At 46.2% G+C, this 53,631-nt stretch carries 58 protein-coding genes and 3 tRNA genes (1 of these 61 running past the window's edge); 28 read left to right on the top strand and 33 right to left on the bottom strand.

Annotated features, from left to right (window positions below; all coding sequences use genetic code 11):
- From QXR92_01220 to QXR92_01205, 4 genes are all read right to left on the bottom strand, one after another.
- The coding region (locus QXR92_01220) for an ABC transporter ATP-binding protein (GenBank protein MEM0318632.1) at positions 1 to 891 on the bottom strand (891 nt) is incomplete at its 3' end.
- A complete protein-coding gene (locus QXR92_01215) occupies positions 860 to 1,723 on the bottom strand; it encodes an ABC transporter permease (protein ID MEM0318631.1) in 864 nt (287 codons plus the stop codon). The genes QXR92_01220 and QXR92_01215, both read right to left, overlap by 32 nt.
- Positions 1,723 to 2,640: an ABC transporter permease gene (locus tag QXR92_01210; protein MEM0318630.1), complete on the bottom strand. Its 918-nt coding sequence runs from the start codon at positions 2,638 to 2,640 to the stop codon at positions 1,723 to 1,725. Before QXR92_01210 ends, QXR92_01215 begins: the two co-directional genes overlap by 1 nt.
- Positions 2,641 to 2,681: 41 nt before the next feature.
- Positions 2,682 to 4,376 carry a glutathione ABC transporter substrate-binding protein gene (locus tag QXR92_01205; protein ID MEM0318629.1) on the bottom strand — a complete coding sequence of 565 codons (1,695 nt, stop codon included), beginning with the start codon at positions 4,374 to 4,376 and terminating at the stop codon, positions 2,682 to 2,684.
- A gap of 190 nt (positions 4,377 to 4,566) precedes the next feature.
- On the opposite strand from QXR92_01205, the gene QXR92_01200 reads away from it, so the two are divergent.
- Positions 4,567 to 4,743 carry a preprotein translocase subunit Sec61beta gene (locus QXR92_01200; GenBank protein MEM0318628.1) on the top strand — a complete coding sequence of 59 codons (177 nt, stop codon included), beginning with the start codon at positions 4,567 to 4,569 and terminating at the stop codon, positions 4,741 to 4,743.
- A gap of 18 nt (positions 4,744 to 4,761) precedes the next feature.
- On the opposite strand, the gene nrfD (QXR92_01195) is transcribed toward QXR92_01200, so the two are convergent.
- Positions 4,762 to 5,343, bottom strand: a complete 582-nt coding sequence (gene nrfD, locus QXR92_01195) for an NrfD/PsrC family molybdoenzyme membrane anchor subunit (protein MEM0318627.1) — start codon at positions 5,341 to 5,343, stop codon at positions 4,762 to 4,764.
- 260 nt (positions 5,344 to 5,603) lie between these two features.
- Here nrfD (QXR92_01195) and QXR92_01190 point away from each other — a divergent pair, with 260 nt between their 5' ends.
- Positions 5,604 to 6,827: a zinc ribbon domain-containing protein gene (locus tag QXR92_01190; protein ID MEM0318626.1), complete on the top strand. Its 1,224-nt coding sequence runs from the start codon at positions 5,604 to 5,606 to the stop codon at positions 6,825 to 6,827.
- On the opposite strand, the gene nrfD (QXR92_01185) is transcribed toward QXR92_01190, so the two are convergent.
- From nrfD (QXR92_01185) to QXR92_01175, 3 genes are read right to left on the bottom strand one after another with little or no spacing between them, the layout of a single operon-like run.
- Positions 6,742 to 7,404 (bottom strand): NrfD/PsrC family molybdoenzyme membrane anchor subunit, encoded by a 663-nt coding sequence (gene nrfD / locus QXR92_01185; GenBank protein ID MEM0318625.1) that lies wholly within the window; start codon positions 7,402 to 7,404, stop codon positions 6,742 to 6,744. The genes QXR92_01190 and nrfD (QXR92_01185) overlap by 86 nt on opposite strands.
- A 6-nt stretch (positions 7,405 to 7,410) precedes the next feature.
- A complete protein-coding gene (locus tag QXR92_01180; GenBank protein MEM0318624.1) occupies positions 7,411 to 7,983 on the bottom strand; it encodes a 4Fe-4S dicluster domain-containing protein in 573 nt (190 codons plus the stop codon).
- A gap of 10 nt (positions 7,984 to 7,993) precedes the next feature.
- Positions 7,994 to 10,501, bottom strand: a complete 2,508-nt coding sequence (locus tag QXR92_01175; protein ID MEM0318623.1) for a molybdopterin-dependent oxidoreductase — start codon at positions 10,499 to 10,501, stop codon at positions 7,994 to 7,996.
- Positions 10,502 to 10,659: 158 nt separating this feature from the next.
- Between QXR92_01175 and QXR92_01170 the strand changes: the two genes are divergently transcribed.
- On the top strand, positions 10,660 to 11,913 hold the full coding sequence (locus QXR92_01170; protein ID MEM0318622.1) for a molybdopterin molybdotransferase MoeA: 1,254 nt from the start codon (positions 10,660 to 10,662) through the stop codon (positions 11,911 to 11,913).
- Positions 11,910 to 12,437: a molybdopterin-guanine dinucleotide biosynthesis protein MobB gene (locus tag QXR92_01165; protein ID MEM0318621.1), complete on the top strand. Its 528-nt coding sequence runs from the start codon at positions 11,910 to 11,912 to the stop codon at positions 12,435 to 12,437. Before QXR92_01170 ends, QXR92_01165 begins: the two co-directional genes overlap by 4 nt.
- A gap of 9 nt (positions 12,438 to 12,446) precedes the next feature.
- Here QXR92_01165 and QXR92_01160 read toward each other — a convergent pair whose 3' ends face one another.
- The 8 genes from QXR92_01160 to QXR92_01125 form a co-directional block, all read right to left on the bottom strand.
- Complete coding sequence (locus QXR92_01160; protein ID MEM0318620.1) at positions 12,447 to 14,015, bottom strand: carboxyl transferase domain-containing protein; 1,569 nt, start codon at positions 14,013 to 14,015, stop codon at positions 12,447 to 12,449.
- Between the two features lie 89 nt (positions 14,016 to 14,104).
- Complete coding sequence (locus tag QXR92_01155) at positions 14,105 to 15,289, bottom strand: sodium ion-translocating decarboxylase subunit beta (GenBank protein MEM0318619.1); 1,185 nt, start codon at positions 15,287 to 15,289, stop codon at positions 14,105 to 14,107.
- 1 nt (position 15,290) lies between these two features.
- The gene (locus QXR92_01150) at positions 15,291 to 15,416 is read right to left on the bottom strand and encodes a hypothetical protein (protein MEM0318618.1); all 126 of its coding nucleotides are present in this window, start codon (positions 15,414 to 15,416) and stop codon (positions 15,291 to 15,293) included.
- Between the two features lie 17 nt (positions 15,417 to 15,433).
- A complete protein-coding gene (locus QXR92_01145) occupies positions 15,434 to 15,934 on the bottom strand; it encodes a biotin/lipoyl-containing protein (GenBank protein ID MEM0318617.1) in 501 nt (166 codons plus the stop codon).
- 17 nt (positions 15,935 to 15,951) lie between these two features.
- Positions 15,952 to 16,377 carry a hypothetical protein gene (locus tag QXR92_01140; protein ID MEM0318616.1) on the bottom strand — a complete coding sequence of 142 codons (426 nt, stop codon included), beginning with the start codon at positions 16,375 to 16,377 and terminating at the stop codon, positions 15,952 to 15,954.
- 94 nt (positions 16,378 to 16,471) lie between these two features.
- Positions 16,472 to 17,719, bottom strand: coding sequence for an ABC transporter permease subunit (locus QXR92_01135; protein MEM0318615.1), 1,248 nt, complete (start codon positions 17,717 to 17,719; stop codon positions 16,472 to 16,474).
- An 8-nt stretch (positions 17,720 to 17,727) separates the two neighbouring features.
- Entirely contained in the window at positions 17,728 to 18,459 is a 732-nt protein-coding gene (locus QXR92_01130) for an ABC transporter ATP-binding protein (GenBank protein MEM0318614.1), read from the bottom strand.
- 154 nt (positions 18,460 to 18,613) lie between these two features.
- A complete protein-coding gene (locus tag QXR92_01125; GenBank protein ID MEM0318613.1) occupies positions 18,614 to 19,216 on the bottom strand; it encodes a UbiX family flavin prenyltransferase in 603 nt (200 codons plus the stop codon).
- A 139-nt stretch (positions 19,217 to 19,355) separates the two neighbouring features.
- Between QXR92_01125 and QXR92_01120 the strand changes: the two genes are divergently transcribed.
- Complete coding sequence (locus QXR92_01120; GenBank protein ID MEM0318612.1) at positions 19,356 to 19,808, top strand: archaellin/type IV pilin N-terminal domain-containing protein; 453 nt, start codon at positions 19,356 to 19,358, stop codon at positions 19,806 to 19,808.
- Positions 19,809 to 19,949: 141 nt separating this feature from the next.
- Here QXR92_01120 and QXR92_01115 read toward each other — a convergent pair whose 3' ends face one another.
- Positions 19,950 to 20,243 (bottom strand): hypothetical protein, encoded by a 294-nt coding sequence (locus tag QXR92_01115; GenBank protein MEM0318611.1) that lies wholly within the window; start codon positions 20,241 to 20,243, stop codon positions 19,950 to 19,952.
- A 179-nt stretch (positions 20,244 to 20,422) separates the two neighbouring features.
- Here QXR92_01115 and csa3 point away from each other — a divergent pair, with 179 nt between their 5' ends.
- Together csa3 and QXR92_01105 are read left to right on the top strand one after the other, a co-directional pair.
- Complete coding sequence (gene csa3, locus QXR92_01110) at positions 20,423 to 21,091, top strand: CRISPR-associated CARF protein Csa3 (protein MEM0318610.1); 669 nt, start codon at positions 20,423 to 20,425, stop codon at positions 21,089 to 21,091.
- A 569-nt stretch (positions 21,092 to 21,660) separates the two neighbouring features.
- Entirely contained in the window at positions 21,661 to 23,601 is a 1,941-nt protein-coding gene (locus QXR92_01105) for a beta-CASP ribonuclease aCPSF1 (GenBank protein ID MEM0318609.1), read from the top strand.
- Here QXR92_01105 and QXR92_01100 read toward each other — a convergent pair.
- A complete protein-coding gene (locus tag QXR92_01100) occupies positions 23,596 to 24,069 on the bottom strand; it encodes a DUF1947 domain-containing protein (GenBank protein ID MEM0318608.1) in 474 nt (157 codons plus the stop codon). The genes QXR92_01105 and QXR92_01100 overlap by 6 nt on opposite strands.
- 86 nt (positions 24,070 to 24,155) lie before the next feature.
- Here QXR92_01100 and QXR92_01095 point away from each other — a divergent pair, with 86 nt between their 5' ends.
- Together QXR92_01095 and QXR92_01090 are read left to right on the top strand one after the other, a co-directional pair.
- Positions 24,156 to 24,386: an LSm family protein gene (locus QXR92_01095; GenBank protein MEM0318607.1), complete on the top strand. Its 231-nt coding sequence runs from the start codon at positions 24,156 to 24,158 to the stop codon at positions 24,384 to 24,386.
- A 14-nt stretch (positions 24,387 to 24,400) separates the two neighbouring features.
- Complete coding sequence (locus QXR92_01090) at positions 24,401 to 24,589, top strand: 50S ribosomal protein L37e (protein MEM0318606.1); 189 nt, start codon at positions 24,401 to 24,403, stop codon at positions 24,587 to 24,589.
- Here QXR92_01090 and QXR92_01085 read toward each other — a convergent pair.
- A complete protein-coding gene (locus QXR92_01085; protein ID MEM0318605.1) occupies positions 24,576 to 25,232 on the bottom strand; it encodes a RibD family protein in 657 nt (218 codons plus the stop codon). The two genes, QXR92_01090 and QXR92_01085, sit on opposite strands and share 14 nt — an antisense overlap.
- Before the next feature lie 57 nt (positions 25,233 to 25,289).
- Between QXR92_01085 and ahcY the strand changes: the two genes are divergently transcribed.
- The 5 genes from ahcY to QXR92_01060 all read left to right on the top strand — a co-directional run bounded on the left by ahcY (position 25,290) and on the right by QXR92_01060 (position 29,533).
- Positions 25,290 to 26,540 carry an adenosylhomocysteinase gene (gene ahcY / locus QXR92_01080; protein ID MEM0318604.1) on the top strand — a complete coding sequence of 417 codons (1,251 nt, stop codon included), beginning with the start codon at positions 25,290 to 25,292 and terminating at the stop codon, positions 26,538 to 26,540.
- On the top strand, positions 26,541 to 27,194 hold the full coding sequence (locus tag QXR92_01075; GenBank protein ID MEM0318603.1) for a hypothetical protein: 654 nt from the start codon (positions 26,541 to 26,543) through the stop codon (positions 27,192 to 27,194).
- On the top strand, positions 27,178 to 27,897 hold the full coding sequence (gene sfsA, locus QXR92_01070) for a DNA/RNA nuclease SfsA (GenBank protein MEM0318602.1): 720 nt from the start codon (positions 27,178 to 27,180) through the stop codon (positions 27,895 to 27,897). Before QXR92_01075 ends, sfsA begins: the two co-directional genes overlap by 17 nt.
- A 44-nt stretch (positions 27,898 to 27,941) precedes the next feature.
- A tRNA-Ile gene (locus QXR92_01065) sits at positions 27,942 to 28,016 on the top strand.
- A gap of 698 nt (positions 28,017 to 28,714) precedes the next feature.
- Positions 28,715 to 29,533, top strand: a complete 819-nt coding sequence (locus QXR92_01060; protein MEM0318601.1) for a flavin reductase family protein — start codon at positions 28,715 to 28,717, stop codon at positions 29,531 to 29,533.
- Here the strand turns inward: QXR92_01060 and QXR92_01055 are convergent.
- From QXR92_01055 to QXR92_01040, 4 genes are read right to left on the bottom strand one after another with little or no spacing between them, the layout of a single operon-like run.
- Positions 29,530 to 30,555 carry a hypothetical protein gene (locus QXR92_01055; GenBank protein MEM0318600.1) on the bottom strand — a complete coding sequence of 342 codons (1,026 nt, stop codon included), beginning with the start codon at positions 30,553 to 30,555 and terminating at the stop codon, positions 29,530 to 29,532. The two genes, QXR92_01060 and QXR92_01055, sit on opposite strands and share 4 nt — an antisense overlap.
- On the bottom strand, positions 30,534 to 32,195 hold the full coding sequence (locus tag QXR92_01050; GenBank protein MEM0318599.1) for a radical SAM protein: 1,662 nt from the start codon (positions 32,193 to 32,195) through the stop codon (positions 30,534 to 30,536). Before QXR92_01050 ends, QXR92_01055 begins: the two co-directional genes overlap by 22 nt.
- Positions 32,196 to 32,233: 38 nt before the next feature.
- Positions 32,234 to 33,181 (bottom strand): mechanosensitive ion channel family protein, encoded by a 948-nt coding sequence (locus QXR92_01045; GenBank protein ID MEM0318598.1) that lies wholly within the window; start codon positions 33,179 to 33,181, stop codon positions 32,234 to 32,236.
- Positions 33,181 to 35,007: an aldehyde ferredoxin oxidoreductase family protein gene (locus tag QXR92_01040; GenBank protein MEM0318597.1), complete on the bottom strand. Its 1,827-nt coding sequence runs from the start codon at positions 35,005 to 35,007 to the stop codon at positions 33,181 to 33,183. Before QXR92_01040 ends, QXR92_01045 begins: the two co-directional genes overlap by 1 nt.
- An 81-nt stretch (positions 35,008 to 35,088) precedes the next feature.
- On the opposite strand from QXR92_01040, the gene QXR92_01035 reads away from it, so the two are divergent.
- Positions 35,089 to 35,631: an AAA family ATPase gene (locus QXR92_01035; protein ID MEM0318596.1), complete on the top strand. Its 543-nt coding sequence runs from the start codon at positions 35,089 to 35,091 to the stop codon at positions 35,629 to 35,631.
- 30 nt (positions 35,632 to 35,661) lie between these two features.
- On the opposite strand, the gene thsB is transcribed toward QXR92_01035, so the two are convergent.
- Entirely contained in the window at positions 35,662 to 37,317 is a 1,656-nt protein-coding gene (gene thsB, locus QXR92_01030) for a thermosome subunit beta (GenBank protein ID MEM0318595.1), read from the bottom strand.
- A 234-nt stretch (positions 37,318 to 37,551) separates the two neighbouring features.
- Here thsB and QXR92_01025 point away from each other — a divergent pair, with 234 nt between their 5' ends.
- Positions 37,552 to 38,436: a CBS domain-containing protein gene (locus QXR92_01025; protein ID MEM0318594.1), complete on the top strand. Its 885-nt coding sequence runs from the start codon at positions 37,552 to 37,554 to the stop codon at positions 38,434 to 38,436.
- A gap of 161 nt (positions 38,437 to 38,597) precedes the next feature.
- Here the strand turns inward: QXR92_01025 and QXR92_01020 are convergent, their stop codons facing one another.
- From QXR92_01020 to QXR92_01010, 3 genes are all read right to left on the bottom strand, one after another.
- Complete coding sequence (locus tag QXR92_01020; protein MEM0318593.1) at positions 38,598 to 39,320, bottom strand: PAC2 family protein; 723 nt, start codon at positions 39,318 to 39,320, stop codon at positions 38,598 to 38,600.
- A complete protein-coding gene (locus QXR92_01015; GenBank protein ID MEM0318592.1) occupies positions 39,301 to 39,798 on the bottom strand; it encodes a PUA domain-containing protein in 498 nt (165 codons plus the stop codon). Before QXR92_01015 ends, QXR92_01020 begins: the two co-directional genes overlap by 20 nt.
- A 146-nt stretch (positions 39,799 to 39,944) precedes the next feature.
- Positions 39,945 to 40,063 (bottom strand) — tRNA-Pro (locus tag QXR92_01010).
- A 141-nt stretch (positions 40,064 to 40,204) separates the two neighbouring features.
- On the opposite strand from QXR92_01010, the gene QXR92_01005 reads away from it, so the two are divergent.
- Positions 40,205 to 40,915 (top strand): helix-turn-helix domain-containing protein, encoded by a 711-nt coding sequence (locus QXR92_01005; GenBank protein MEM0318591.1) that lies wholly within the window; start codon positions 40,205 to 40,207, stop codon positions 40,913 to 40,915.
- 3 nt (positions 40,916 to 40,918) lie between these two features.
- Here QXR92_01005 and QXR92_01000 read toward each other — a convergent pair whose 3' ends face one another.
- Positions 40,919 to 41,284 (bottom strand): nascent polypeptide-associated complex protein, encoded by a 366-nt coding sequence (locus QXR92_01000; GenBank protein MEM0318590.1) that lies wholly within the window; start codon positions 41,282 to 41,284, stop codon positions 40,919 to 40,921.
- Between the two features lie 110 nt (positions 41,285 to 41,394).
- Here QXR92_01000 and QXR92_00995 point away from each other — a divergent pair, with 110 nt between their 5' ends.
- Positions 41,395 to 42,663 (top strand): MBL fold metallo-hydrolase, encoded by a 1,269-nt coding sequence (locus QXR92_00995; protein ID MEM0318589.1) that lies wholly within the window; start codon positions 41,395 to 41,397, stop codon positions 42,661 to 42,663.
- Here QXR92_00995 and QXR92_00990 read toward each other — a convergent pair.
- A complete protein-coding gene (locus QXR92_00990; protein ID MEM0318588.1) occupies positions 42,650 to 42,901 on the bottom strand; it encodes a hypothetical protein in 252 nt (83 codons plus the stop codon). The two genes, QXR92_00995 and QXR92_00990, sit on opposite strands and share 14 nt — an antisense overlap.
- Positions 42,902 to 42,988: 87 nt before the next feature.
- On the opposite strand from QXR92_00990, the gene rpiA reads away from it, so the two are divergent.
- Genes rpiA through QXR92_00970 form a run of 4 tightly spaced genes read left to right on the top strand, consistent with a single transcriptional unit; the run spans position 42,989 to position 45,133 of the window.
- The gene (rpiA, locus tag QXR92_00985; protein ID MEM0318587.1) at positions 42,989 to 43,681 is read left to right on the top strand and encodes a ribose-5-phosphate isomerase RpiA; all 693 of its coding nucleotides are present in this window, start codon (positions 42,989 to 42,991) and stop codon (positions 43,679 to 43,681) included.
- Positions 43,659 to 44,060, top strand: coding sequence for a hypothetical protein (locus QXR92_00980; GenBank protein MEM0318586.1), 402 nt, complete (start codon positions 43,659 to 43,661; stop codon positions 44,058 to 44,060). The genes rpiA and QXR92_00980 overlap by 23 nt, the downstream gene beginning before the upstream one ends.
- Positions 44,061 to 44,082: 22 nt before the next feature.
- Positions 44,083 to 44,415, top strand: a complete 333-nt coding sequence (locus QXR92_00975) for a hypothetical protein (protein ID MEM0318585.1) — start codon at positions 44,083 to 44,085, stop codon at positions 44,413 to 44,415.
- The gene (locus QXR92_00970) at positions 44,402 to 45,133 is read left to right on the top strand and encodes a geranylgeranylglyceryl/heptaprenylglyceryl phosphate synthase (GenBank protein ID MEM0318584.1); all 732 of its coding nucleotides are present in this window, start codon (positions 44,402 to 44,404) and stop codon (positions 45,131 to 45,133) included. The genes QXR92_00975 and QXR92_00970 overlap by 14 nt, the downstream gene beginning before the upstream one ends.
- A gap of 276 nt (positions 45,134 to 45,409) precedes the next feature.
- Here QXR92_00970 and QXR92_00965 read toward each other — a convergent pair whose 3' ends face one another.
- Both QXR92_00965 and QXR92_00960 read right to left on the bottom strand, forming a co-directional pair.
- Positions 45,410 to 45,793 carry a helix-turn-helix domain-containing protein gene (locus QXR92_00965; GenBank protein ID MEM0318583.1) on the bottom strand — a complete coding sequence of 128 codons (384 nt, stop codon included), beginning with the start codon at positions 45,791 to 45,793 and terminating at the stop codon, positions 45,410 to 45,412.
- 61 nt (positions 45,794 to 45,854) lie between these two features.
- Positions 45,855 to 45,932: transfer RNA gene (locus QXR92_00960), tRNA-Val, on the bottom strand.
- Positions 45,933 to 46,029: 97 nt separating this feature from the next.
- Here QXR92_00960 and QXR92_00955 point away from each other — a divergent pair.
- The 3 genes from QXR92_00955 to QXR92_00945 all read left to right on the top strand — a co-directional run bounded on the left by QXR92_00955 (position 46,030) and on the right by QXR92_00945 (position 50,234).
- Positions 46,030 to 47,517, top strand: a complete 1,488-nt coding sequence (locus QXR92_00955; protein MEM0318582.1) for a gamma-glutamyltransferase — start codon at positions 46,030 to 46,032, stop codon at positions 47,515 to 47,517.
- Positions 47,518 to 47,604: 87 nt separating this feature from the next.
- Positions 47,605 to 49,431 carry an asparagine synthase (glutamine-hydrolyzing) gene (asnB, locus tag QXR92_00950; GenBank protein ID MEM0318581.1) on the top strand — a complete coding sequence of 609 codons (1,827 nt, stop codon included), beginning with the start codon at positions 47,605 to 47,607 and terminating at the stop codon, positions 49,429 to 49,431.
- A gap of 44 nt (positions 49,432 to 49,475) precedes the next feature.
- Positions 49,476 to 50,234 (top strand): sulfite exporter TauE/SafE family protein, encoded by a 759-nt coding sequence (locus QXR92_00945; GenBank protein ID MEM0318580.1) that lies wholly within the window; start codon positions 49,476 to 49,478, stop codon positions 50,232 to 50,234.
- Positions 50,235 to 50,254: 20 nt separating this feature from the next.
- Here the strand turns inward: QXR92_00945 and QXR92_00940 are convergent, their stop codons facing one another.
- Entirely contained in the window at positions 50,255 to 50,626 is a 372-nt protein-coding gene (locus tag QXR92_00940; GenBank protein ID MEM0318579.1) for a DNA-directed RNA polymerase subunit G, read from the bottom strand.
- 110 nt (positions 50,627 to 50,736) lie between these two features.
- Here QXR92_00940 and QXR92_00935 point away from each other — a divergent pair, with 110 nt between their 5' ends.
- The gene (locus tag QXR92_00935; GenBank protein ID MEM0318578.1) at positions 50,737 to 51,192 is read left to right on the top strand and encodes an Lsm family RNA-binding protein; all 456 of its coding nucleotides are present in this window, start codon (positions 50,737 to 50,739) and stop codon (positions 51,190 to 51,192) included.
- A gap of 24 nt (positions 51,193 to 51,216) precedes the next feature.
- Positions 51,217 to 52,773, top strand: coding sequence for a tRNA guanosine(15) transglycosylase TgtA (gene tgtA, locus QXR92_00930; protein ID MEM0318577.1), 1,557 nt, complete (start codon positions 51,217 to 51,219; stop codon positions 52,771 to 52,773).
- On the opposite strand, the gene QXR92_00925 is transcribed toward tgtA, so the two are convergent.
- Entirely contained in the window at positions 52,694 to 53,287 is a 594-nt protein-coding gene (locus QXR92_00925) for a TFIIB-type zinc ribbon-containing protein (protein MEM0318576.1), read from the bottom strand. The two genes, tgtA and QXR92_00925, sit on opposite strands and share 80 nt — an antisense overlap.
- 161 nt (positions 53,288 to 53,448) lie before the next feature.
- Here QXR92_00925 and QXR92_00920 point away from each other — a divergent pair, with 161 nt between their 5' ends.
- A protein-coding gene (locus QXR92_00920) for a GNAT family N-acetyltransferase (GenBank protein MEM0318575.1) crosses the window boundary here: on the top strand, positions 53,449 to 53,631 show its 5' portion. 165 nt of this gene lie beyond the right edge of the window; 183 of the gene's 348 nt are visible here — the first part of the coding sequence; it begins with the start codon at positions 53,449 to 53,451; its stop codon lies off the right edge, out of view.

The raw sequence follows: 53,631 nt of genomic DNA, 5'->3' as shown, positions 1-53,631 counted from the left end.
TCCTGGAGGGGGGGAGATTAGATCTGGGAAGGCCCCAGGTATGGCCTCGAGCCATCTCTCCTTCACTTCCTTACTTATGCTAGGTATTGTTTTCATGAGCATTGTGGTATAAGGATGAAGAGGTCTTTCGAATATGACCTCAGTCGGGGCTATCTCAACTATCTTCCCTGCATACATAACAGCAACCTTTTCCGAGACCTGCGCAGCAACGCCGAGGTTGTGGGTTATGAAGAGGAGAGAGAGTCTCATTTTGTTTCTGAGCTCATCTAGAAGTCTAAGTATTTGGGCCTGGACGCTTACGTCCAGAGCACTAGTTGGCTCATCGAGAACTATTAGATCTGGATTGTTTGCTATGGCTGCCGCTATGAGGACCCTCTGCTTCATTCCACCGCTCAGCTCGTGAGGATATCTATCGAGAACCATCTCGGGAGAGGGAATTCTGACGCTCCTCAGAAGCTTTATTGATTCTTCTCTGATCTCCTTCTCGCTCATTGATGCTCCTCTTCTCTTCCTAAGCACATCCCTGAGAAAAGATGATATTTTGAATACTGGATTGAGGGCTGCTGAGGGCTCCTGAAAAACCATGGTTATTCTATCTCCCCTTATTCTTCTGAGCTGCTCCCTGCTCATCTTGAGGATATCACTTCCAGAGAAAAGAATTTCGCCGCTGGGAACTACGGCATTGAATGGAAGGAGTCCCATAACTGCATGTCCCAAAGTAGTTTTTCCTGAGCCGCTCTCACCCACAAGAGCGAGGGAGGAGCCCCTTTCTATGGAAACTGCCACTCCATCTACTGCCTTTACGAGGCCCACATCTCCTCTATAGTATACCCTCAGATCTCTTATCCTCAGGACCTCTTCAGTCCTTGATTCTTGGATTGAGAACGTCATTGAGACCATCTCCTAGCAGATTGAATCCCAAAACAGTTAAAACTAAGAATGTCCCAGGGAAGACCCACATGTACGGAGCAGCATCCAAGTAGTATAGGGCCTCGCTTATCATTGCCCCCCATTCAGGAGTTGGAGGCTGAACGCCAAGGCCTAAGAAGCTTAGCCCAGCAGCAGTTAGTATAGAGGCTGCAGTTCTGAGAGTAGCATGAACTACTATCGGAGATAGGCTGTTAGGCATAATGTACCTGAAAAATATGGATGATCTGCTCTCTCCAATTGCTCTAGCAGCTTCAACATAGTCGGATGTCTTTATTGAAATGACTGCCCCCCTTGCAATTCTGGCAAATTGAGGGAAATTGTAGACTCCTATAGCGAGGATCACGTTGTCCAGCCCAGGTCCAGTGATAGCTGCAACGAAAAGAGCAAGAAGTATATCGGGGAATGCTAAGAGTATGTTGATAATACCCATAACTGCACTGTCAAAAAATCCTCCGACGTATCCCGAGAATCCCCCAATAATAGCACCAAGCGTGAGAGATATTGCAATGCCCCCTAAAGCTATTATTAGAGATGTTCTTGCTCCCCAGATCACCCTGCTCAATATATCTCTTCCCAAATAATCTGTTCCAAACGGATGACTCAAGGATGGTGGCTTCAGAGAATTGATCAGATTTCCAGCAGTTGGGCTATATGGAGAGATGAGGGGAGCGAGAACGGCCATGGCGAAGAATATTAAAGCAAGGGATCCTCCTAACATGACGTTCTTATTTCTCCTCAGCTTCCGGAGCAGTAGCTTCCTCTGAGGGGTCAGAATCTCTTCAAGTGATAGCATCACTCGAGCCTCACCCTCGGATTTATCAGAGCATACAGAACATCTACTGCCATATTCACAAATGCGAATAAGGCCACTATCATCAGAAGGCCGAACTGAACAACTGGGTAGTCCCTGGCAAAAATTGAATCGACTATCAGTCTTCCAAGTCCTGGATATGCGAAGACTGTTTCAGTTATCACTGCACCTGCCAAAAGATAACCAAAGTTCAGTCCAGCAACAGTTACCACTGGAATTAGGGCGTTTCGAAGGGCATGAACGAAGATCACCCTTCTCCATGAGAAGCCAAACGCCTCACTAGTTTTTATGTATTCCTGGCTCATCACTTCAACCATGCTGGATCTTGTCATCCTAGCTATGGGAGCTGCACCTATGAGACCAAGCGTCAAGGATGGGAGAACAAGATGTCTAAGAGAGGGCGATGTTCCTATTACTGTTGCAGGAAAAAGGTGGAGCTTTATTGAGAATATAACGATTAGAAGTACTGCGAGGAGAAATACAGGCATGGAGACTCCGAGCAACGCGAATATCATAACTATCCTATCGATGGCCGTGTTTCTCCTAAGAGCCGCAATTATTCCAAGAAGGATCCCTATGGAGAGAGATATAATAGTTGCTAGAACTGCTAGCTTCAGAGTATTTATGAACCTTGGAAGGATTAGGGATGAGATTGGAAAGCCTGAAACGAGGCTGTTTCCCAGATTCCAAGTTAGGAGCCTCTCCATGAACATGAAGTACTGCACTGGCAACGGCTTGTCCAGACCCAGCCTTATCCTCATGTTCTGTATGTCCTGGAGGGTTGCCTCCGGTCCAGCCAGTATCTGTGCTGGATCTCCGGGAAGAAGGTGAATCATGAAGAAAATGATGACTGAGGCTCCCAAAAGAGTTGGTATAAGGAGTAAAAAACGCTTTGTTATATAGCTCCAGAGAGGAGCTGCTATCTCTCATCCCCTCTTGATTAGCTGCTATAAGCATACTTCAGCATAACTATCTCAATTGGCAGATATACTATTCCCTTTACATTGCTCTTCATTCCAATAGTATCGTACATTTCCACTAAGAATATCCATGGAGCATCATTGAACACTATTTTCTGTGCTTGGCACATCGCATCAAGCCTCTCCTGTCCCAGGGTGACCATCTGCTTCTGTATGAGAGCATCGACCTGAGAGTTGTTGTAGTAGCCGTAGTTGCTCCCTGCAGGAGCCCACATCCAAGAGGCCAGCAGTGGTCTTAGAACCCAGTCTCCCTCTCCTGTTGATGGTGCCCATCCCATCAGGAAGAGCTCCTTGTTCTGTGATTGATTATATGGCTTTCTAACCTCATTGAGATAGGAAGTCCACTCCCACACCTGCAAATTGACCTTCACTCCTATGGCTGTTAGATAGCTTTGAACAGCCTGGGCCATCTGATAGTCTCCAACATATCTTCCCTGAGGAGTCCAAAGTGAAACCTCAAGCTTCTGACCGTTTGCGTTCTCAACATATCCATCCCCATCTCTATCCCACCATCCTGCTTCCTTCAGAAGCTCCTTTGCCTTAGTCACATTGTAATTATAGTAGCCTGCATTGCAATAGCCATATGTGCTTGATGCTAGGGGTGAGGTTGCTGGCTTGCCAAGCCCATTGAGTATTGAGCTGATTATCGCTTCCTTGTCAACAGCGTAGTTGAACGCCTGCCTCACTCTCACATCCTGGAACTTTGGATTCATTAGGTTCATTGCAATGTATATGACTCTTGAAGTTGGATAGGCTCTAGTGATTATGTTGCCAGTGTTGTTCAGAGAAGCAACATCGACTGGGGGAATTCTGAGGACTACATCGACGTCTCCAGTCTTGAGAAGGTTTTCTCTAGCCTTATCATCCGCAACGACCTTTATTATTATCTTCTCAAACTTAGGGGCTGCAGTTTTGTTCCAGTAATTTGGATTGGCAACCAAAGTTATGTGATCTCCCTTGACCCATTCCTGGAGCATGTAGGGGCCAGTCCCAACCGGATTCGTCTTCACATCTTTACCGGAGTTTATAAGTGTGGGAGATATTATTAGGCCAGCTCCGTGGGCTAGGTCGTTGAGAAATGCCCCAAAGGGCATTTTCAAATGAAAAGCCACCGTGTAGTTGTCTATTATTTCAACAGATTGAATTATTGGAGCATAAAGGCTCGTCCTCTGGAGCTTAAGTGACTGGTTCAGAACTCTATCAAAGTTTACCTTTACGGCATAGGCATCAAATGGAGTTCCATCCTGGAAGAATACTCCTTTCCTCAAATGGAAGATGTATGTTGTTCCGTTGTCCTTTATCTCCCAGCTCTCAGCAAGCATAGGTTTTATGTTCAAGTTAGCGTCGAACTCAACCAACCCCTCGTAGATAATTCTGTTAACCATCTCTGATGGGTTATCGGTAGCATCTTGAGGATCCAGAGTTGAAGCATCTGTCCCCATAGCTACTACAAGAGTTCCCTTTGGAGGCTGCGCAGTAGTTGTTGTAGTCTGTGTGGTTGTTTGTGTTGTTGTTGGAGAAGTAGTTGTTGTAGTAGTTGTTGTGGGAGCTCCGCCTCCTCTTGTGGCTAGATAGGCTCCAACAGCTACCACTGCCAGTATAACTACAACTATTCCAATTAGGGCTGCTGATGATATTCCCCTCTCTCTCCTCATATTATATCACCAAAAAGTGTTGCTATTTTTGATTGAATTTGGTTAAATATAAATTTTTTCATAACAAAAACGAAAAAATTTTCTCTTTTATAGTTATTTATTCCTCTAATTTTTCAATGGCTATGAATCGCTGAGACTAAAAACAAAAAACATTTATTACTTTTAGAAGCTTAAAATAGCATGATGCAACATGTCTTCAAAATCAAAGGAAAAAAAGAAGAAGCCCAGCGGTCTCATGTCAGCTGCAGGTCTTATAAGCTTCTATGAGGAAACAGATACAAAGTTCTCCATAACACCGACAACTGTAATAATAATTTCAATAGCCTTCATAGGGGCAGTTGTTGCCCTCAGGCTGCTCCTCCCATAAGATTCTGATTTAAAAAAATCACTTGAATATGAATAGCTTCCTTGCTCTTTCCTCTGGCATCAGCGGGAGAAGATAGTAGCCCAGCGCTATGAGGGCAGCCCAAATAAGAGCTCCTCCCAGTCCTATGAGGGCCTCTCCTGTTCCTACTGAGTAGCTATTTATTATTGTGACTTCTGGAATAACATCGAAGTAAACAGTCTGAGGAACAACTATTATCAAATACAGTAGCATGATGCCGAATATGAGCGAAAGAGCGGAGGAAAAGGCTAGAGCAGAAATTGATCTCCTTTTCGAAGCGATTCCTGCCAGCAGAGGGGCAGCAACTAAGCCCAGCACTACTGCAAACCAGAAAGATAATGCATACGAGCCGTTTACCATTCTACTGAGCGATGCCCATGCTTCTGGTGTATAGTACGCTGAAAGGAAATCCCAGAATAGGAGAAGAACGAGGGCCATCGACGATGCTATCAGCATCTTTCCATAGTAGGATGCTAAGAAGCTCCTTTCCTTCTCCCTTCCTCTCATAGCCATCGCACCGAATAGGCTCATTCCTGCTGAGCCAAGAAGAAGTGATGCTGCGATGAATATTGCCTCGTGCAACTGTTTTGGGTTTCATATTGGTTTATATCTCTTGATATTACTCCTCTGTTATGATTAACGCGTAGACTTTCTTTCCGTGGAGCTGTCTTATCTTCTCCTTGTCTTTTCCTAGTGGGTATAGTACTGGTGCTCATACCTATACTTTATAACATTGCACTTCACAAAATAGAGCTTGTTAGCCAATCTATCTCCTATAAGCTAATTTGATAGAAAAAATTATAAATATGTCTCTCACAGCTAAACACAGGAGAAGCTACTCAATGAGGGAAGGAGAACTTATTGAAACACTTATGATAAGGGCTCTCCCCGAGGGTAGTAATGGCTATGAAGCTCTGGTCGAGTTCCTGAGGCTCTACCACGATGTTGTTCAGCTAGTAGTGAACAAACTCTGGAACCTGAGAGCAATACCTTCAATAGCAAAACTGCATAGAATGTTCTACGGCGAGCTTAGAAGATGCGGTTTCAGAGCACACCACGTAAAGCAGATCTACGTCTATGCAAAAGCCATTGCTAAAGCTAGTAAAAAGAATGGTGGAAAGAAGCCGGTTCTAAGGAGGTTAACGGCTAGAGTAGACAAATACGACTACAGACTTGATCTCGAAAACAGAATACTGATTCTAAAGATTCATGAAAACAGGGAAGTTAAGCTAAAACTGCTAACATCTAGCGAGAGAGTGGAAAAGTTTAGAGAATGGAGCAACTATGAGATTGCTGTAAAGGTGAATGAAGACGAGGTCTACGTAGCGGTTTACTTCAAGAAAACCGTTAAGCCAAGAAAACCCAGAACCATTATGACTGTTGACTTGAATTTCGACAACATTACGCTAGCTATTTTCACATCCAACGGAAGAATAATCAAGCTCAAGCGATTCAGAACACCACTCAGAAGAATACTGACACATAAGATATGGATCGAGAAGATTCAAAAGAAATATCTAAGGTCGTGGAGATTCATTAGAGGTGTTAGAAGAGCTATCGAGAGACATGGTGAAATGATTAGGAATATAGAATGGGATTTCACACATAAGATAGGCGATAGAATTGCTGAGCTAGCTGATGAGCATAACTCAACCATAGTTCTCGAAAACCTAAACAAACTTAAGGATAACGAAAAGAAGAACAAAACATTCAACAAGAAACTATCGCTGTGGTTCTACAGGAAAATACAGTTTACCATAGGATATGAAGCACTTGAGAGAAGTTTAGAGGTTGGATGTGTTAATCCAAAGAAAACATCATCCACATGTCCCAGGTGTAGATGCAAGCTAGAAGATAATGGTAATAGAGTATTGAAGTGCTCTAAATGCGGTTTCACAGGCGACAGAGACGTCGTAGCGTGCATCAACTTGTTCCACAGGTACTCAAGATGTGGGGGTTTAAGGGTACCCCTGAACGCTCCTAAGCCCGATGAAAACCCGAGTGGGATGCAGGGGAACAAAGATGAGGCGATGAAACCGACCAATATAAACTTATATAAGAGCTGAACCCCACAAGATAGGATCCGTGCCAGGCAGGAAATGTTTGAACGACGCCGAATACTTGTGAGAGATTCGAGATGAGCAAGAGCTCAACTATTGTCCCTACTATTGTGAGGATGATCCCACCTAGAGCTTTACCCTGGACCCCCTCACCTCTTTCCTCCTTTACGATGGCATATATAAGCTCTACAACCAGGACAATGAACGTTGTCAGATACAACACTCCCATCCATGCTATTCTAGAGCTGGGATTGAAGCTAAGGAATATCTCAACGAACTCTGGAGGTCTGGAGAGATCTAGGAGTATCAGGAACCATGAGGGTATTAGCGTGCCTGCAGCGAACCAGAGGGCCAGCTTTCTGAGGGATCTAAGCTCTCCTTCCTTCCCGCTGAATCCAAATAAGGAGGGGGCAAGAGTAACGAGAGCTGCACCAGCTGCTGTCATTGCGAAGAACATGTAACCTGGAACAAGAAATCCCCAGGCTATTTCTCCAACCTCCTTGAGTCTGAAACCAATGAAGCCGAGAACAACCCCTACTATTAAAAGAGCCAGGCTAGTTAGCAGAGCATACATTCTCCTCATCTTTCCTCACCCCCTAACAACGAAGAACTTTGGTTCTGTTCCAAGTGATTCCTTGAGCCTAACTGTCTTGGCAGTTGCTATTCTCTTGCTTATGTCGCTGTTAGGATTATCCAGGTCTCCGAAGGCTCTAGCATTTGCTGGGCAGACGGCCACACAGAACGGAAGCTCCCCCCTGCTCACTCTAGCCTTGCATGCTTCTCCCATGCACTTCATGGGAAGCATCTTGACCTTATCAAGCCATCTGGCGTTGTAGGGACAGGCAGTTACGCAGGCCTTGCATCCTATGCATTTCTCATAATCTATTTCGACGAGCCCATTGCTTCTGTCAATGTGGGATGCTCCTGTTGGGCAAACCTCAACGCAAGGGGGTCTCTCGCAGTGTTGGCAAGAGAGAAGGTTGATCTCTGCCCTTCCAACCTCCTTGATAACAACTCTTATGTTTGTAGCTAACGTCCTCCAGAAAGGATTCGGATTCTGATCCTCCATGAATTCTCCATAGTTGTTCGACGAGCATGCTATGACACAGGATAAGCACGATATGCATCTGCTCTCATCGTATAGGAAACCATATCTGACCATGCTGCATCACCTATGCTCTTCTCACCCTGACTGTGCTGTTCGCAGTCCCTGCTCCGATTATGGGAGTAACTTTGGCAGCAGCGAAGGCTTCAGGATTTATTCCCTGTGTTGAGAAGTGCTTCATGTTCAGAAGCCATTTTCCTATTCTGCCTCCGGTCTGGGCATATACATAGAGAACTCCCTTCCTAACTCTGGTTGTTAATCTAACCTCGCATTGGGCCTTGACTCCGGGAATGTCTAAGCTTTCGAGCTCTATCGTGTCTCCATCCCTTATTCCAAGTCTCGATGCATCTTCTGGATTCATCCACACTGTCCTATCATCCAAGTACTTGGCAGGCTCGAGTATTGTAGCCTGCTGGCTTGTCAGCGGGCCTTTTGCATTGACGAGGTAGAACTCATTCGAAGCGCTGGGAAGAGTATACGATGGAGGGGATTGCTTTGGAAGGGGATCCAGGCCTGAGCCGAGTGCGGAAAGTGAGTATATCTCCACCTTCCCGCTGGGTGTGCCTAGGGGTGTCTTGTAAGGTCTTGAATAATAGCTCTTCTTCTTCAGAATGTAGAAGCCATTGCTCTGGAGCTGAGCTTTCAGCACGTCAACAGGTATGTTCCACTTGCTGGCAACTCCGGAAATAACTGAATTCTGCACCATTGGAACAAAGTTTGTTTTGTATTTAGAATAGTCTGCATAGTCGTCGCTCCATCCTAGGGCATAGGCTCTTTCAGGAAAGGCTCTCCTAGCTATTTCGAACATTACCCAGAGAACGTCTCTTGGATCAGCATCTGCGGGGGGATCCAGGACTTTGTTTGTCTTCTGTACTACAGCATGTGGCGTCCAAGCAGTGGAAAAAACATCTTCTCTCTCCATAAATGTTGTATCCGGCAAAACATAGTCAGCGTAGTCTACATCATCCTGATATAGGATATTTATGAATACCATGAGCTCGAGGTTCTCGTATGCTTTTATCACCTTGTTTAAATCCATGTCTCTATGCATTGGAGCAGTTCCGATAACGAAGAGAGCCTTGATAGGATACGGATCCCCTTTGATTATGGCATCCATTACAGCATCAAATGTCCCCAGAGTGAGGGGATACTTCAGCTGGTCAACCCTCTTATCAGCAGCATTTGCGAACATGTCCTCCGGCATTTTAGCTCCATAAACCGTCTGCGCATATCTCTTCCCGCCACTTGTAGTTATAGTCAATATGCTTGGAACTCCTGCTGCCTCCTGGAATATGAGACCTCCTACAGCATCTATGTTGCCAACTAGGGCATTGAGAATGAGAATTGATCTCACAGCATCATAGTCGTTTCCGTTCTTGGCAGCATACCAGGTATCATCAGCTACTCCATGATAAATAGCAAATTCTCTAGCTATCCTCCTTATCTTCTCAGCCTCCACTCCTGTTATGCCCTCAGCCATTTCTGGAGAGTACTGTGAGGCTCTTTCCTTCAGCAGAAGGAATGCTGTCTTAACTTGAAGAGAGCTTCCATCCTTCAATGTTACAGTTCCACTGTACATCAGATCGGGAGAAGAGGCGCTTGTGTGTGGAGCTATGCTGCCTGAGGCACTGTCATATACCATGTAGACCGTTGAGCTCCCCCCCTCCTTCACGTCAGCTTCTCTGAGAGGAGAGCCATCTGGCTTTATGAGAAATGGAGCATTGCTGTACTTCTTAAGGAAGGTTGCATCGTAGAGACCCTCCTCTATTATTACGTTGATCATAGATAGAAGAAATGCTGCATCCGTTCCTGGGATAATTGGGACCCACTCAACATCCCCGAAGCCTATCTCAGGCATTCTCGGATCTATAACCACAATCCTCACCTTGCTGTTGTTTCTGAGCCTCTTTATTTGTCCCATGACTCCAGTGCTCACGCTTCTTCCTATTAGAAGAAGATAGCTAGCATTCTCGTAATCCGGGTCCACTGCCATTGGTCCTCCAACACCAAAGATGTGCATCCTGGCCACAGTTCCTGGAACGTGGCACATGCTGACGTGCTGCACTATGTTCGGTGTTCCCAGGAGGTAAGCATATAGAGGGAAGTAGCTAGCCCAGCAGGAGTGATAGGTTATTGCTATTGACCTGTATCCATATTTGCTAACTATGTCCTTCAACTTGGACGCTATCTCGCTCAGAGCTTGATCCCAGGAGATCTCCTCAAGCTTCCCCTCCCCTTTGCTGCCTATTCTCTTCAATGGCCTCTTCAGCCTAAGCGGATTATCGTAGAGCCAAGGGAGAGAGGAGCATCTCCCGCAAGTTCCTGGTTGGGGATGACCTTCTATGGGAACTACTCCAACAGGCTTGCCATCGAGGACACCTATCTTGATCCCACAGTTGCCGCCGCACATTCCGCAGGAGGTGGGAACGTAGGAAGGAATAGGGGTGCTAGTCTTTAAAGCACTACTTCCTGCCTCAGTCTCGGCAATGCTCTCAAGAAGCTTGAGCCCCCCTGTAGGAATTGAGAGAGCCAGTGCAGTGAAAGCAGCTGACTTCAAGAAGTCTCTTCTAGTCATCTTAAGCCTTCCATCATCCTTGGATATTTTTCACCACCTTACACAAATTATTATTATTTTCCAAAAAATTATAACTATCTTAAAGATTTAAAATTTTTTATCTGTTCATTAAAGACAAATATATATAAAGGGGAGATTTTTCTCGGGAGGTCTGTCTAATGCAGAGAAGAAAAATTCCGCTTAAACTCATAGAATTGAGCGAGGCTCTCTCCCTTGGAGAGAGATCCTTCTCCTCAACTCGCTTCGAAGAGGAAATAAGCGTTGAGCTTGCAATGAACAGAATTCTGGCTGAGGAGCTCAGATTCCCAAGAGACTTCCCGAGCAGCGACATTTCCTTCTATGATGGATTTGCTCTTAGGAGCGAAGATACTTTCAATGCATCTCCCTCCTCCCCAGTAATTTTGAGAATTGTTAAAGAAATCACATCGGCTGGGGAATGTGTGCTGATAGGAGGAGGATCCCCTGTGCCTCAGGGAGCTGATGCTGTTCTGAGGCTCGAGGAGGCAACAATTGATGGAGACAAGCTTATTGTTAAGAAGCCCATCCCAAAGGGGGAGGGGATCGTTAGAAGGGGAAGCGATGGAAGGGGAGGGGAAATTGCAATTCCTTCTGGAAGGATCCTTAGAGCCCAAGACCTAGTTCTCGTTATGGAGCTCGGGAGATCGAGATTAAGGGTTCTCAGGAGGCCGATAATCGGGATAGCAGCTGTAGGAAGCGACCTGATCTCTAGAAAAGCCCAGGGAATCTCCTATCCTGACAGCTACTCATTTCTGCCCTTCTTCCTTCTGTCTTCCTATGGATTTGAACCTCATCATATTGGTATATTTCCAGATGATGCTGAAAAATTAGCTAACTCCATCTCCTCCCTTTCCTCTTTTTATGACGCGATTATCCTTGTTGGTGGAGCATCTGTTGGAGAGGATGATCCCTGCCACGATGCGCTTCTCAAAGCAGGAAGAATTATTTTCCATGGCATAAAGGTGAGTCCAGGCAAAGTAAGCGGTATGGGGATTGTTGGGGGAAAGCCTGTTTTCCTTGTTCCTGCACACATCGGCTCGGCTATGGCCTCCCTTCTCCTCATAGTCATACCATTGCTCAGCAGTGCTTTCTATGGAACCAAAGATCCCTACCTGAAGCTTAGGGCGAAGCTCATGAGAGGTGTTGAGGGGAGGCCAGGGGTGCTCACATTCAGAACAGCTAGAGTTGAATATAGAGGAGAGTATGTGGCAGAGCCCATATCCAAGGAGTATGGGGGATCTCTGTTCCTCACATCAATAACCAGAGCAAACGGCTTCTTCCTCATTGAGCCTGGAAGAAAATTGAACGAGGGGGAAGTGATAGAGCTAAAGCTCTTTTCACCTCCAGAAGCCCTTTCGATCCCTCTCATGGAAAAGAGCAAGGAGGAGGCATGATAATCATGAGGATTGCCACCATAACTGGCAAGAAGAAGTCTGGAAAGACTAGGCTTGCTGAATATCTGGCCTCGTCCCTTTCTAGGAGATTCTGCATTGCCTTTGTCAAGCACATACACCATCCTGGGGAGCTCCTGGATAGAGAGGGGAGCGATACATATAGGTTGACAAGAGCTGGAGCTGTGACCGTGGTGGGCGTTTCACCTGATGCCCTGTTCCTCAGGACTAGAAAGAGCGAAGAAGATATAGACACTGCATTGAAGCTCATCCAAGATGCTTCTCCAAACTGCGACCTTATACTCATCGAGGGCTTTTACAGAAAGCTCTCTGCCAGAGAGGGGATAATAAGAATCTATGTTTCGCAGAACGAGGAGGATGCTCTATCCATTGCAGCTCAGGATCCCAGGCCATCGATCATATACTGCGAAAAATGCAGCTTTGACAAGGCTGGAGGAATACCTGTAGCTAAACATCCGCAGGATATCCTTGTTCTTCTAGAGAGAGCTCTAGAACGGGAATTTTGAAATAAAAATTCACACAGGCATATTCCCATGCTTTTTCGGAGGGGTTCTGACCCTCACTTCCCTCTTTGTAGATAGGACTTCGAGAGCCCTGTAGAGCCTTTCCCTCGTTTCTCTCGGCAGGACAACATCATCTATATACCCTCTAGCTGCTGCCATGTACGGAGTGGCCAGCTTCTCCTTGTATTCCTGTGTTATCTTTTCAAGAAATCTCTTTCTCTCCTCGGCATCCGCTATCTGAGAGATTTCTTTTCTGTAAAGAATCTCCACTGCTCCTGAAGGCCCCATCACAGCTATTTCAGCAGTTGGCCATGCTACAACGTAATCTGCTCCCAGATGCCTGCTCCCCATGGCTATATATGCTCCTCCGTATGCTTTTCTTAATATAACAGTGAGCTTTGGAACTGTAGCTTCGCTATATGCGAACAGTATCTTTGCTCCATGCCTTATGATTCCGCCATGCTCCTGTGTAGTTCCTGGCATGAATCCTGGAACATCGACGAATGTTACTATGGGAATGTTAAATGAATCGAGGAACCTGACGAACCTAGCTATCTTATCACTTGAGTCAATGTCCAGGGATCCTCCCATGTAGTTTGGCTGATTTGCAACTACACCTACAGTCCTACCCCCAAGCCTCGCAAAACCGACAACAGCATTTGGAGCCCAGTGAGGAAATATCTCGAAGAAGCTGCCTCTGTCGAATACCTTTTCTATTACCTCCTTCACATCATATGGCTTGTCAGGATCATCTGGAAGAAGAGCATCAAGCTCCTGGTCCTGCCTCTCAATGGGATCCTCGGTCTTTATGTATGGGGGGTCCTCTGTATTGTTGCTTGGAATGTAGCTAAGGAGTTTTTTTATTAAATCGAGAGTTTCCCTATCATCCTTTCCTACAAGGCTGGCTATGCCGCTCTTTGAAGCATGAACCTCAGCTCCTCCAAGGGACTGCTCGTCAACTTCCTCTCCTAGAGCGGCCTTGACTACCCTTGGACCAGTTATGAACATGTAACTTGTCCTATCCGTCATCAATATGAAGTCCATGAGTGCTGGACTGTAAACGGCCCCCCCTGCACATGGACCCATTATGGCTGCGATCTGGGGAATAATGCCGCTGGACATAACGTTCATGTAGAATATGTCCCCATACCCCTTTAGGCTGTCAACTCCTTCTTGAATTCTAGCTCCTCCGCTATCATTCAGAAATATCATTGGGGCTCCTACACTCAATGCTGTTCTCATGGTTTTTACTATCTTCTCAGCCTGCTTCTCTCCAAGGCTTCCCCCCATGAATGTGAAGTCCTGGGCAGCTATGAATACAGGTCTCCCTCCTATCCTTCCGAAGCCTGTTACTACGCCGTCTCCAAGTCCATATCTCTTTTCCATTCCGAATCCAGTTGCTCTGTGAGTCACAAACATGTCGATCTCTGTGAAGCTTCCCTGGTCGAGGAGGTATTCTATTCTCTCCCTCGCAGTCATCTTCCCTTCCTTGTGCTGCTTATCTATTGCCTCTCTTCCTCCTCCTAGAAGTGCCTCTTCCCTTTTAGAAATGAGCTGCTTGTAAAGCTCCTCTTTTCCCATCCTATTCACCATCCATATCTCCGTGCATAAATTTTTAAATTTTTTATCTTAACAAAAGATTATTAATTTTGCCTTTACGCTCAAAAAAGTCACATGAGAGCAGAGAGATATAGAGCAGCAACTATAGCTGTGGTAATAACTCCGGCAACATTTGGACCCATTAGCTCCATTATCATGTAGTTTTCCGGGTTCAGCTTAAAGGCGAGCTTCTGTGCTAGCTTTGCGGTTGTGGGAACGCATGACACTCCAGCCACTCCAAGTAGGGGGTTCAGCTTTCCCTTGCTTATATAGCTCAATATTATTCCTCCTATCATTCCTCCAAGGCTGGATAGGAAAAGCGCTGTAATTCCTAGGAGTAATATCTTTCCAACAACTGGATCCATTATATCACTGCTGGTTGTTGATACTCCAAGGACGAGAGCCAGAAAGAATGTCGAGACGCTCAGAATGACTTCATCCAGCAGCTTCACATATCTCTCATTGCCAACCTCCCTTATCAATACTCCAATGAAGAATGCGAGGAGTAATGGAGAAGCTGATGGGAATATTGCGCTAAGCAGCACTGGCACTATTATTGCAAAGGCTATCTTTTCAGCTTTTCCGACCTGAACGCTAGATGGAGGCATAATCCTAGATGCCATAGACTTCGGTATCACTATTTCAGCGAGCTTCTCGTGATACAGATATAGCAAGCTCAGATACAGATAACCTACAACGGTTATAGGTATGAAAAGCTCCGGTGCTAGGACTGTTGAGGAGAACAGCACTATTGGACCGTCTGCCCCTCCTATTAGTGCTACGGATGCAGCCTGCTTCGGGGTAAGTCCCAAATAGGTAGCAATTGGGAATGTGAAAACTGTTCCCAGCTCTGCGAAAGCAGCCAGTATCATGCTAACATATGGACGGGCTAACAGAAAAGATATATCCGTCAAAACCCCTATTCCCATGAAGACTAGAGCTGCGATGAGTCCGGTCATGAATGTGAAATTGTAGATGGGTTGAAGCCAGAAGTACTGTATCCACTCATACCCGGTCAGGTTCCAGGCAACATGCGGATTGTTGAGCACTACTCCATTGACCTTCAGCGCTAGATAGGCAGCATTTGCCGAAGCAACTCCAAGACCAAAAGGTATCATTATCAGGGGCTCAAGTATTTCCTTGATCCCACCATAGATGACCAGTATTCCTCCAACTATGAGGAACAGCCTTATGAGAATTTCTTCTGTTGGAAGTGATAATAGGGGTATTGCCTGTGAGAAATCGATTGGAATCATGTTATTTCTTCCCTCTGCTCATGACCCTTCTCAGGAAAATCCTGATGGTATCGATTATGAATGCTATTGTCAGTGATATAACGAAGAGAGCTATGTAGACCAACACAGCAAATAACCAAAGGTTCATGGCTTATCCCTTCTAGCTCACTCAACTAAAAGTAGGGGAGCTTCTTTCTGAGCAAATTGACCGGGCTTAACGTATATTGCCTTCACTATCCCAGACCTGTTCGACCTTATCTCTATGTCCATCTTCATTGACTCTATGACAACAACTGTTTGACCGGCCTCTACACGCTGTCCCTCAGCTACCTTGATTTCCTTAACCTTACCGGGAACTCTGTTGAGCACAACTCCCCCTACAGGTGGAGCTGGTTGTGAAGATGGAACTGTAGTTATAGGAGATGGGGTCTTAGGGACTGCTGCCTGTGCTGAAACTTCGGGAGTCTGAACTGGAGGAGTTAGCTGGGAAGCTGATGGGGCCTCTCTCCGAATTGTTTCATTTTTCTCTGCACGGGACTGGGCAAACGCTTCGACGCTAACGCTCAGCCTTGTTCCCTCAACTTCAACCTCGATTTTTCCTTCCTTCTCTCCCAAAATCCTCACGATGTATTCCTTACCGTTGACCCTTACCTTATACTCGCTCAATCAATCTCACCTCACAGCTAGGAATGAATTTTCTCTCTGAAATGAGGATCCTCCCTGAAATGGGGATTCATCCTCTCGCTCATGACCCATCCGCTCACAGCAACCGAGGTCTTCGAGATCATGTTTTTCATGAATTGAGAGGGAGCTTCTGTTTTTTCCTTCTTCAAATAAGAATGCACGGCTACCACAGCTGCTGCGAGCAACTCTGGAGAAATTAGTGCTTTGGGCTCCGCTGGTGCTGCTGGAGCTATGGGGACTTGCGGTGGCTGTGCCGGAGGGGCTTCCGCTCTCTGTGCTTCTCTGCAAGGCGGACATGCGAGCCTTATTACAGCAAACAGGGCTCCTATTATGATGAAAACGATTATGTAGCTAATGAGATTCGACGTTGAAGGCCCTGAGCCCGGGTCAGCAAGACTCAGCATAAATGGGTACAGGCCAAGCATTAAGCCCACCATACTTAATTCTCCCTAATTCCTAGATCCAAGAGGATTATATAGTTTTTATCATTAATTTGCAACAAATATTTGCAAAATCTTTTCATTCCTCTCCAATTGGAGGCATAAGAAGGGACTCCGGCTTGAACATTCTGAAGGCAAGTGCGTAGAGGAGTGCAGTCTCTCCTAAGAGGAGGAGAAGATGGAGCGCCAAGGAAAGCATTGAACCCTGAACATAGGACAATAGAACCATGACACTGTTCATGTAGGGGATCAGAAGGAGAGGGTAGTAGGCATATGATGGGAGCCTGCTCACATCTGCTAGAAGGGCAAGGAAGAATATTATAATTGCCAGCCCAGTTACTGCTGCAGTTGTAGCATTTGCCCCCCTGGAGCTCCTCGAGCTTATTATGAGCGGGGAGACCATAGCGCAGGTGGCAAAAGCCGTTATTGCAACATCCAGGCTGTGCACTGCTATAAGGCCCAGGTCTAGAAATACGCCTCCGCCTCCAAAAGCCAATGATATGAGATAGAAATATAGAACTACTCCTGCCACATCTGCCGCTCCTGCCAATATACCTATTATACTGCTCGCCATGATCTTTCCTCCGAGCAGAGACTTCCTGCTGACTGGGAGGGAAAGAAGGGACTCTATCGTCTTCCTCTCTTTTTCCCCCATAATACTGTCAACCATGTAGCTCAGTGCGGGGGTAGTCACGAAGAAGAGGGCAAAGGCAAGCATTCTTGCAGTGTAGTTGAGCTCCTCAGCATTTGGAGGAGCCTGTCCGCCCCCGGAAACATATGAGCTCTGCTTGACCCTAACCGGCTGCATTATTACCTCTGGGGCTGCCGTCAAATTGGCTTCCTTCAGTAGAACCTCGATCCTCTGCTGTGCTATTGAGGATGAGAGATAGCTGACAGCGCTGAAGAAGATGCTCTGAGCAGTATCGGCTCTCGCAGTGTCTGCTCTCTTGAATCCCTCCAGATAAGCAACATAATCAACACTACTCGCGTTTTTTCCGAAGCCAGGTGGGATGTAAACAACATAGTCGAGCAGCGGATTCTTCAATGCACTCTCGAGGCTTCCCTCCTCATAGATCTCAGCTCTCTGACCAGAAGCTTGAGCTGAGATGAGGATCAGCTGTTTCAGTTGATCCTCAATTTCACTGGATATGCTGCTCCCGTCCCCATTGACTAAAGCAAATGCTATAGGCTGCGTCCTGTAAACTGCGAGCGTTACTGCTCCGAGCAGTGGAAGCGAGAGAAGAGGGAGGATAACAACAGCTATCAATGTCCTCCTATCCCTTGATAGATCTTTCAGCTCCTTCCAAAGAACTGCATAGACATCCATGGAGAGCTTCACTTCCCTTTTTCAAGAATTTTTACGAAAGCCTCCTCAAGATCTCCTACACCCTGCATTTCCACGATATCCCTTGGCCTCCCATCAGCAATCACCTTTCCTCCATGCATGAGAACAACTCTATCGCAGAGCCTCTCCACCTCCAGCATGTTGTGACTGCTCATTAGAACTGAGATCCCCGTCCTCTCTGCATGTTCCTTAATTACCCTCCTAACCTCAACTGCTGAAAAGACGTCCAAGCCGCTCGTGGGTTCATCCAGCAAAACGAGGGGAGTTTTGAGCATTAAGGTCCTGGCAAGGGCGATTCTTCTCCTCATACCCTTGCTCATCACCCCAGTTGGTCTATTCAAATCTTCTCCGAGGCCTGCAAGCTTGGCCCCTTCCTCCGCAATCTTTAGAGCCTTTTCTCCTCTTCCAAAGAACATCATTGCATAGAAGAGTAGGTTCTCCCACCCACTAAGCCTCTCGTACAGGCCGGCATCCTCAGGAAGATAGGCAACCATCCTCCTCGCCTCATCACTTCCCGCAGGTCTTCCAAATACCAATGCCCTCCCCTCATCTGGAGAAAGGAGACCAGCAGCTATTCTCAGGCTCGTGGTTTTTCCAGAGCCGTTTGGACCAAGAAGAGCAACAATTTCTCCCCTTCCAACGAAGAAGCTAACGCCATTGAGAGCAATTTTCTTGGAGAAGGTCTTTCTAACACCCTCGAAGCTGAGGGCGCTCTCAGGCATCGGCATATCACCAGCTTTTGCCCTGCCGACAACACTCCGAATCACAGTCCCGCTTCTCTCGGGTCTACTCGGAGCTCTCTCTCGGCAGGGCAGTTAATATTTTCATCACACAGGTTAAAATGCTTCGGCTCATCAGGTTTTTAAACAGCTTAGCTCAGAACCTCCCCTCCTTATCGCTTTTTCCTTCCCACCTTCTGTAGAGAGAGTGCTTCAGTCCGAGAGTGTCGAAGACTTTTCCAACAATGAAGTTCACCATGTCATCTATGCTCTTTGGCCTTATATAGAAAGCAGGCATTGCTGGAAGAACAATAGCTCCTGCCTCGCTGACTCTGAGCATGGCTCTCAGCTCCACATAGCCAAGCGGGGTTTCCCTCGGAACCAGAACGAGGGGTCTCTTCATTCTCAACGCGTTCAATGAGGTTCTGACGATCAAGTTATTGGAAATGCCATATGCTATCTGAGCAAGGGTCTTCATGCTGCAGGGAACAACTATAACTGCTTCGTCCATATTGCTGGAGCTCGCTATTGGAGCATCCAGATCTCTATCCCTGTAAACTTTCATTTTTCCAGTGCTTCGTTTCGATAGATCTTCCAGGATATCCTTCAGATCCCTGCCTATCTCGTACTCAGCCACTTTCTCAGCACTGCTGGTGTAGATAACAGAGACATTCATTCCAGAGGCAAGAAGCTCTTCCAAAGTCCTTATTCCATATACTATTCCGCTGGCCCCTGTTATTCCAATGGTTACAGAATTCATATTGAGCACCCAATGTTAAGGAGAGATTTCCCTGCTCAATGGTATTATTTTTTTCCGCTGAAAACTTTTGTTTTACCAGGATCAAATTTATTTTGTAATCTCACGTTTATTTTTGATTGCAGTATTGGTGAATGTTTTGATGGGGAGAAAGAGATTTGTCAAGAGGGGGGTTTCTCCAATAGTTGCAACCCTCCTCCTGATTCTCATAGCAATAGCAGCTGCAGCAGTTCTGTATGTGTGGGTCAGCAGCCTCTCATCTTCTGCAACACAGTTCAACACGGGAAACGTTGGTTCCGCTATATCCATAGATGCTGCTGATCTGAGCACGACTGTTGCTAGTCTCTACGTTAGAAACATAGGCTCCTCTGACTTAAGCGGATCTTTCAGCATCTATGTGTACAATCAGAGCGGGTCTCTCATTGCTAGCGGGCAGTCCGGGAGCATAACAATAAGCTCGGGACAGGTGCAGCAGATATCTGCCTCCCTAACACCATCTGGAGGAAACACCATAACTCCAGGAAAGGTCTACACAATAAAGGTTGTTGCCCCAACAGGAGCTAGCGCCATCATATCTGTTACGGCACACTCCTGAGAAAGAAAGCTTCTTTTCATAAATTTTTGCGTTCTTTTATTTTTCCTCAAAAATTTTTCCTCAGCATTACTATGATTCCCTTAATGCTTATCGCTTTCACTCTTAGCTGCTGTGAGAATTTGAAGTGCTTCTGCAATACAACTAGTGCCTCCTCATCCTTCGAGGCAACTCTATTCTAAGCTTAGCCCTTGCTTCTTCGCCTTCGAAGTCGATCCTGTACTCCTCAAGCTTTGCTGTTATTCCCTCATCCTCTAGCAGAATCCTGAAGTCCTCAATCCAGTCATCGACTCCACAGGTTCTACAGAAGCTTCCAACAATTTTAATCTCTGCTACCCCTTCCTTTTCATCTATGCTAACTATCTCAGCAGTTGCCTCGGGCTTTCTATAGAGGTTGTATTTTTCTCTGGCTCTCTCAAGAACGTCCTTCAGGGACATTCTAATCACGCTTACTGCTCAATAATATGCACTAAATTGAATATTTAGCTCTTAGTTACTGTAAAAGCTTTTAAATAGCTCCAAGAGCTCTCTGCCGAAGAATACTCATTATTATAGGAAAACGTCATTTATTAAAGCATTTAAATACTTCCCTGAAAAGAATGGGAATTGTGGGAACTATGGAGAGATGCTTTATCATAAACATAGGCTTTCATTCAGATGTGGGGCTCAGGCGCATAAGTGACAGCTATGTGAAAAAAGGGGAAAAAATTATAATTATTAGTGGTCCTGAAAATCCTACATCGCTTAAGGCCATAGAAGAGTTCAAACATTTTGCTAGCAAGCTTGGTCTTGACAACAATCTCGTGACGACAATTCATATGAACTTTGACAGACCATGGGAAAGCATAGTGAAGCTCACAGAGGTAATTAAGAAGGAATGTGGGGACAGACATCTAATACTTGAGCTTGGAGGAGGGATGAGAGGCGCATCGGTTCTCGTTCTTCTTTCTGCTTTGGCATCTGGGCAAAAGTTCAGCATCGAGAGCGCCATAGAAGGCAGTCCAGAAACTCTTCGAATACCATATGGTTTTATAGACTTTATAATAAACAGATTCGGTACAAAGGATGGAGAGATCCTAGAGGCAATTCTTGAGTCTCCTAGGGCATCATACAAGGAAATTGCTGCTAAGCTGCACATTGGGGAGAAAACAGTTATCAATAGGATTTCCAGATTGAGAAAGATCGGCCTCGTTGAGAAGAGGGGAAGGGGATACCCAGCCCTAACACCTTGGGGTGAGGCAGCAGCTCGGCTGAACATGCTTCCTGAGAGCAGTGAAATCGAATAGTTAACCTTTCTCAATGGATAGATTGGAGCTGATAAGAAGCACCATACATGGGTTGTTCTTCTGTTCGAGAAAGGGCTGGAAATATTTAATGAAAGACACCCTGCATTTTTCAGAAGCGATGAACAGTTTGCTTTCAACGCAGACCTGGTGGGAGCACACACCATATTGAGAAAGACAAAAAGCATATCCCCGGCCCCCAGGGCAGAGAGGAGGTCAGTTTTAACTATGCCCATGCGACTTGATCCAGAATCCTGATATTTTTCCCTCCTTTCAGAAGGAAGAATGTTTTGCAAAACATTTCTTTCAGGGAGCGAAGAGAATGGTGGACTCGAATGTTGATGCTAATCGATTGAGAGAGAGAAGCCTCATGTCAGCTTTATAGAAAAGCTAGTCTGTTGGATAGGATTTTTGGTTCAGACTTTGGAAATATAAAGGGGAAAAGAATAAAAGGATATTTTGCGAAAGCATGATAACAAGCATTGATCCTTCAATATCGACTCCTTGATCGTTTCCAGCCGTCATTTTCTGGCTGGAAAATAAGTTCGACGTTTGCGAGAGAGTGCGTGATTATGAATTCAAGCAATTCGAAAAAAGCTAGCTCAATAGCAAAGCTCAGGAACTCAATAATATCCCTAGTTCCGCAAGAAGCAATGATGACTTCCATAGAGTTCGAGGGGCCAGAAATAGCTATATATGTGAAGAATCCCGGCATACTGTTGGAACAAATGGGGGTAATAAAGGAGATAGCCAGGACGATAAGGAAGAGAGTGGTCATAAGAACCGATCCAGAAATAAGAAAGCAGAAAGAGGAAGCTAAGAAGACTATAATGGAGCTTGTCCCAAAGGAGGCCGAGATAAAGGCAATTGAGTTCGACGATGTCCTCGGGGATGTTATAATAAAAGCAGAGAAACCTGGTCTTGTTATTGGAAAGGGAGGAAACATAAGGAGAGATATAATAATAAGGACTGGCTGGAGGCCAGTTATAATAAGGGCTCCACCAACTTCTTCCAAAATTCTCGACGGCATTCTATCACAGCTCATAGGAGAAAGTAGCTACAGGAAGAGCTTTCTAAGAAGCATAGGGGAAAGAATTCACAGGGATCCTCTTTTCAAAACAAGGGGGGTTAGAATAACAGCTCTGGGGGGGTTCCAGGAAGTTGGAAGATCTGCTATTCTCGTTGAAACGGAGGAGAGCAGAGTGCTCCTGGATGCAGGAGCGGGCCCAGGGGCAAACAGCTTTCCTGATATGGCTCCCAGATTCGACGTTGAGCAGCTCAGACTGGAAGAGCTAGATGCTGTTGTCATATCCCACGCTCATCTGGACCATGTTGGAATGCTTCCCCTACTGTTCAAATATGGCTACAATGGTCCCGTCTATACCACGAAGGCTACAAGGGATATAATGGTCTTGACTCAGCTGGACTATCTCGATATAATGACCAGAGAGGGTAGAATGCCCCCATACACTCAGAGGGAGGTTAAGAAGGAGATTCTCCATACGATAACGGTCGACTACGGAGATGTTACTGATATAGCTCCAGATGTGAGGCTGACTCTCTATGATGCTGGTCACATATTGGGATCGGCAATGGTTCATCTGCACATAGGAAACGGACTACACAACATAGTATACACGGGAGATTTCAAATATGCTCACACGAGGCTACTGAGCAAGGCAGTAGACAAGTTCCCGAGGGTTGAGACCCTAATAATGGAGAGCACATATGGAGAAACAAAGCTTCCCTCGAGGAGCGAGGCTGAGGCAAATCTTCTCTCCATAATAAAAAGAACTGCAGAGAGAGGAGGAAAGACTCTGATTCCAATAATGTCCGTGGGAAGAGGGCAGGAGATAATGCTCATAATATCTGAGGCTTTGAAAAGTGGGGCTCTTCAGCCAATGCCTGTCTACATAGAGGGAATGGTAACGGAGGTAACTGCAATACACACTCACTATCCCGAGCTCATGTCTCCAAGTGTCGAGAGGGCAATACATTCAGGTGAAAATCCTTTCTACAATGAGAATTTCATTGTTGTGCAGGATAGAGACATGAGGATGGAGATCGCGGAAGGTGGACCATCTGTCATACTAGCTACAAGTGGAATGCTAAACGGTGGACCGAGCGTAGAGTATTTGAAGCTACTAGCAGAGGATCAGAGGAACTCCCTGGTCTTCGTGAGCTTCCAGGTTGAGGGGACATTGGGGAGGAAGATAAAGGATGGGCAGAGAGAGCTAATGCTGATGAACAGCGAGGGAAAGCTGGTTCCTCTGAAGATAAACATGGAGGTTCACTCCGTAGAGGGGTTCAGCGGGCATAGCGATAGAGGGGAGCTGCTGTCATTTCTTGAAAACATCGAGCCTAAGCCCAGGAACATTGTACTGAATCATGGAGAGCCCTCAGCAATTGCGCAACTCGCCTCAGCCATTGAAAGGAAGAAGCACGTGCTCAGATGGCTCTCTGGAGCAAGGATATATGCTCCCTCGAACCTGGATTCCCTGCTCCTTCTATAGCTCCTTCCAGAGCTTGTCTCCAATATGGTGGATGTTCTCTGCAACCTTTCCCTTCTTCATGGACGAAACTTCCTCGGAGGAGAGGAGTGATCTCATTACTGCTATGGGAATTCCTCTCTCTTCCTCAACAACTAGTACTATTGAACCCTTTGGAAAGCTTCCCTCGATCTTCACAATGCCTGGAGCCATAAGGTCTGCTCCATTGGCTATTGGCTTCACGGCCCCCATATTAACTACTATTCTCGGTATGGAGGGCTTTTGTCCGCTGCTTTTGAGGAGCCACTTGAGAAGCGGTATTGGCTCATTGTCGAGAATGCAAATTGCTGGAGTTCCATTAAATATATAGCACTTCGTTTCCTCATCCTCCATAACCTCGACGCTTTCCGGAAGGGATGATATCTTGAGCTTCTTTTCTAGAAGCAAAAGGAGTTGCTCTCTATCCTTCTTTGAGAGGAAGTGCCTCTTCATTTTCACAATCAGCTCGGCTAATGTTTATTAATTCGTTATGAGCGATTAAAATCCTTGAGCATTGTTTGGCTCGTGCGGTGAGTGTGATGAGTGATACTGCCCAAAAAATACTGTCGAACTCTGTAGGACAGATCGTGCTTGTTAAGCTGAAGGGAAATAAAGAGGTTAGGGGGAAGCTGAAAAGCTACGATCATCATCTGAATATAGTGCTCGAGGATGCGGAGGAGCTGTACCCGGATGGCCAGCCAAGGAAGCTTGGAACCGTGATAATAAGAGGAGATAATGTAATAATTGTCTCTCCTGCTTCAGGCCTGTGAGAGGGTGAGCTTCAGTGGTAAAGGGAACAACATCGATGGGGAAGCACTCGAGGAGCTACACGCATATAAGGTGCAGGAGATGTGGAAGGCATAGCTTCAATGTTGCCAAGGGTTACTGTGCAGCATGTGGCTTCGGCAGGTCGAAGAGAATTAGAAGGTACTCTTGGCAGAGCAAGAAGATAAACGGAATTAGAGTCGTCTAGCAAGAACATATTTGAGCACTATCTCGTTTCCACATTCGCAAATTTTGTGCTCTACCAGCTTCAGCTCAATCCCAGGAAATCTGAAGCCCTCGCCAGACACTGGAGAGTACTTTGAACCTCCAAGTATTCTGGGAACTATCGTAATATAGTATTCATCTACAAGTCCCTCTCTGAAGAAATGATAGTTCGTCTTCCCTCCCCCCAGCACAAGAATTTTCTCCAGCCCCCTCGATTCGAGCAAGGCAACAACATCCCTGGCGCTTATTCTACCATCTCTCTCCTCCATTGCTACTACTTCTGCTCCAATCTCCCTCAACAAGCTAGCCTTCTCCTTCTTTTCCTCAAGAGCTCCCTTCTCAGCCATCACAATTAGCGGCCCCCGTTTCGATGAGTAGATTTTTCTTGAGGGGTCTGTTCTGAGTGAAGGATCTATAATTGCTCTAAGGGGTCTACCCCTAGAGCCTGGAGGCATGAAGGAGATATCTGTGTTCATCACAGTTTCCGCTCCTATAACTATTGCGTCAGCCCACCTCATGTGTGCATAGAGCCTCTCCCTCTCATATGGACAGAGAGGATACCACTCCCCCTCCTCATCTGCTGTTTTTCCATCTGCTGTCATGGCCATGGATATGCGTATTTGCACTTTTACCCCCTCTAGTTTATTAGTTGCACGGAGAAATAAGAAAGTTGGTGAGGGAGATTGCCGGAGTTCTGGATAGCTGACCTGGAAAAAAGAGATGAGGGGAAGCTTCAGCTGGAGTGGGCAGAAAGGAACATGCCGGTACTGGTTGGGCTGAGAAAGAAGTACGAGGGGAAAAAGCCCCTGAGAGGCTTGAGAGTTGCTGCCTGTCTTCATGTAACAAAGGAGACTGGAGTTCTGATTAGGACTCTGAAGGCTTGGGGAGCGGAGGTATACTTGGCCGCCAGCAATCCTCTATCAACACAGGATGAGGTTGCTGCTGCCTTGGTTGATGAGGATGTCAATCTGTTTGCGAAAAGAGGCGAGAGTGAGGAGGAGTACTTCAGGGCTATCTCTATAATTGCAGAGAGCTCTCCAGACATTGTAATCGATGATGGAGGAGATCTTCATGCTTACCTTCATGAGAAAGCTAGGGATAAGGCCGAAAGGGTGAGGGGGGGAACTGAGGAAACCACAACTGGGGTAATGAGGCTGAGGGCTCTGGAGAGGGAGGGGTTGCTCCTCTACCCAGTGATTGCAGTGAACGATGCATTGACGAAGCATATGTTCGACAACAGGTATGGTACTGGGCAGAGCACAATAGATGGGCTCTTGAGAGCAACGAACATGCTTCTGGCTGGAAAAGTACTTGTGGTTGCCGGGTATGGATGGGTTGGAAAAGGCATAGCAGCCAGGGCAAGAGGTATGGGAGCAAGGGTGATCGTGACGGAAGTGGATCCTGTCAGAGCCCTGGAAGCTGCTATGGATGGCTATGAGGTAATGCCCATGGCGAGAGCTGCCGAGCTAGGGGATGTTTTCATAACGGCTACGGGCAACAAGGATGTGATTGTTTGGGAGCATATGAAAAAAATGAAGGATGGAGCTGTCCTGGGGAACAGCGGACACTTCAATGTTGAGGTTAGCGTGAAGGAGCTGGAGGAGAACGCTGAGGGGTGGAGAGAGGTGAGGAAAAACCTCAGGGAGTACAGAGTAAAAGGTGGAAAGAGGCTCTACCTTGTTGGGGAGGGAAGGTTGATGAACCTAGTTGCGGCAGAGGGGCATCCCAGCGAAGTTATGGATATGAGCTTTGCAAACCAGGCACTTGCGGTAAAGCTGATTGCTGAGTCGGAGAGATTGGAGAGGAGGCTTCTTAGTGTTCCCAAGGAAGTTGATTATGAGATTGCATCAATGAAGTTGGAGGCGATGGGAATAGAAATTGATAGGCTGAGCGAGGAACAGAGAAAATATGCAGATTCATGGAGGCTGGGATGATTGCAGGAAAATATGGAGAGCATTTTTGAGGAGATAAGGAGATCGCTGGATGAGGCAGATGCAGCTAGGGAGGAAATGCTCAGCCTTGGAAGGGAAGTCGTTAGGCTCTCAGGGAGGGCTATAACAAAAATGATAGCGGGGGAGGTAGAGAGAGCTGAGGAGGAAATGAGCAGGATGAGAGAGGCTTCCTCGGAGCTCCTAAGGAAAATTGAGGGTCATCAGGAGCTGCTCCGCTCTGCAGCAATGGATGGATTTCTCGCGGAGTATGTTGAGGCAGAGGCTCTATACCATGTGCTCAAGGAGAGGAGGATCCCATCTCCAAGAGAGTTGGGGGTTGGGCCTGTTCCCTATGTTCTAGGTCTCGCCGATCTCATAGGAGAGCTGAGGAGACTCGTACTGGAGGAGGTCAAGAGGGGGAACATGGATGCTTCCTGGATGCTTCTGAGAGTCATGGAGTATATCTTTTCATTGATATCGACGCTAGACTATCCTGATGCAATACTTCCTGGGCTAAGGCACAAGGTTGATGTTGATAGAAGACTCATAGATGAGACCAAGTTCTTCCTTGTTGATATGGAAAGCAGGAGGAGGTTAGAGAAGGCGCTGAAAGAGGCGGTGGTGCGGGCTGAGGAAAGGAGTGCTACTGAGCTTTGAAGAAGTGAAGCACTGCACTGTATTAGAGAGACTGAGCAGATTCTCGGTCACAGTTTCAATGGATGGGAAGTTTTTCACTGCTTGGTTAAGCAACAGTGGAAGGCTGAAGGATCTCGTGTTCCCAGGAGCGGAGTCTCTTTGCTTGAAAACATCTGGAGAAAAAACTAGAGCAAGGATCCTGGCATCGTTTGGGAGGTCTGGAAGGGGTGCAGTATTAGTTGATACGAAAGTGCAGGAAAGAGCGTTCGAGGCTGCTCTATCTATGGAACTCATCCCCTTTCTGAAGGGATGCAGGATAGATAGAAGGGGGGCAAAGGTTGGAAGATCTTTGCTCGACTATGAGATTGAGTGCAGGGAAGGGAGGATGTTTGTGGAGCTCAAGAGCGCTGCCGCTGAAAGAGGAGAAGGTTCTGCATGCTATCCAGATGCTCCAAGCATTAGAGGGAGAAGACATGTAGATGAAATGATCGAAATTGTAAAAAATGGAGGGAGGGCTGCTATAGTTTTTATTGCCCCTTTTGATTGGGCCAAGGAGTTCAGGCCATGCTGGGAGATCGATGGGGAAATGGGAAAGAAATTGCTGATGGCCGAGAGCTCCGGGATCTTGATAAGAGCCCTTTCCATGGGTATCAGATTAGTTGAAGAGAAGAGAGCTGCGGAGATATTTATTTCCTCGCCCTCTATTCCTGTTAGGCTTGGCTAAAGGGAAAAACAAATATAAGGTAATTTTTAGAAAGTTATTTCTGCGGGCCCGTAGCTCAGCCCGGTCAGAGCGCCCGGCTCATAACCGGGTGGTCGAGGGTTCAAATCCCTCCGGGCCCATCACGCTTTCCCAAAACGCCAGTTCAAATTCGGATGTTTTTCTATATATCTCCTTTGCCCTCTCTCTATCCAGCTCTCCTGCATGCGATGCTGCTTCTTCCAGCATCTCCTCAAGCCTATTAACGTATTTTTTGAAGTCATCTGAGGACCAGTAGGAAATGAGATCTGCATATGGATTTTTCCGCATATCTGTGTTCTCTTTCACCCACTTCCAGGCCTCATAGTATGCCCTCTCCTCGCAATATAGGGCCGCTAGTCCTTCCAGATAGGATGATGTGTGGGCTACAGAAAGAAGGAATGATACGTAAGAATTTGTTATTAGGTTCTCCTCCTCCCTGAGCGCTGCTCCGAGCCTCTCTGCAGTGTTTTTGAACATTGAGAGCTCCCTGCTTATTCCGTGAGTTGCCTCCAGGAGAAAGAGCATATGGCTGTCGGGAGCTCTTGAGGCTAAGGCTAGCATGAATCTTATTGCACCCTTAACAAAAAGGTAGTCCTGGGAAAGCCAGGTGAGGAACTCCTCCCTTTTTATGCTCCCATCTGCTACTTTTCTAAGAAAAGTATGCGGAATGAACTTCCTCCAAATGTGAGCTGAAGATTCATGCATTTCACCAACGAAGCTCAAGAAGATCCCCTCATTCTGCATATATAGCTTCAATTATATATAAGCTGTCACAATTGATTTTTTCATGGTGAGCGTCTTGCTTTGGAAGAGCGTGGATATTAGGGATGTTGAGAGGCTTCTCTATCCCGTGAAGCCAACAGTCATAACTGCTGAGGCAGAAAAGAGAGTTGGAGGGATGCTAGCAGCTTGGTGGACTCAGGTCTCCTTCAATCCTATGTTAGTTGCAGTAGCGGTTGCTCCAGAGAGATTTACCTACAGGCTTCTCAAAAACTCCAAGGTCTTTGGCTTGAACTTTCTCGATTTCAAATTCGTCGATAAGATGCCTTTTCTTGGAGATGTTTCCGAGAGATTTATGAGAGGGAAGCTGGAAAGAGGGGGGTTCAGAATAGTTAGAGGGGAGAAAACTGGGGCCCCTCTCATTGCAGAAGCCTCTGCTGCACTTGAGCTTGAGAAAGTAAATGTCCTGAATGTTGGAGATCATGACTTGTTCTTGGGTAGGGTTGAGGCAGCGTATGCTATTGGGGATTTTGAGGGAGGAATGTGGAAATTAAAGGATTACTCCCCGATATTCTATCTTGGAAGGACGAGAAGGCCTGCTAGAGTTAGGAGGTTCTACATTGCGGCTAAGGAATTCCTTGTGAGGGATCTAGATCTAGCAGGAGGAGAGCTGAGAAGTTATTTCGAAGATAGGATAGCCCTAAGGAATGAGATTGCTGAGAGCCTCAAAAGTAGAAGCAATCCCGAAGATATTGCTAGGAGGCTCGCAGAGATCGCAAGAAGAAGGAATTTGGATGATGAGGATTTGATGCTCCTCTTAGACGATGCAATGAGGGAAGGGATAATCAATGAGGAAGAGTTGAGGAGGATTGAGGGAGAGTTGAGGAAGCTTCTCTAGGCAAAGAACGAGAGTGCGTGCTGTGATACCACTAGGATGGACACTAGAAAGGAGGACGCACAATACAGCTTTGTGTGCTCCTTAATGAAGAGAGATGCTCCATAGAAGGAGGGGAGAGCCCTCAAAATGAGCCTTGGAACGGAGATTGCTGGAACTCCCGTAATGCAGAGTACCTGGATGAGAATGAAAGAGGAGAATGTAAGCTCGAATTTTCTCCCCTTCAGCGCTAGGAAGGCAGTGGAAATTATGAAGAAGAGCTCAAATGCTATATTTCTAGCCAGCCAGTATGTCGGTGGGAGGTTGAGAGGGCCAAGCCTCCAGGACTGAGAAGTGAACCAGCCATGAAGAATCCACTCAGCCTGTCCCCAAGGAGTTGTTATGTCGCTTCCCCAGTACGTCCCCTCAACCTTGAAGTAGTAAAGGGGATCTCCTGTCTCCAAGAAGAAGAAGGTCAGAATAGCAATTCCAACAGCTATGGGTATTAGGACAAGCTTCCTTCTTTTCAGGAATAGGAAGGAAGGAAGAGTTATTGCCGTAGCATAGGATGTGAGTATTGAAATGGAATAGGAAAGCATGGAGCTTAGTGTGTTCCTTCCATTCCTGGACAGGAGGAGCGTCAGGGCTATGAACGTCAGGCTGACTGCCTCACTGTAGGGGAAAAGTGTGTAAGCAAGAAAAGTTGGAAAGAATGCAAGTATGTAGGCTGTTCTTTCTCCATAGAGGAAGTATATGAGAATGATAACTGTGTAGCTGAAGGCGTTGGAGATCAGGGAAGCTGATAGCCATGGAATGCCAACAACAGTGTTGACCAGCCTTATCAGAATGGGAAAGAAGGGTGAGAATGCGAAGTTCTCGGGAGAGGAGTAACCCGTCAGCGCTATTTCTATGTAGTGCTCAGCATCCCATCTTGTCATCGCCGCTTCGATCGAGAAGCCTGAGAGAGAAACTGCGAGCAGAAGTAGTGCTAGCTTTGCTAGAGTGAAGCTAATGAGCAGCTTCTTCAGTCCCTCTTTCTTCTCCATGCTCTGCTACCATCATTTTCTCGCCCACTTAGGCTATATGCCTTTTTCCTCTTTATGAACACAGCAAATGTTGGGGAGAGAACAGTTTCTGCTTGAGCAATGTCCTTGAGCTCCTCCTTTTCCTCTCTGCTCATCCCTCTTCTGAGCTTCAAGAATAGGGTAAAAGATGATAGCGGAAGGGCTAGAAGGCCCAAGATGTTCCTTGGGATGTTCTTGAATAAAAATTTCGTTCCAGCATGAAGCAGCTTATCCTTTTCTGTTTTTGGCTCAGAGAAGAGCCTTCCTCTTGCTAGGCTCCATATTCCTTTTCTTAGAAAGAAGTAGTACTGGGCAAACCTCTGAATGAAGAAGAGGATGGGGGGAGATAGTTTGGTGCGCATTACTGGGTGGAGGATGTCATAGAGATCCCAATCCAGTGTTAGCAGATCACCGTTTATCAGAGCTTTTTCAAATGATTCTGTGCCAGGAAGGGGAGTGTATATTGAAAATTGTGCTGAGTCGAGTCCATAGTTAATGAGTGAGGTAGCGAAGTCTATTGTCCTTTTTATCGCAGCATATCCCTCATGCGGTGCTCCAAGGATAAAGCCTCCATGAACAATTATACCAGAGTGAGAAAGCATGCTGACGGCTCTTGTGGAGAGATCCAGAGAGAGGTTCTTCCTCATCCGAGCTAGAGTTTCCATGTCTCCAGACTCAATGCCTAGAAATGCAACCTTGACTCCAGCTTCCTTGAGCATTTTCGGAAGCCAATTGTTCTTGGCAACGAAGTCTGCCCTAAGCTGAACTATATAGTGAAGCGAGTTAAGCCCGGTCTTTATCATCTCCTGAAGGAGCCTTATCTTCTCCTCGACTGCTCTTTTGAGAGGAATTATGAAGTTGTCATCGACAAAAAAGACCCATCTATAGCCAAGCTCCCTGACCTTCTTCAGCTCTTCTATAACCCTCGAGAAGCTCTTCAGCCTCCACTTGGCTCCCCACATCCTCGTTACCGAGCAGTACTCGCAATTGTAGGGACATCCTCTTGATGTCTCAATTGTTATGACGCTCCCATCTGGATCGAATATACCCATTTTGTAGTTATCCCTGTTGAATATTTCGAATTTTGGCATGGGAAGCTCGTCTAGTCTCTCAACCATTGGTGCCTTTCCTGTAGCTACAGGCTTTCCTCCATCGAGAAATGCTATCCCAACTAAATCTCTCCACTCCTCACCTCTCTTTATTCTAGAAAGGAAGCGGGAGAATGAGATTTCGCCCTCTCCCAGAAAAACAACATCGAATCCTTTTTTAAGGAGGGAAGGATATGCGAAGGTGGCATGATGACCTCCAGCAACTATAATTTGACCGCTCTTCTTGATCATCCGAGCTACCTCAGCGCTCGACCCTGCCGAGCTCGATGAGTTTACTATGAACGCGGATATGTCGGGATCATATTCGAGTATCAGAGAAGCAAGATGGCTGTTGCCTATGTGAAGGGGTGAGGCATCAAACAGCTTAGCTTCATATCCCTGCTCATGTGCTACTGCAGCCAAGCTAGCTGCTGCCAGTGGAGGAAAGTTAACTCCAAATGATTGTTCATAAGCTCCTCCGCTTCTATTTGCAGAGACAAGCGCAATTCTCGTTCGGAGCCACCTATTTTCCATTTATTTTATGATATCGAAAGGATAAATGTTTGTTGATTCTAGGTGCTTTGCTTCTGCTCACAAATTCCCTTCTGCAGCAGGGATCTGTGCGCCTTTATTACTTTTGCTAGCAACCTTGACCTGTACTTCATGAGCTTCTCGTGTGGGGGGACTCTAGCAGAGATGTTCAGTATATAAAAACCCTTGTCGCTCTGTTCCTCTATGTATATTTCGATATCACTCTCGGATGATAGTTGCCCCTCCAGCTCAGAAAGAGTGCTCTCTGGGTCGCAGCTTATTGGGATCTCGTACCGTATTCTAACTCTCTTCTCCTCAGTTATTTCCTCCCTAACTATTCCTGATGTGAGAAGTATATTGTTCGGTATCTTCACAAGCTCTCCATGAGCTGAAAGTATCTTCGTGAACATTAGGCCTATCTCGACTACGGTTCCAGTTATGCTGGGCATGTACTCGTTTATGCTGAAGAGCTTGTATGGAGGGAAAGCAACAATGCTTATTGGAAGCGATGTTCCACTTACCTTGACGACCTTTCCTGGCTTTAGATGACCTGTGAAGAGAAGAATGAGACCTGCAAAGAAGTTTGCCATGACTGGCTGAAGACCGAACCCGAATATGAGGCCTGAAAATGTTGCACCAGCCAGGGAAATAACTCCTGTTATTTCGAAGAAGGAAAGGGCTATAAATGCTATTGCTATGTATCCCAGTATCATTATGATGTTCCTAGCAACAAAAGCGCTTGGGCCAAGTTCCTTGAGTCTGGATGTTGTGATGGATGCTATTGATTGTATGACTATAATACCGAGAGCTATTGAGACTGCTGCCTCTATGTAGTGGAAATACTCGATGTACTTTTCTCTTATCTGTTCGGGCAATATTTGAGGTGCCCTGAGAATATAGAGAAGGAAGAAGGAAAAAAATATTAGAAGAGCCAGTAGGAATAGCCTGTTCCTAACTTTTTTCCCTTCCCCTGAGAATGTTGAGGACATCATTTCAGCCCTACTGTGCTCTCGAGAATGGGTATGGTGAATTCTAGGCCAAGGCTAATTAGGGTTTCCCTTTTAGGCACTCCTCTTTCATCCCATCCCCTCATACTGTAGTATGCTGATAGCATGTCTTCATAGGATTTTAGATCGAGCTTTCTTCCTGCAAGGTTCCCCTTTGTAAGCGGATGCTTGAACCATCTGAGGGGAGGATAGTCGAGCTGTCTGCTCCACGAGTCCCTCTCTCTTATCCAGAATGCCCTTATTAGTGTATATATTCTGTTTGCTGCCTTTGCCAAATCGTCCATAGTCCAGGTAATGCCTGTAGCCTGCGATAGCATTCTAGGATAGTACTGAAGGTCAATCCCCAGCTCTACCCATGGGAACCTGCATGTAGTGAGGGCCTCAAACATCCCTCCTCTGATTGTCTGAAGGTAAATCACTCTCTCTACCTTATCTCTTGAGTAAGATAGTCTGTCGGTGCTTACCTCATAGCTTATTACCCATGCATCTTTATGATGGGCTCCTATCGGGGAAGTTCCATAGGATAGTGCCATGCCTGGAGCAGCATGGCAGTCGTAAGCTGAGACCTCCAGTCCCTTGACGTGCATAGAGAACTCCTCTCCATCGTTTCCAAGCGATGCTGCCATTCTCATTACACCCTCAGCTAGAAAGCTTCCTAAGCCCCTTCTGTGCGCTATATCTAGGGCAAGAAGCTTCATCCCTCTGAAGTCTCCCCACTCAAGCTTATCATCAACTAAGCCTCTCTCGCTCGCCTCCATGTAATATCCGAGGCTATTCCCAAGACTTATAGTATCCATTCCCATTTCATCGGCTATTCTGTTGAGTTCAGCTACTTTTCTGAGATCGCCCAGAAGAACGTTGCTTCCAAGCATCGCAACATTCTCATAGTCAAGCTCGCTATCTCTGGAGGAATTGTCCTCTATGACGTTTCCGCACTGCATGTTGCAGTAGGGGCACCCTCTCCTCTCCTTCTTTATTTTCTCCATGAGGTCCCCCCCTATCGATTCGCTCTCCTCCCATGTTCCTTCTTTGAAGTTCATTGTTGGCAGAACCCCAGCTGCGTTGCTCCAAGCTATAGTTGACATGGTTCCCTGGGCTATCCACGATCTATATCCGGTGCTCCTCAATACGGCAGTGTAGGCTTCCTTGGCTGTTTCTGCCAGCTTTTTTCCATCGTAGAGATTTGGCTCACTGCTTCCTCTAATGACTATTGCCTTGAGCTTCTTGCTTCCCATCACTGCCCCTATACCTGGCCTTCCTCCGCTTCTTCCCTTCTGTGAGACAATGGTAGCGTACCTTACCTTGTTCTCACCGGCTGGTCCTATTAGGAGAATGCCTGCATCCTTACCGTGCTCCATCTTGAGCTTTTCCTCGGCTGAGAATGTATCGAGTCCCCAGATTCCATCTGCCTTAAGCACTTCCACCTTTCCTCTTTCTATGTAGAGGTATGATGGATATGGAGAGGATCCCATGATAGCTATAGCATCGAAGCCGCTTCTCCTGAGGTGGTAGCTGGCCATCGTTCCAATGTTGCCATCTCCATACCCACCTGTCAGGGGGCTCTTCGAGGCCACAACGAGCTTACCACTGCTCGGTAAAGGCAAACCGGTTAAAGGACCAGATGCGATGATGAGGGGGTTGTGGGGAGAGAGGGGATCAACTCCTGGGGGGGCTAGGTCCCAGAGAAGTCTTGCTGCTAATCCCCTACCACCTATAAAGTTGATATATGTTTCCTGGGAAGGAGAGAGAACTGTGCTCTTTCCTCTGCTCAAATCCACTATTAGAACTTTTCCCCACCAGCCGTGCATGAGAAATCACGCTTTATTCTTGCAGCACAATGGATTTATTTTTTTCCCAAGATAAAGCTTTGAAATGAAAGGTGGAGCTTTTTGGGTAAAGCTGTAGTAATTGCTGGGTATCCTGGAACTGGGAAGAGCACTATAGCAGGTGAACTGAGAAAGATGCTTGAAGAAAAGAATGTTATAGAAGTAGACGAGGAGGCTAAAAAGCTTGGTATGTTCTCCATGTATGATGCCAGAAGGCTATCCCATATTTATGACGAGGAATATCTGATGAAGTGGCTGGAGAGGAGGGTGAGGGAAACAGAGGGAGTTCTCTTTGTATTCTCAATATTTTCATGCATTCTTCCCAAGGAACTTGTGAGCTCCGTCATCGTGCTGAGAATGGACAGGGATTCGCTAGAAAGAAGGCTCAGAGATAGAGGATGGAGCGATGATAAGATACAAGAAAATTTAGAGGCCATGGAAATGGGAGAAATTGAGGATGAGGCTTCAGAATGCTACGGTGAGGAGAAAGTTGCTGTAATCAATACATCCGCAACCTCTCCATTGGACTCTGCTAAAGCTATTTTGAAAATAGCACAGGATGCGCTGAAAATCGAACATAGAAAAGATCGCGAAAGGTTCGATTGAATAAAAAAGTCTGGATAAAAACAGTTTGCTTCAGTCTTCCTTCTTCTCCTCTTCCTCTCCTTCCTTCTTGCCAGGAGCGGCCCCTTCCTTCCCAGCTCCTGCTTTGCTGGCTGCTATGAAATCGTCTATTCTGAGGATCATCGTTGCTGCCTCTGTAGCGGCCTTTATAGCATTGAGCTTGATGGCTGCGGGCTCTATTATTCCGAGGTTCAGCATATCCTCGATGTTTCCATTGAAGACATTAATTCCCATAAATCTTCCGTTGGAGTCCGAGTGTGCTGCTCTTAGCTTCATTATCATCTCAAGGGCGTCAAGACCAGCGTTCTCGGCCAGAGTTGAGGGAAGAGTCTCAAGAGCTTTTGCAAATGCTTCGATAGCCAGCTGCTGCTTTCCTCCTATCTTTGGAGCGATCTCTCTGAGTCTCTTTGCAACCTCAATTTCAACTGCTCCTCCTCCTCCAACTATTTTTCCGAATTTCACTGCATCGGCAACTGCACTCAGAGAGTCTCTAAGGGCTCTCTCTCCCTCTGCTATGAGTCTCTCGAATCCTCCTCTTATCAGCACTGTAACACTCTTGGCGTTCTTGGCTCCCTCTATAAATACCATCTTATCCTCTCCAACCTTTCTTTCCTCAACTAGGGCGGCTTCTCCAAGATCCGCTGATTGGAGATCCTCTATGTTGGAGACAATCCTTCCTCCGGTCGCTCTGGCAAGCTTCTCCATGTCACTCTTCTTGACCCTCCTCACAGCAAGGATTCCCTTCTTAGCGAGGAAGTGCTGGGCTACATCATCTATTCCCTTCTGGCATATAACAACGTTTGCTCCGACCTCAGCTATCTTGTCGACCATTTTCTTGAGTATTTCTTCCTCTTCCTGGAGGAACTTCCTCATCTGGAGAGGATCGTTGATTCTTATCTCCGCATCTATTTCAGGCTTCTCAATTTCCAGCGCTGCATCTAGGAGAGCTATCTTGGCGTTCTTTATTCTTTTCGGCATGCCTGGGTGCACAACCTCCTTGTCAATGACCACTCCTTCGACGAGCATTGTATCGAGGAGGCTCCCTCCATGCTTCTTCACTATTTGTATGTTGTCAAGATCAACATAGTATCTTTCTCCTCTCTTCTCTGCGACTTTTGTTATGGCTTCAACTGATATCTCGGCCAGTCTATCCCTTGCACCCTGCACTGCCTTGCTGTATAGACTGGTAACAGCTATCTTCTTCAGAATTTCCTTATCGTTAACGTCAATGGGTATGCTAATTTGCTCAATTACTTTTACTGCCTCCTCCATGGCTCTCTTGTAGCCTGAGACAATTACTGTTGGATGAATTTCCTTATCGAGGAGATCCTCTGCCTGTCTGAGGAGTTCGCCTGCTAAAATAACTGCAGTCTTTGTTCCGTCCCCCACTTCCTCGTCCTGTCCCTTGGCTATCTGAACCATCATCTTGGCTCCAGGATGCTGTATATCCATTTTGTCTAGGATTGTTGCTCCATCGTTTGTTATTGTTATGTCTCCCAAGCTATCCACAAGCATCTTGTCCATTCCCTTGGGACCATATGTGGTTCTGAGAGTCTCGCTTATCGCCTTAACTGCCATTATGTTATTCCTTAGGGCGTCCCTTCCTGCTGTTCTCTGTGTTCCCTCTTTGAGTATTAGAACAGGTATTCCTGTTGGTTCAACGGACATGATGAGGCACCTCACAAGCCTTATATTGATATAGACTTGGATAATTTGAGCGTCAAAGGATCCATTATAACCACTTCTATATAAATTTTTCTATGGAAGAAAAGAAGTTGATGAAGCGATAGATTTAAAAGGGAAAAGACTTCTAAAATAATTGAAAATTATAATGAGTTCTTTTTGTCTAAAAAAATGAAAAAACATGTCATGTGGAAGGGAGAGGAATAGATAAAAATGTACATGTATGAGCTAACTCAAACACAGAGAGAGGTTCTAATGGCCCTGATTGAGCTTTATGAGAGGCACAAGAGGCTAATTAAGAGCATAGAGATAGCTGAGATGATAGGAAAGGATGAGGGGACTGTGAGAAACGTTATTTCCAGCCTTAGGAGCTTGGGACTGTTGGAAAGCAAGACCGGTCCAATGGGAGGATACGTGCCAACCCTGAAGGCCAGAGAGCTCATGAAGAGCACAGGAATAATTGCGTATGGCTCCCTCAAAATAAAGAAGGACGGCAAGGAAACCAATATAACAGCATTTTCCGTGGAGATCCTCGATATACTCAATCCGGGCGGAGGAAGGGCTATAGTAAAGGCTAGCGGGAACTTCGATGAGATAAAGGAGGGAGACATTATAAGGATAGGGCCTACGAGCTACAATAGAATATTGATAGATGGAGAAGTGCAGCACATAGATAGGGCAATGGGGCAAATAGCTATATTGATAAAAAGGCTTGTGAGCATACCGAAGGAGATTGTTGGTGACATTTCCTCGAAGAATCTGATAACGCTGACCCCTCAGATGCTTCTCCGCGAGGCAGCTGGTCTTCTGTTTAGAGAGAAGATAAGAGGTGCTCCTGTAATAGAGAATGATAGGATAGTAGGAATAATAACAACGACAGACATAGCAAAGGCATACAGCGAGGGAAACGTGAAGGCTAAAGTGGAAGAGTACATGAGGAAGCATGTTGTCACAATAAGAGAGGACGAGGATATAATGGATGCAGTGAGAATAATGGAGCTTCATGGTGTGGGAAGGCTTATAGTCGTCAATGCTCTTGGAGAGCCAAAGGGGATAGTGACTAGGACAGATATACTGAAGAGGATAAGCGCTATTAGTGGCTGAAGAGCTGAATGTTCTTTTAAATCCAGCTCTGAGCTTTAAAGAAATATAGAACTTTTTTCCCTATTCTTCTTTCTCAGCCGCAGGCCTCTCTTCATTGCGGCTTGTACCGCTCTAAAGGCTTTTAGCCCAGGCCCGGGTTCTCTCATCAATGTCCTATACTATTACATATAGGGCTCTCTCCCTCCATGCTTCTGGGTGGAGAGCTCCTCGAGTCTCCTCAGCTCTTCCTGAATTTTCATGCCCTCCTCTATGAGCTTATCTGTAGGTACATTGATATCAAGTAGCTTGTTCAGCTCCTCAACAGCAACGGCCGCGGCCGTGGGATCTGGAGTCTCAGCTGAAGCATAGGGAAGCAGTGCAAGCGTTGGTATACCCATGAGCTCGGAGAACATGAGCTGAAGGGCCAGGGGGCCTATGACAAGCAATCCCCTATCCAACATTGGTGTGTTGGGAACTGGACCTTTGTAGGCTGAGTTCTTCAGCCATCTAAGTCTCTCTTCCGGCCTCTCTCTGAATCTGTGATCAAGCCCTCCTATGAGATATAGAGGAGAGAGGCCCTTCCTTGATATTAGCTTTGTTAGCTCATAGACATACTCCTCTCTAACCCTCTCATCCGGAAGCTCCCTGTTGACGAGAGCAACAAGCCTGTGGGGATGGCTCACATATATCTCAAAGGGATAGACTAGATCCTCTTCCCTGTAGACATATTCTGGCTGATATTTTGTGACCACAACTCCAATCTTCTCCATGTTGAGGCTACTAACTATGTGGAGGACAGTTATTATGCCAACTGCTCCGAATCCCTTAAAGCCGGAGATGACCCTATATCCCTGCCTGAGTGCTTTTCTTCCAGACAGATATATGCTAATTCTCTTGAAGCTCATCTGAGCTCCTCCTCACCAAAGCCACCTTTCCTCTTTTCATTGAGTTTATTTCAATGGCGCTTGCCAGCGCCTTTCCAAGAGCTAGGAGAGCCCCTTCTTCATCGACTATGAAGATCTCATCCCCCGCTCTTATATCCTCCGTGCTTCTTATTACAGCAGGAGCCAGGAGGACTTTCTTCGTGTATTTAATGAAGATGTCTCTCTTGGCAAATATCCTTTTCCTGTCAGACTGTGTAAGAGGAAAAAGAAGGAGGGCTCCCTTCCAGCTGAGGGTGAAGAGACCTGTGCTGGGATTGTGATAGAGTATCGTACCCTCAGGAAGAATTACCTCCCTAACTATTCCGCTAGAGTACCTTTTCAGGCTGATCTCTTTCTCCCTCTTGAGGAGCTCCTCTGCTGCCCTTTTCCCGAATTGGTAGTAGATGACTCCATATATTTGAGCCATTTCCTGCAAATTAGGCTCATTCTCCCTTCCCACGGCAGCATCAGCCCTTCTTTAAGTAGCATGATTATATATTGCCTCTTTTAAATAGTTCTTCACTAAATATTTTTGAGGTGTTGAAATCTTGGGATGCAAGGGAAAGAAGAAGAAGTCCGAGGAAAAGAAGGAGTAAAGCAGAGAAATGGGCCCGCGGGGATTTGAACCCCGGACCACGAGGACTTTCGCCGTAAGGTCCCGAGTCGAGCGGCTCCTCTACAGAGGAAGCCGTACCTCGCATCCTACCAAGCTAGACTACGGGCCCCTGCATTTTTTATTGTGATACAGAAAAGAAATTAATAATGTTTTTGAAGCTTGATTGCTTATTTCGATAAAAGTCGAAATATTTTTAATGAGGCAGCAGATCATTTTGCAATGATAAGCTGTCCTTCGGAGGCTGCCTGCATTGGCTTCAGAGGCTATTATAGAAAAAATTGCTAAGGACATGGCAGGCGATATAGCGTGGAGCGATTCGCCCGGGAAGTCGATGAGAAAGTGGAGGGAGCTATTTGGAGTTACGCAGCTGACCCTCTCGAGGAGGATGGGTATATCCTCAAGCGTTCTGAGCGACTATGAGAAGGGAAGAAGGACTCCTGGAAGCGGATTTGTCAAGAAATTTGTTAAGACTCTGCTGGAAATTGATAGGGAAAGAGGCTACTTGACCGTTAAGGAATTGGCAAGGGGCCATAGGCTTCCGCCTTCAGCTCTGCTGGATATGAGAGAGTTTCCCCAGAAAGTCCAGCTTAAGGATGTAGTGGATGCTGTGAAGGGAGTAATTCTGTACGGAAAGGATAAGCTGGATAAGCAGCTATATGGATATACCGTTCTTGATAGTATTGCTGCTATTGAGAGTATGACCGGGTATGAATTCCTCAGCATAATGGGATATACTACGGAGAGAGCTCTCGTTTTCACAAACGTCGGCACTGGGAGGTCGCCGATGGTGGCCGTTAGAGTTTCTTTCCTGAAGCCGGGAGCTGTTGTTATACATGGACCAAGAGCTGTGGATCCCCTTGCCATAAGGCTTGCGGAGAGCGACGGAATTCCACTCATCCTCTCTCAGGCTCAGGATGTCCAGTCTCTTCTTGGTGGACTTAGGAAACTGCTGAGAACTTAGAGGTCATTTTCTGCTCTGCAGCAGCATTATTGCTTGGGCTATGTCTCCTCCCGTTGCCTCAAGAGCCTTTCTGGCCTCATCCATGCTCACTCCTGCCTCACTCGCTACCAGCTGAACGTCCTCCTCGGGTATTTGAGGCCTGGAGATGTGCTTCTCCTCCTTGGATATTTCCTTTATTGTTCCATAAATGTAAAGGACGCTCTCTCCCTTCATTTTTAGGATAGTTATTACAGGGTCTTCGATTATCATGTTCTTGCTTCCTGTCCTCTCTATTAGGACTCTCTCTGCATCGTTTATTTCCTCTATATCTGCCGAGATGCCCATTCTCTTGAGCATTCTCTTCATTTCGGTTGGATTCATCCTGAACATGGGAAACACCGGAGCTCTGAGTTAAGCTCCATCTAAAAATATTAATGTCCAGAGGGAAAAATAAAGAAAAGTATGATGCATGAGAGTTCCTTTTTGGAAGAGGAGAAAGCATGGCGCTGAAGCTAAGAGTTCTGGGAAGTGGAAGGGAGGTTGGAAGGGCAGCAATAGCTGTAGAGTACAAAGAAAGGGCGGTTCTGCTAGACTATGGAGTTAACTTTGATGAGAATGATGACCCTGTGATGCCTCTTCACTTTCCTCCGAATAAGCTAGTCGCGCTGGTCTTAACACATGTCCATCTTGACCACATAGGAGCAGCGCCCCTTCTATATACTTCAATTGCACCGAGGGCCTTCTCAACGAGGCTCACGAAAGCTCTCTCCAGACTCATGTTGGAGGACTTTCTAAAGCTCTCCGGCTACTACCTGGATTTTGAAATAAATGAGGTCAACTCGCTGATATCCAGCTTAGAGGAAGTATCCCATGGGGACAGGGTGAAGTTGGGTGACTTCGAGCTAGAATTTTTCCACAGTGGACACATACCGGGAAGCTTAGCAGTTAAGGTTTCAACTCCGGAGGGAAGCGTTCTATATACAAGTGATGTCAACACAATTGATACGAAGCTCGTTACCGGGGCAAATTTGAGTGGGGTTGAAGCTGATACGTTGATAATTGAGAGCACATATGGAAACGCTGATCATCCAAAAAGAAAGGATGTTGAGAAGAGGTTCATCGATGTTGTTAAGGAGGTGCTATCATCGGGGGGTACAGTCCTTGTTCCTGTTTTCAGTGTTGGGAGAGGTCAGGAGGTAATGAGCATTCTCGAGGAAAATGAGATATCTCCAGTATATATTGATGGTATGGTGAAGAGCGCCACTGAGATAATGCTGGAGAACAGCGGATTTCTGAGAGATCCCCTCATCCTGAGAAGGGCCCGAGAGAATCAAATATTTCTGAAGGGCTGGCAGGACAGGAGAAGCGCTTGGAAGAGAGGGGGGGTTATTGTTTCAAGCTCTGGAATGCTGAAGGGAGGACCCTCAAGATATTTCCTTAGAAAGATTTATGACAATCCCAGGAATGCGGTCATACTAGTTAGCTATCAGGGAAGGGGAACTCCTGGAAGAGAGCTTCTAGAGAGAGGCACATTCGAGGATGGTGGTCCTCTCATAAAGGCAAGGCTCGAGTGGATGGATTTCTCCAGCCACGCAGGAAAGAGCGGTCTTATAGAAGTCGTGAAGGGCGTGAAGGGTCTGAAAAGAATTGTTCTGGTTCATGGAGAGGAGAGCGTCCAGAGATCGCTCGCTCAGGATATAAAGGATGCTGTGGGAATAGAGCCCATAATTCCTGCTAACGGAGAAGAAATAGAGCTCAGAGCTCTTTAATGGAAGAGCAGCCTATCTTCGTGGCAAGCTCAGATGCAGCTTTCTTAATATCCTCAATGTTAGAGGAACCGGTGTTCTCAGCTCTGAAGACCAGCGTGTATAGAATCTTCTTTGTCCTTAGCTTGAGCTTGACGCCCTTCTTTCCAACCTTTATCCTGCATTCCTGTGGTGTGATGGAGAGATCCTTTATCTTCTTCTCTGCTTCTTCTAGGCTTGAGAACAGTATCTCCTGCGGCAAACAAACCACCCGCTTCTGTAGCTTTTTACTTAAAGCACTTAAGGAAATAAGGCAGAGGATATTATAACTTTTTGCCGGTGAGGTGTGGTGGAGAAAGATTCTCCAAAGAAGAGGGCTGCTGAAGCTGCTCTTCATCTAGAGGAGTTCGAGAGAGCTAGAGTTGTTGGTGTTGGGACTGGGAGCACAGTTGCTCATTTCATATCGCTTCTGAGAAAAAAGGACATTGAGGAGAAGCTCTTCGTTTCCTCAAGCTTTGAGACAGCCATAGCCCTTAGGCGCAGAGGGTGCAGTGTATTGGATATTTCTGTAACCGATAGTGTTGATTTCTATGTGGACGGCGCCGATGCTGTGGATGAGGATGGAAACATGATAAAGGGGGGAGGAGCTGCCCTGTTCAGGGAAAAAATTCTTGCCTCGATGAGTGCTTTCTTTGCTGTTATAGTGGATAAAGGGAAAATGGTCACAAATTTGATAGGAAGGAGCGTTCCTGTCGAAGTAAGTCCATTCTCTGTCGCATATGTTATGAAAAAGATAGGAGAAATGGGACTCAGAGCCTCAATTAGACATTCTCTTGCTGGAAAGTACGGACCTGTGGTGAGCGATAGCTACGGCATTATAGTTGATGTTGATTCAAGCGGCTGGAGAGGAAATATTGAGGACCTGGACAGAGCTCTGAGAGGCGTTGTTGGAGTGATAGCTACTGGACTTTTTGTTGGTATGGCGGATGCAGTTGTTATCGGTGGAGAGGAGGAGGCAGTTGTCAGAAGGCTCAAGAGATGAGTGCAGTGAGCTCGCTCATGGGCTGAGCAAGAGAAGCATAGAGAAAGCGAAGGCTGCTGCTAATAGGGGCAGGATATTTGTTGTATGGGAGAATCCAACAATAGCTATTTTCTTGGGAAAAAACGAGGACTACGCAGTTCTTCCTCCATTCTACTGCAGCTGCAAGGACTTCTCTTTGAATGTGATAGCTAGGGGGAAGAGGAGGGCCTGCTACCATATCCTCTCATATTGCCTGTCTCGATCAGCCGGAAATCTCAGCATTATGAAGGCGTCCGATTCAATAGAGCTAATATCGATGATTAGAGATGTTATTGCAACTGGAAGGGCTGAAAAGCTGAGAAAACTGATAAATATCTCAAATGGCTCTAAGGAAAGATAACGATAGAGAGGAGATGCTTTCCTTGGGAAGAAGGAAGAAGAAGAGAGCGCAACCAAAGAGGATAGTCAGAAAGATACCAAAGATATTCGTATGTCCTCACTGCAGCAGGCAGTCGCTGAGAATAAGCGTTACAGCAAAGCCAAGTGATGATTTTGCCGTGGCTGATGCGATTTGTGGAGAGTGTGGCTTCTGTGCACGATTCAAGGTTCCCAAGCTATATCAACCTGTGGATGCCTACGGAAAACTGATAGACCTCTACGATTCTGTTTCAGAGAGCGTTGAGAGTACCATAGCTGCTGGTAACTGCATAGGGGAGCTGGACGGAAGGAGGGAAGAGGAAGTTGAGGGTAAGTGATTATCTGAGAGAGAGAAGGGAGAAGGGGCCTCTTCACTTTGCATTAATAGATCCGCACAAAACCGGAGCTGAGGAAGCAGGAAAAATTGCTGAGGAGCTTAAGAGGCTGGGCACAGACGCATTTCTGATAGGTGGAAGCATTGGTGTTGATCCCTTGGAAGCAAGTGAGGTTGCTAGGGCTCTGAGGAGTTCTGGATTGCCTGTCATCGTCTTTCCTGGAGATGTGAACAATGTGATAAAGGAAGCTGATGCTATACTTTTCATGAGCCTGCTCAACAGTGAAAGTGTTTATCATATTGTTGGTGCACAGGTTCAGGGAGCTCCTCTGGTGAGAAAGTATGGATTGGAGCCGCTGCCGACAGGGTATATTATTGTAGGCTATGGAGGGGCTGCTGGATATATTGGAAGGGCTAGGCCGATACCATTTGACCAGCCATACATAGCTGCGGCATATGCTATGGCAGCGGAGATGCTGGGAATGCGCTACATATATTTGGAGGCTGGCTCAGGAAGTCCGCAGCACATCCCTCCTGAGATGATCAAGGTGGTTAGAAAAAGCCTGAGAGAGGCTTTTCTTATTGTTGGAGGAGGAATTAGGAGCGGAGAGGCTGCGAGGAGCGTAATTGAGGCTGGAGCAGATGCTATTGTAACAGGAAACGTCCTGGAGAAAAGTCTAGATGCAGTCAGAGAAATAGTATGGGCTATAAAGAGGAGATAAGCCTCAAAAAAAATTCTAACTGTGGAACGTGGCAAAAGCTATTTGCTGATTACTGCTTCTTCTCCTCCTTCTTTCCCTTCTTCTTTCCCTTCTCTGCCATCTTGGCCTTTCACCTAAGAGATATGTTTGTTTCTATTTAGAAGGCACACAGATATATGAAATAATCCCCAGATAAAGGATTAATTAGATTTAAAAATATAGATATTTGTGTTTAATTCGGTAATACCAAAGGCTTATTTACCTGGCTGTTTTTCAAAGCACAAGATTCTGAGAATGTTATCCTCTCTTTCTTGAAGAGTGTGTGGATTCCCTCAACTCCTCTGCTGCCCTCTCCAGCTCCCGCAGGGCCTCATTGATGAGTTCTGGGCTCTTAAAATCTTCTCCGTGGTTGCGTATGAGATCTGCCAGTTCTCTCGCAAAGTCTGCTATGTCCTCAGCTATTATCACAAGAATCTTGTTCATCTCTAGAGAATTTGCAGAAGATATCGCTCTCTCAACAACTTCATCGCTTGGGTGGATCTTTCCATTAAGAAACTTGCTGAGAGCTGCCCTCGATATTCCGAGAACCTCTGCTGCTTCACTCCCCCTCTCTCTTGCCAGAACCTCCAGTATTCTTCTTCTTGCTTCCTTGCTCAGCATATGCACTAGCTTTTGTTTCATGCCCCTTCCCAATGATAGTTGTCTTCCCACTCCAAATGCGTGGCTTTCGATTGAAAAAGGATGGTGGGCCCGCTGGGAATCGAACCCAGGGCCTCCGCCTTGTAAGGGCGGCGTCCTAACCAGGCTAGACGACGGGCCCTTTCTCCTTATTGTTCCTCTTGAAGCTTATAATCTTTTCAGCCGGACTGTCATCCTTTAATATATAGTTAATGATATTGCATTTTTCGGTGATGATATTGAAAGTAGCATATGGAAGAGTAGGTGTTGCTGCTGATCATCCTCTCTCAGTCAAGATAGGTATGGATGTTCTTGAAGATGGCGGGAATGCATTCGATGCGGCGATAGCAATAAGTGCCTCTCTCTCTGTGCTTCAGCCACAGAGTGGCGGACCGGGAGGAGATGCCTTTCTCATGTTCTTCAGGGATAGGGAAATAAGAGCGTTTGCCTCTTATGGGAGATCCTTCTCCGGTTTTGATGCAGAGAGGTTCATAAAGGAGTCCCCCACAAGGGGTCCTCTGACGGCCACTGTTCCTGGTCTAGTTGCTCTGTGGGGGAAAATAAATGAGGAGTTGGGATTGATGCCCTTAGAAGATCTTCTTCAGCCTGCCATATCTTTGGCATTCAATGGCTTCAGGGCAGGCAAAATGCTTGCAAATGCATCTGCTAGCTCCGAGAAGGAGATTGGCAGGTATAAATGGGCTAAGTATTTCAGAGGGATAAGAGAGGGGGATCTTGTAGTAAACAGAGACATGGCGAGAACTCTGAGAGCTATAGTGCAGAGAGGATGGAAAGATTTCTATGAAGGTGAGCTGGCTGAGCGAATTGTGGGTGAGCTCAGAGAACAGGGAGTAGGAGCTGAGCTGGAGGATCTGAGGAGACATGAAGCTGAAGAAGTGAAACCACTCTCTCTTGAAATAGATGGAAGGGTGCTATACGAGCTACCTCCAAGCACTATTGGAGTGACAACTCTTCACCTTATATCTGCTCTCCATGAGCTTGGGCTTGATGAGCTTGGGTTCGGGGATCCCAAGAGAATAGCTGCATGGATGGAGCCTATAAAGGCAGCATATGCTTTCAGAGACAGATATATCGGTGATCCAGATCACATGGGCATAAGTGTGGAAAGAATGCTAAAATATTCAGAGATAAAGAATGCAGCGGAGAAGGGGCTTGTTGGGGGAAGGAGTGGCGGAGACACAACATTCTTCATTGTCTCGGATGGAGAGCACCTAGTGGGATTTATACAGAGTCTGTTCAATCCGTTTGGATCTGGACTTATAATTGGTGGCTTCCCCGTCCAGAACAGGGGGGTTGGATTCGCGAGAGCTATGAATCTTCCCAACAGTCCTGCCCCCAGGAAGAGACCTATGCATACTCTTTCCATCCTGGGAATAGATGAGGGAGATGCGAGAAGAATAATAGGATGTGTGGGCGGTGACTACAGGCCTCAGCTTCACTTGAGAGCATATGAGAACATCTATGTCTATAGGATGGGGGATGCTGAAGCGCTCATGGCTCCCAGGTTCATATTCTCCCCTGCTGGAAATGAATGGAAGGTTGAGGTGGAGAATGGCCTGTCGTTCAGTGAAGAGGCCGGTCTGAGCTTCGTGAGAGTCCCGCTGTTTGGAACGCATGGGCATATTCACACTGCTAGGATGGATAGGAGGGGCGTTCTCTATCTTGCCAGCGATCCGAGGACAGAGGGAATTTCGATGGCTCTCTGAGCCTTCTAAAATTTTTAGAATCACCTAATTTTTAAATACAAGCAAAAGAATTTTTAATTAAGTTCTCACTGAAAAGGCTGAGAGGGCTTGTGCGGAATAGCGGGAGCAGTTGCAGGAAAGGGTAGTGTGGACTCTAGACTAATTGGAAAGATGCTAGAGCTCATGAAACATAGAGGCCCAGATGATGAGGGCATATTCAGTGATGACAAGGCAGCCATTGGAAATAGGAGGCTATCGATCCTAGATCCCTCTCCTAAGGGTCACCAGCCAATGTTCCACGATAGGTTCGCAATCGTGCTGAATGGAGAGGTATACAACTACAGAGAAGTGAGGGAGGAGCTTAGAAGTCTTGGACATACATTTGAGAGCGATAGCGATACTGAGGTTGTTCTGAAGGCAGTAGCGGAATGGGGAATAGAGAGTGCTCTCAATAGATTGCTCGGAATGTATGCCTTCCTAATATATGATTCGAGGGAAAAGAAGCTCTGTGGGGCAAGGGATAGATTCGGGATAAAGCCCCTGCACTACATGAAGGTAGGAGATGCTGTTTATTTTTCCTCAGAAATTAAGGCATTCAGAGCAGTTGCTAATCTGAGGCCGAATGCTAGAAGAGTTGTGAGCTATCTATCCTTCCTGAGGGGCAACCCTGAGGAGACCTTCTTCGAGGGTGTTTATTCCATACCTCCAGCATACTATTTCTGCAGCGATGGAGAGAGTGTGGATTTGAAAAGATATTGGAGCCCTGAAGTAAAGGAGAGAAGCTGGGAAGATTCGGATGCTATTGAGAAGTGGAGAAGTGCTTTCGAAAGCAGTGTGAAGCTACACCTCAGAACAGATGTCCCGCTTGCTATTGCTTTGAGCGGTGGGCTTGATTCCTCATCTATACTGGCAGAAACAAAGAAGCTCCTAGAAGAGGGTTTGAAGGAGAAGGGATTCTCCAGGGAAACGCTGAAGATTTTCACAGTCTCTGTGGATGATAGTGCCATAGATGAACTAGAGTATGCTAAAAGCGTGGCCAGATTTCTTGGAATGGAGGACAACATGGAAGTTGTTAAGGTAAAAGCTGGCGACCTCAGCATCGATGATTTGAGGAAAATGATCTATTATTTGGAGGAGCCTCCTGAGGGTCCAAGCAGCATTCTCCATTGGATGATGATGAAAAAGATAAGGGAAAGGGCTGAGAACCTAAAGGTTCTGCTCAACGGACAGGGTGGGGATGAGCTCCTAGCAGGATACCATGCATACATTCCAATTTATCTGAAGGAAGTAATGAGGAAAAGGGGGCTACTAACAGGATTTCTTGAAGCATGGAAGCTGAGGAAATATATAGCTGAGAAGATTACGCTTGGTCTGAGGGTTATGCTTGGAATGAGGATGAGGATGTCCGAGAGGATACTAACAGAAAAGGGAAGAAGGATGATTGAACGAAGGAGCAATAGCTTCGAAGGACTGAACGATGCCCTGAGAAGAGATCTTTTTGGGGGGAGGCTTCTGGAGATCCTGAGAACTGAGGACAGATCCAGCATGGCATATAGCATAGAAATTAGAGTTCCATTTGTGAACCACGCTCTGGCTGAGCTCTCACTCTCTATGCCCTCTGAGATGAAGATAAGGGATGGCTATACGAAGTGGATACATAGAAAGGCTGTTGAAGGAATGCTCCCAAGAGAAATTGTTTGGAATAGAAGGAAAATAGGATTTCAGGCTCCCGAGAAGAAGTGGATGTTCTCTCTTGGAGAAAAATTTGAGGAGCTCATGGAGGACTCCCGTCTAGTTAAGATGGGAATTGTTAGAAGAGATGCTGTTCAGGAGATCGTCCAATCAGTAAAAAGAGGAAAAGTCAAGGAGGACTATGCCAGGTTCTATTGGAGGCTCTTCTTCGCTGAGCTGTGGCTCAGAACGTATTTCGAGTGAAATTTTTAAAAGATTTGATTGATGAATCATTGAAGATGATAAATATGTACGAGCTCTCAGCTATCCAGTTAGCTCTCTCAATATTTTCTGGTGTCATTGTGGGATTCTCTCTCGGGCTCATTGGAGGAGGGGGATCTATCTTGGCTGTCCCCCTCCTCATATACGTGGTGGGATTCAACTTTCCTCATATGGCCATAGGAACGACGGCCTTCTCCGTAGCCGTCAATGCACTAATAAATATAGTTCCTCACGCAATGAAGAGAAATTTTGATTTAAAAATTGGGGCCATTTTCAGTCTAGCTGGAACCGCGGGTGTTCTTCTTGGGAACCAGCTCGGCTTGCTGACTCCAGGGAAAAGGCTTCTCTTTCTCTTTGGGGGTCTCATGATATTTGTAGCTATATATATGCTGAAAAGAGGGGATTTCGTTGCGAAAAGTGGTAGCAGATCTCTTGCTAAGTTGATTTTGTTTTCCTTACTTGTTGGTTTTGCTTCAGGCTACTTCGGCATAGGAGGTGGGTTTCTTATTGCCCCAACCCTGATGTTCGTTGGGGGGCTTGATATATCAAAGGCCATAGGAACCTCCCTTCTCTCGGTTGGAACGTTCGGGCTAATAACAGCGCTCAGGTACTACATTAGTGGACAGCTAGATCCATTGATATCAGCACTTTTTATAGTGGGGGGAATTTTTGGAGGATGGTGGGGATCTAGGCTCTCGGTAAGTCTGCCGAAGGAAATCCTGAGGAAGATCTTTGCAGCTGTTCTTATAGTCGTTGGCATATATATTATGTACAGCTCATGGTGAGAGAGAGGAGAAAAGCGATCTTACTGGCTAGTCTTCTCTATGCAGAAATAGTAATCCTTTGTTATCTCCAGCCCTTCTATTTGTCCTGGAGAGGAGATTCTCAGGATGAGACCGCCTATTGAGAAGAGATAGACTAGGCCTCCCTCCTTCTGCTTTATACTAAATAGAGTAGCCTTGCCGCAGAAGCTCAAGCTCTCGGTTGGGGGAATCTTCTGAGAGGATATCTTTAATAGGAGCTTTTCTCCTTCGCTATAGCTTATTCCCATGCTCTTGTGGTACTCGAAGAGCACTTCAATGCCACCTGGCGCTGATGCCTTAACATCGACGATTTGAGGGATTATGGATGGATTTATGCTGGCGACATTGAGGCTATCAATAGTGAAATTGGTCATGAACATCACTCTCTTAGGAGCAATTCACTACTGTGTTTATTTACCTTTATTAAGTTGTAACCATATTGGAAATATAACTGTTTAAGAATCAATATGCTAGGGTGATTAGCATGAGCGTTACAACAGCTAGCAGGAGGATAATCAGCGAGCTCAATGCCCTCCTGGATAGGCAGGTAGTTGTGAGGTTGAAAAGCGGAAAGGTTCTGAGAGGTACTCTATATGGATTCGACGAGAGGCTGAACTTGCTCCTCAAGAATGCAAGCGAAGATGGAGGTTCCTCATTTCCCGTGATTCTTATCTTGGCTGAAAGCATAGAGGTCATGGCGGCAGTAGAGTCTCCTTTGTTTAACCCTGAGGAGTTTGCGAGAATTGTAGTAAGCAGGCTGAATATAAGGGAGGCTGACGTTAAAGCCTATCCAGAAGCTGGTGTTCTTGTGGTGCTGAACACAATAAGAATTTCAGAAAAGGGGGTCGAAGGAAGCGGTCCTCTCGCTCATAAGATTTACGGTTTATTCACGGAGTACATGGAAAGCAAGAGAAAGGAGACTCCCCAGGCCAAGACATAGGAAGGATAGAAAGGTATTGAATCAATGAAGATACTTGATAGGGATCTGGCCGGGAGAATTGGAAGGCTCGAGGCGAGGGGGAGCTCCATTGAGACCCCCTATCTTTTTCCAGTAGTTGACCCTGTTAGACAGGAGCTTTCGGTTGAGGAGATAAAGGATCTAGGCTTCAGAGGAGTTATAACCAATGCCTATTTAGCCTACAAGAGGGGCTGGAGGGGAAGAATTCACGATCTTCTGGCTTCCAGGGATATTCTGGTTATGACAGATTCAGGAGCTTATCAGCTCCTCCAGTACGGAGAAGTTGAAGTGAGCAATAGGGAGATTATTGAAATAGAGAAAATGCTTGACTCTGATATTGCTGTTATATTGGATGTTCCCACGGGAGATTCTCTGAATAGAGAGTATGCAGAGTGGACGGTGAATGAAACCCTTAGAAGAGCAAAGGAAGCAGCGGAGCTGATAGATAGAGGAAAAAGACTTTGGGTTCTTCCAATCCAAGGGGGGCTGTTTCTGGATCTCGTTGAGAAAAGCGCCAGAGAATCGGCGGAGCTTGATTTCGATATATATGCGCTCGGAAGTCCCACCAGATTCATGGAGAGGTACCAATATGAGGCACTCATAGATATGATAAGAGCAGCAAGGTCCCAAATACCTGCTAAAAAGCCGCTGCATTTGTTTGGGGCAGGGCATCCAATGATAATTCCTTTTGCAGTCGCAATGGGAATCGATCTATTTGATTCGGCCTCCTATATATTGTTTGCCAGAGATGGAAGGTACATGACCGAGCATGGCACCATGAGGCTGGAGAGATTGAGCTATTTTCCCTGCTCCTGTCCTATCTGCTCCAAGTATACGCCAGCTGAGCTGAGGGAAATGAAAAAGGAAGAGAGAACGCGCCTTCTGGCAAAGCACAACCTCCTCGTTGTGAGAAGGATAATAAACGAAACAAAGGAAGCAATAAAGGAGGGGAGGCTATGGGAGCTCTTGATTTCTATGTCAAGGGGGCACCCCAGCCTTCTATCCCTTCTGAGGCGTATTGAGGAAAATCACTCTTCCTGGATGGAGCTGTATACACCATCAACTAAGGGGGGCGGAAAGAGCACGTTTATTTTTGAGGATGATAGCAGGAAGAATCCTAGAATTGCAAGGATGAGAAAGTTCATTGCAGAGGAGTATAAACCTCCCGGCCTCTTCAGAAAGCTAGCAATAGTTCCAATATATTTCAGAATTCCAGATGCTAGAAGCAGGGGAGAAGAATACTTGGTTTACTACGCCCCTGCCATTGGAGCAGTTCCTGCTGAAATCTCTGGAATTTATCCAATAGGACAGGGCGTGTACCAGAAGGCTATAGGAGAGGCAGAGCAGATAAAGATAGCAAGAGATATAACTGAGTTCCTGGAGAAGTTTGGCCAAATGTATGAAGAAATTGAAATGAGAATATGCAGGGAACATGAGGCTCTCCTGCAGGCTCTGAAAGATACGGTGCTCAAAAAAATTGGGGTCAGGGTGAGGATCGTCGATGAATCCTGCTTCTCTGTCCAGATGAAAGAGGAGGATAATACCTTCCAAGAATATCAATGAGCTTGGCTGCGTGCCATTTGCTCACTCCAGTCTCTCTTGCTATCCTGGATATGTCCTCTCCCCTAATTTTCCTTCCAGAGAAGTAAAGCTGAAGGATCATCGCGGATGCAACCTTTGCCCTCATTGTGCGGCACGAGAGCTTGGGATTCTTCTCCACGTAGCCTTCATAGATTTCTCTGAGACTCTCGTTTTTCTCCAGCATTTTTCTTAGATAGGCATCTTTGGGGTGTGCAAAAACCCTAATGGCCTTTCCATCCTTCAGAAATGCTCTAAAGCGCTCCTCATCTATCAGAAGATCCCTTGGCTTCCTCCTGCTTATCTTGAGATATAGCCTGAATGATTTTGGATATGATTGCTGCTTTTTACCGCAAGTTTCTTCTGCTTTTTTATCACCGCTCCTTTCCTCTTCATGCTCATATATCCTTCCTATTACGAGCCCGCATGATGAGCATATGATATCCCCTGTCCTGTAGTCCCATACAATGGTTCCCCCACATGCTTCACATCTATCCATACCTCATCAGGGTTCAGATCTCTTGGGGGATATATCTGAAGAGCTGGGGCTTTTGAAGGTGGAGGGAGGGATCACCGAAATAAAAAATGATGGCTGGGATGAGAAATATTTATAGAATCTTTTTATCCGCATGAAAAACTCTTGGAATTTGGTGATTTGCATTGGAGAGCGTAAAGCTGAACGACTCTGAGTTCTACATAGAACTGCCAAACGGAAAAAGGGCTCTACTCAAGTTTGAAGTCATTGAAGAGCTTAGAATTATGAGGCTTCTTCACACATACACCCCTCCTCAGTTCAGGGGGAGGGGTTTAGGTGAGATGTTAGTTAAGGCAGCTATTGAGGAT

It is taken from the genome of Fervidicoccaceae archaeon, assembly GCA_038734945.1.
Taxonomy (GTDB): domain Archaea; phylum Thermoproteota; class Thermoprotei_A; order Sulfolobales; family Fervidicoccaceae; genus ARK-14.
The sequence above is the reverse complement of the archived record's forward strand: the minus strand, read 5'-3'. Positions and strand labels throughout refer to the sequence as shown.

What these genes read in the sequence shown, in the direction of transcription:
- QXR92_01165 (MEM0318621.1), top strand. Translation starts at nt 11,910, where the DNA reads ATGATAATCATGAGGATTGCCACCATAACTGGCAAGAAGAAGTCTGGA.
- QXR92_00940 (MEM0318579.1), bottom strand. Translation starts at nt 50,626, where the DNA reads ATGACCAATTTCACTATTGATAGCCTCAATGTCGCCAGCATAAATCCA.
- QXR92_01180 (MEM0318624.1), bottom strand. Translation starts at nt 7,983, where the DNA reads ATGGTCAGATATGGTTTCCTATACGATGAGAGCAGATGCATATCGTGC.
- QXR92_00935 (MEM0318578.1), top strand. Translation starts at nt 50,737, where the DNA reads ATGAGCGTTACAACAGCTAGCAGGAGGATAATCAGCGAGCTCAATGCC.
- QXR92_01000 (MEM0318590.1), bottom strand. Translation starts at nt 41,284, where the DNA reads ATGTTCAGGATGAATCCAACCGAAATGAAGAGAATGCTCAAGAGAATG.
- QXR92_01205 (MEM0318629.1), bottom strand. Translation starts at nt 4,376, where the DNA reads ATGAGGAGAGAGAGGGGAATATCATCAGCAGCCCTAATTGGAATAGTT.
- csa3 (MEM0318610.1), top strand. Translation starts at nt 20,423, where the DNA reads ATGGAGAGATGCTTTATCATAAACATAGGCTTTCATTCAGATGTGGGG.
- QXR92_00995 (MEM0318589.1), top strand. Translation starts at nt 41,395, where the DNA reads ATGGCGCTGAAGCTAAGAGTTCTGGGAAGTGGAAGGGAGGTTGGAAGG.
- QXR92_01095 (MEM0318607.1), top strand. Translation starts at nt 24,156, where the DNA reads ATGAGTGATACTGCCCAAAAAATACTGTCGAACTCTGTAGGACAGATC.
- thsB (MEM0318595.1), bottom strand. Translation starts at nt 37,317, where the DNA reads ATGTCCGTTGAACCAACAGGAATACCTGTTCTAATACTCAAAGAGGGA.
- QXR92_01050 (MEM0318599.1), bottom strand. Translation starts at nt 32,195, where the DNA reads ATGGAAAATAGGTGGCTCCGAACGAGAATTGCGCTTGTCTCTGCAAAT.
- QXR92_00945 (MEM0318580.1), top strand. Translation starts at nt 49,476, where the DNA reads ATGTACGAGCTCTCAGCTATCCAGTTAGCTCTCTCAATATTTTCTGGT.
- QXR92_01150 (MEM0318618.1), bottom strand. Translation starts at nt 15,416, where the DNA reads ATGAACCTTTGGTTATTTGCTGTGTTGGTCTACATAGCTCTCTTCGTT.
- QXR92_01175 (MEM0318623.1), bottom strand. Translation starts at nt 10,501, where the DNA reads ATGACTAGAAGAGACTTCTTGAAGTCAGCTGCTTTCACTGCACTGGCT.
- QXR92_01045 (MEM0318598.1), bottom strand. Translation starts at nt 33,181, where the DNA reads ATGTCCTCAACATTCTCAGGGGAAGGGAAAAAAGTTAGGAACAGGCTA.
- QXR92_01140 (MEM0318616.1), bottom strand. Translation starts at nt 16,377, where the DNA reads ATGCTTGGCCTGTACCCATTTATGCTGAGTCTTGCTGACCCGGGCTCA.
- QXR92_00965 (MEM0318583.1), bottom strand. Translation starts at nt 45,793, where the DNA reads ATGAAACAAAAGCTAGTGCATATGCTGAGCAAGGAAGCAAGAAGAAGA.
- QXR92_01055 (MEM0318600.1), bottom strand. Translation starts at nt 30,555, where the DNA reads ATGGAGAAGAAAGAGGGACTGAAGAAGCTGCTCATTAGCTTCACTCTA.
- QXR92_01170 (MEM0318622.1), top strand. Translation starts at nt 10,660, where the DNA reads ATGCAGAGAAGAAAAATTCCGCTTAAACTCATAGAATTGAGCGAGGCT.
- QXR92_01160 (MEM0318620.1), bottom strand. Translation starts at nt 14,015, where the DNA reads ATGGGAAAAGAGGAGCTTTACAAGCAGCTCATTTCTAAAAGGGAAGAG.
- QXR92_01215 (MEM0318631.1), bottom strand. Translation starts at nt 1,723, where the DNA reads ATGCTATCACTTGAAGAGATTCTGACCCCTCAGAGGAAGCTACTGCTC.
- QXR92_00925 (MEM0318576.1), bottom strand. Translation starts at nt 53,287, where the DNA reads ATGGATAGATGTGAAGCATGTGGGGGAACCATTGTATGGGACTACAGG.
- QXR92_01130 (MEM0318614.1), bottom strand. Translation starts at nt 18,459, where the DNA reads ATGCCTGAGAGCGCCCTCAGCTTCGAGGGTGTTAGAAAGACCTTCTCC.
- QXR92_01135 (MEM0318615.1), bottom strand. Translation starts at nt 17,719, where the DNA reads ATGGATGTCTATGCAGTTCTTTGGAAGGAGCTGAAAGATCTATCAAGG.
- QXR92_01025 (MEM0318594.1), top strand. Translation starts at nt 37,552, where the DNA reads ATGTATGAGCTAACTCAAACACAGAGAGAGGTTCTAATGGCCCTGATT.
- QXR92_01200 (MEM0318628.1), top strand. Translation starts at nt 4,567, where the DNA reads ATGTCTTCAAAATCAAAGGAAAAAAAGAAGAAGCCCAGCGGTCTCATG.
- QXR92_01020 (MEM0318593.1), bottom strand. Translation starts at nt 39,320, where the DNA reads ATGAGCTTCAAGAGAATTAGCATATATCTGTCTGGAAGAAAAGCACTC.
- QXR92_01120 (MEM0318612.1), top strand. Translation starts at nt 19,356, where the DNA reads ATGGGGAGAAAGAGATTTGTCAAGAGGGGGGTTTCTCCAATAGTTGCA.
- tgtA (MEM0318577.1), top strand. Translation starts at nt 51,217, where the DNA reads ATGAAGATACTTGATAGGGATCTGGCCGGGAGAATTGGAAGGCTCGAG.
- QXR92_01115 (MEM0318611.1), bottom strand. Translation starts at nt 20,243, where the DNA reads ATGTCCCTGAAGGACGTTCTTGAGAGAGCCAGAGAAAAATACAACCTC.
- QXR92_01100 (MEM0318608.1), bottom strand. Translation starts at nt 24,069, where the DNA reads ATGAAGAGGCACTTCCTCTCAAAGAAGGATAGAGAGCAACTCCTTTTG.
- QXR92_01155 (MEM0318619.1), bottom strand. Translation starts at nt 15,289, where the DNA reads ATGATTCCAATCGATTTCTCACAGGCAATACCCCTATTATCACTTCCA.
- QXR92_01040 (MEM0318597.1), bottom strand. Translation starts at nt 35,007, where the DNA reads ATGCACGGCTGGTGGGGAAAAGTTCTAATAGTGGATTTGAGCAGAGGA.
- QXR92_01125 (MEM0318613.1), bottom strand. Translation starts at nt 19,216, where the DNA reads ATGAATTCTGTAACCATTGGAATAACAGGGGCCAGCGGAATAGTATAT.
- QXR92_01105 (MEM0318609.1), top strand. Translation starts at nt 21,661, where the DNA reads ATGAATTCAAGCAATTCGAAAAAAGCTAGCTCAATAGCAAAGCTCAGG.
- nrfD (MEM0318625.1), bottom strand. Translation starts at nt 7,404, where the DNA reads ATGAGGAGAATGTATGCTCTGCTAACTAGCCTGGCTCTTTTAATAGTA.
- QXR92_01190 (MEM0318626.1), top strand. Translation starts at nt 5,604, where the DNA reads ATGAGGGAAGGAGAACTTATTGAAACACTTATGATAAGGGCTCTCCCC.